General features: G+C 74.0%; 60 protein-coding genes and 4 tRNA genes (1 of these 64 running past the window's edge). 28 read left to right on the top strand and 36 right to left on the bottom strand.

Annotation, left to right across the window (positions count from 1 at the left end; all coding sequences use genetic code 11):
• A partial coding sequence (locus tag ACYU8I_RS07770; protein ID WP_460839221.1) for an SCO7613 C-terminal domain-containing membrane protein occupies positions 1-1,894 on the top strand: 1,894 nt, incomplete at its 5' end.
• A 23-nt stretch (positions 1,895-1,917) separates the two neighbouring features.
• Entirely contained in the window at positions 1,918-2,310 is a 393-nt protein-coding gene (locus ACYU8I_RS07775) for a globin (RefSeq protein WP_460839223.1), read from the top strand.
• 10 nt (positions 2,311-2,320) lie between these two features.
• Here the strand turns inward: ACYU8I_RS07775 and ACYU8I_RS07780 are convergent, their stop codons facing one another.
• Entirely contained in the window at positions 2,321-3,166 is an 846-nt protein-coding gene (locus tag ACYU8I_RS07780) for an acyl-CoA thioesterase (protein ID WP_460839225.1), read from the bottom strand.
• A 75-nt stretch (positions 3,167-3,241) separates the two neighbouring features.
• On the opposite strand from ACYU8I_RS07780, the gene ACYU8I_RS07785 reads away from it, so the two are divergent.
• Entirely contained in the window at positions 3,242-4,459 is a 1,218-nt protein-coding gene (locus ACYU8I_RS07785; RefSeq protein ID WP_460839227.1) for an acetyl-CoA C-acetyltransferase, read from the top strand.
• A 63-nt stretch (positions 4,460-4,522) separates the two neighbouring features.
• On the top strand, positions 4,523-5,008 hold the full coding sequence (locus tag ACYU8I_RS07790) for a MarR family winged helix-turn-helix transcriptional regulator (protein WP_460839230.1): 486 nt from the start codon (positions 4,523-4,525) through the stop codon (positions 5,006-5,008).
• Positions 5,009-5,039: 31 nt separating this feature from the next.
• Here the strand turns inward: ACYU8I_RS07790 and ettA are convergent, their stop codons facing one another.
• Together ettA and pdxR are read right to left on the bottom strand one after the other, a co-directional pair.
• Positions 5,040-6,719 carry an energy-dependent translational throttle protein EttA gene (ettA, locus tag ACYU8I_RS07795; RefSeq protein WP_460839231.1) on the bottom strand — a complete coding sequence of 560 codons (1,680 nt, stop codon included), beginning with the start codon at positions 6,717-6,719 and terminating at the stop codon, positions 5,040-5,042.
• Between the two features lie 12 nt (positions 6,720-6,731).
• The gene (pdxR, locus tag ACYU8I_RS07800) at positions 6,732-8,075 is read right to left on the bottom strand and encodes a MocR-like pyridoxine biosynthesis transcription factor PdxR (protein WP_460839233.1); all 1,344 of its coding nucleotides are present in this window, start codon (positions 8,073-8,075) and stop codon (positions 6,732-6,734) included.
• A gap of 83 nt (positions 8,076-8,158) precedes the next feature.
• On the opposite strand from pdxR, the gene ACYU8I_RS07805 reads away from it, so the two are divergent.
• A complete protein-coding gene (locus ACYU8I_RS07805) occupies positions 8,159-8,875 on the top strand; it encodes a pyridoxamine 5'-phosphate oxidase family protein (RefSeq protein WP_460839235.1) in 717 nt (238 codons plus the stop codon).
• On the opposite strand, the gene ACYU8I_RS07810 is transcribed toward ACYU8I_RS07805, so the two are convergent.
• From ACYU8I_RS07810 to ACYU8I_RS07825, 4 genes are all read right to left on the bottom strand, one after another.
• Positions 8,836-9,261 carry a single-stranded DNA-binding protein gene (locus tag ACYU8I_RS07810; RefSeq protein ID WP_460839237.1) on the bottom strand — a complete coding sequence of 142 codons (426 nt, stop codon included), beginning with the start codon at positions 9,259-9,261 and terminating at the stop codon, positions 8,836-8,838. The two genes, ACYU8I_RS07805 and ACYU8I_RS07810, sit on opposite strands and share 40 nt — an antisense overlap.
• A gap of 122 nt (positions 9,262-9,383) precedes the next feature.
• Complete coding sequence (locus ACYU8I_RS07815) at positions 9,384-11,045, bottom strand: GTPase (protein WP_460839239.1); 1,662 nt, start codon at positions 11,043-11,045, stop codon at positions 9,384-9,386.
• The gene (locus tag ACYU8I_RS07820; RefSeq protein ID WP_460839241.1) at positions 11,042-12,781 is read right to left on the bottom strand and encodes a dynamin family protein; all 1,740 of its coding nucleotides are present in this window, start codon (positions 12,779-12,781) and stop codon (positions 11,042-11,044) included. Before ACYU8I_RS07820 ends, ACYU8I_RS07815 begins: the two co-directional genes overlap by 4 nt.
• Positions 12,781-13,926: a PrsW family intramembrane metalloprotease gene (locus ACYU8I_RS07825; protein ID WP_460839243.1), complete on the bottom strand. Its 1,146-nt coding sequence runs from the start codon at positions 13,924-13,926 to the stop codon at positions 12,781-12,783. Before ACYU8I_RS07825 ends, ACYU8I_RS07820 begins: the two co-directional genes overlap by 1 nt.
• Before the next feature lie 38 nt (positions 13,927-13,964).
• On the opposite strand from ACYU8I_RS07825, the gene ACYU8I_RS07830 reads away from it, so the two are divergent.
• The 5 genes from ACYU8I_RS07830 to ACYU8I_RS07850 all read left to right on the top strand — a co-directional run bounded on the left by ACYU8I_RS07830 (position 13,965) and on the right by ACYU8I_RS07850 (position 18,821).
• On the top strand, positions 13,965-15,407 hold the full coding sequence (locus tag ACYU8I_RS07830) for an aminopeptidase P family protein (RefSeq protein ID WP_460839246.1): 1,443 nt from the start codon (positions 13,965-13,967) through the stop codon (positions 15,405-15,407).
• A gap of 30 nt (positions 15,408-15,437) precedes the next feature.
• Positions 15,438-15,511 (top strand) — tRNA-Arg (locus tag ACYU8I_RS07835).
• Between the two features lie 60 nt (positions 15,512-15,571).
• Entirely contained in the window at positions 15,572-16,762 is a 1,191-nt protein-coding gene (locus ACYU8I_RS07840) for a cobalamin B12-binding domain-containing protein (protein WP_460839248.1), read from the top strand.
• A 36-nt stretch (positions 16,763-16,798) separates the two neighbouring features.
• Positions 16,799-18,031, top strand: a complete 1,233-nt coding sequence (lhgO, locus tag ACYU8I_RS07845; RefSeq protein WP_460839250.1) for an L-2-hydroxyglutarate oxidase — start codon at positions 16,799-16,801, stop codon at positions 18,029-18,031.
• Positions 18,032-18,047: 16 nt separating this feature from the next.
• A complete protein-coding gene (locus tag ACYU8I_RS07850) occupies positions 18,048-18,821 on the top strand; it encodes an SDR family oxidoreductase (RefSeq protein ID WP_460839252.1) in 774 nt (257 codons plus the stop codon).
• Here the strand turns inward: ACYU8I_RS07850 and ACYU8I_RS07855 are convergent.
• Entirely contained in the window at positions 18,815-19,882 is a 1,068-nt protein-coding gene (locus ACYU8I_RS07855) for an adenosine deaminase (RefSeq protein ID WP_460839254.1), read from the bottom strand. The two genes, ACYU8I_RS07850 and ACYU8I_RS07855, sit on opposite strands and share 7 nt — an antisense overlap.
• Positions 19,883-19,932: 50 nt before the next feature.
• On the opposite strand from ACYU8I_RS07855, the gene orn reads away from it, so the two are divergent.
• The 3 genes from orn (at position 19,933) to ACYU8I_RS07870 (ending at position 21,215) form a co-directional block, all read left to right on the top strand.
• Positions 19,933-20,613 carry an oligoribonuclease gene (gene orn, locus ACYU8I_RS07860; RefSeq protein ID WP_460839256.1) on the top strand — a complete coding sequence of 227 codons (681 nt, stop codon included), beginning with the start codon at positions 19,933-19,935 and terminating at the stop codon, positions 20,611-20,613.
• A 31-nt stretch (positions 20,614-20,644) separates the two neighbouring features.
• Positions 20,645-20,720: transfer RNA gene (locus ACYU8I_RS07865), tRNA-His, on the top strand.
• A gap of 273 nt (positions 20,721-20,993) precedes the next feature.
• On the top strand, positions 20,994-21,215 hold the full coding sequence (locus ACYU8I_RS07870) for a hypothetical protein (protein WP_460839259.1): 222 nt from the start codon (positions 20,994-20,996) through the stop codon (positions 21,213-21,215).
• 52 nt (positions 21,216-21,267) lie between these two features.
• Here the strand turns inward: ACYU8I_RS07870 and ACYU8I_RS07875 are convergent.
• Together ACYU8I_RS07875 and ACYU8I_RS07880 are read right to left on the bottom strand one after the other, a co-directional pair.
• A tRNA-Lys gene (locus ACYU8I_RS07875) sits at positions 21,268-21,343 on the bottom strand.
• Positions 21,344-21,428: 85 nt separating this feature from the next.
• Positions 21,429-22,625: an MFS transporter gene (locus ACYU8I_RS07880; RefSeq protein WP_460839261.1), complete on the bottom strand. Its 1,197-nt coding sequence runs from the start codon at positions 22,623-22,625 to the stop codon at positions 21,429-21,431.
• A 44-nt stretch (positions 22,626-22,669) separates the two neighbouring features.
• Here ACYU8I_RS07880 and ACYU8I_RS07885 point away from each other — a divergent pair, with 44 nt between their 5' ends.
• Both ACYU8I_RS07885 and ACYU8I_RS07890 read left to right on the top strand, forming a co-directional pair.
• The gene (locus ACYU8I_RS07885) at positions 22,670-22,912 is read left to right on the top strand and encodes a superinfection immunity protein (RefSeq protein ID WP_460839264.1); all 243 of its coding nucleotides are present in this window, start codon (positions 22,670-22,672) and stop codon (positions 22,910-22,912) included.
• Between the two features lie 50 nt (positions 22,913-22,962).
• Positions 22,963-23,487: a hypothetical protein gene (locus ACYU8I_RS07890; RefSeq protein WP_460839266.1), complete on the top strand. Its 525-nt coding sequence runs from the start codon at positions 22,963-22,965 to the stop codon at positions 23,485-23,487.
• Here the strand turns inward: ACYU8I_RS07890 and ACYU8I_RS07895 are convergent.
• The 6 genes from ACYU8I_RS07895 to ACYU8I_RS07920 form a co-directional block, all read right to left on the bottom strand.
• On the bottom strand, positions 23,484-23,828 hold the full coding sequence (locus tag ACYU8I_RS07895) for a GroES family chaperonin (protein ID WP_460839268.1): 345 nt from the start codon (positions 23,826-23,828) through the stop codon (positions 23,484-23,486). The genes ACYU8I_RS07890 and ACYU8I_RS07895 overlap by 4 nt on opposite strands.
• Positions 23,829-23,841: 13 nt before the next feature.
• On the bottom strand, positions 23,842-24,090 hold the full coding sequence (locus tag ACYU8I_RS07900; protein ID WP_460839270.1) for a DUF3618 domain-containing protein: 249 nt from the start codon (positions 24,088-24,090) through the stop codon (positions 23,842-23,844).
• A gap of 73 nt (positions 24,091-24,163) precedes the next feature.
• Positions 24,164-24,922 (bottom strand): energy-coupling factor ABC transporter ATP-binding protein, encoded by a 759-nt coding sequence (locus tag ACYU8I_RS07905; RefSeq protein WP_460839272.1) that lies wholly within the window; start codon positions 24,920-24,922, stop codon positions 24,164-24,166.
• An 8-nt stretch (positions 24,923-24,930) separates the two neighbouring features.
• Entirely contained in the window at positions 24,931-25,611 is a 681-nt protein-coding gene (gene cbiQ / locus ACYU8I_RS07910; protein ID WP_460839274.1) for a cobalt ECF transporter T component CbiQ, read from the bottom strand.
• A 1-nt stretch (position 25,612) separates the two neighbouring features.
• A complete protein-coding gene (locus ACYU8I_RS07915; protein ID WP_460839275.1) occupies positions 25,613-25,942 on the bottom strand; it encodes a PDGLE domain-containing protein in 330 nt (109 codons plus the stop codon).
• Positions 25,939-26,628, bottom strand: coding sequence for an energy-coupling factor ABC transporter permease (locus ACYU8I_RS07920; protein ID WP_460839277.1), 690 nt, complete (start codon positions 26,626-26,628; stop codon positions 25,939-25,941). The genes ACYU8I_RS07915 and ACYU8I_RS07920 overlap by 4 nt, the downstream gene beginning before the upstream one ends.
• 62 nt (positions 26,629-26,690) lie before the next feature.
• Between ACYU8I_RS07920 and bcp the strand changes: the two genes are divergently transcribed.
• The 3 genes from bcp (at position 26,691) to ACYU8I_RS07935 (ending at position 28,346) form a co-directional block, all read left to right on the top strand.
• Positions 26,691-27,176, top strand: a complete 486-nt coding sequence (gene bcp, locus ACYU8I_RS07925; RefSeq protein ID WP_460839279.1) for a thioredoxin-dependent thiol peroxidase — start codon at positions 26,691-26,693, stop codon at positions 27,174-27,176.
• 16 nt (positions 27,177-27,192) lie between these two features.
• Positions 27,193-27,273: transfer RNA gene (locus tag ACYU8I_RS07930), tRNA-Leu, on the top strand.
• A 146-nt stretch (positions 27,274-27,419) separates the two neighbouring features.
• Positions 27,420-28,346: a hypothetical protein gene (locus ACYU8I_RS07935; RefSeq protein WP_460839281.1), complete on the top strand. Its 927-nt coding sequence runs from the start codon at positions 27,420-27,422 to the stop codon at positions 28,344-28,346.
• A gap of 62 nt (positions 28,347-28,408) precedes the next feature.
• Here ACYU8I_RS07935 and rdgB read toward each other — a convergent pair whose 3' ends face one another.
• Genes rdgB through ACYU8I_RS07955 form a run of 4 tightly spaced genes read right to left on the bottom strand, consistent with a single transcriptional unit; the run spans position 28,409 to position 31,488 of the window.
• Positions 28,409-29,026: an RdgB/HAM1 family non-canonical purine NTP pyrophosphatase gene (gene rdgB / locus ACYU8I_RS07940; RefSeq protein WP_460839283.1), complete on the bottom strand. Its 618-nt coding sequence runs from the start codon at positions 29,024-29,026 to the stop codon at positions 28,409-28,411.
• On the bottom strand, positions 29,019-29,741 hold the full coding sequence (rph, locus tag ACYU8I_RS07945; RefSeq protein WP_460839284.1) for a ribonuclease PH: 723 nt from the start codon (positions 29,739-29,741) through the stop codon (positions 29,019-29,021). Before rph ends, rdgB begins: the two co-directional genes overlap by 8 nt.
• A 20-nt stretch (positions 29,742-29,761) precedes the next feature.
• Complete coding sequence (locus ACYU8I_RS07950) at positions 29,762-30,568, bottom strand: ABC transporter permease (protein ID WP_460839286.1); 807 nt, start codon at positions 30,566-30,568, stop codon at positions 29,762-29,764.
• Positions 30,565-31,488, bottom strand: coding sequence for an ABC transporter ATP-binding protein (locus tag ACYU8I_RS07955; RefSeq protein ID WP_460839288.1), 924 nt, complete (start codon positions 31,486-31,488; stop codon positions 30,565-30,567). The genes ACYU8I_RS07950 and ACYU8I_RS07955 overlap by 4 nt, the downstream gene beginning before the upstream one ends.
• Positions 31,489-31,639: 151 nt before the next feature.
• On the opposite strand from ACYU8I_RS07955, the gene ACYU8I_RS07960 reads away from it, so the two are divergent.
• Both ACYU8I_RS07960 and ACYU8I_RS07965 read left to right on the top strand, forming a co-directional pair.
• Positions 31,640-32,824 (top strand): sensor histidine kinase, encoded by a 1,185-nt coding sequence (locus ACYU8I_RS07960; RefSeq protein WP_460839291.1) that lies wholly within the window; start codon positions 31,640-31,642, stop codon positions 32,822-32,824.
• Entirely contained in the window at positions 32,812-33,504 is a 693-nt protein-coding gene (locus tag ACYU8I_RS07965) for a response regulator (protein WP_460839293.1), read from the top strand. Before ACYU8I_RS07960 ends, ACYU8I_RS07965 begins: the two co-directional genes overlap by 13 nt.
• On the opposite strand, the gene ACYU8I_RS07970 is transcribed toward ACYU8I_RS07965, so the two are convergent.
• The 9 genes from ACYU8I_RS07970 to clpS all read right to left on the bottom strand — a co-directional run bounded on the left by ACYU8I_RS07970 (position 33,501) and on the right by clpS (position 38,512).
• Positions 33,501-34,259, bottom strand: coding sequence for an MBL fold metallo-hydrolase (locus tag ACYU8I_RS07970; RefSeq protein ID WP_460839295.1), 759 nt, complete (start codon positions 34,257-34,259; stop codon positions 33,501-33,503). The genes ACYU8I_RS07965 and ACYU8I_RS07970 overlap by 4 nt on opposite strands.
• A 24-nt stretch (positions 34,260-34,283) precedes the next feature.
• The gene (murI, locus tag ACYU8I_RS07975) at positions 34,284-35,093 is read right to left on the bottom strand and encodes a glutamate racemase (protein ID WP_460839297.1); all 810 of its coding nucleotides are present in this window, start codon (positions 35,091-35,093) and stop codon (positions 34,284-34,286) included.
• Positions 35,094-35,102: 9 nt separating this feature from the next.
• Entirely contained in the window at positions 35,103-35,531 is a 429-nt protein-coding gene (locus ACYU8I_RS07980; protein ID WP_460839299.1) for a hypothetical protein, read from the bottom strand.
• On the bottom strand, positions 35,528-35,893 hold the full coding sequence (locus tag ACYU8I_RS07985) for a hypothetical protein (protein WP_460839300.1): 366 nt from the start codon (positions 35,891-35,893) through the stop codon (positions 35,528-35,530). The genes ACYU8I_RS07980 and ACYU8I_RS07985 overlap by 4 nt, the downstream gene beginning before the upstream one ends.
• A 7-nt stretch (positions 35,894-35,900) precedes the next feature.
• On the bottom strand, positions 35,901-36,848 hold the full coding sequence (locus tag ACYU8I_RS07990; RefSeq protein ID WP_460839303.1) for a PLP-dependent cysteine synthase family protein: 948 nt from the start codon (positions 36,846-36,848) through the stop codon (positions 35,901-35,903).
• A 15-nt stretch (positions 36,849-36,863) separates the two neighbouring features.
• Entirely contained in the window at positions 36,864-37,148 is a 285-nt protein-coding gene (locus ACYU8I_RS07995) for a MoaD/ThiS family protein (RefSeq protein ID WP_460839305.1), read from the bottom strand.
• Positions 37,149-37,574 (bottom strand): M67 family metallopeptidase, encoded by a 426-nt coding sequence (locus tag ACYU8I_RS08000; protein WP_460839308.1) that lies wholly within the window; start codon positions 37,572-37,574, stop codon positions 37,149-37,151. It lies immediately after the preceding gene.
• A gap of 66 nt (positions 37,575-37,640) precedes the next feature.
• Positions 37,641-38,219 carry a DUF2017 domain-containing protein gene (locus tag ACYU8I_RS08005; RefSeq protein ID WP_460839310.1) on the bottom strand — a complete coding sequence of 193 codons (579 nt, stop codon included), beginning with the start codon at positions 38,217-38,219 and terminating at the stop codon, positions 37,641-37,643.
• Entirely contained in the window at positions 38,216-38,512 is a 297-nt protein-coding gene (gene clpS, locus ACYU8I_RS08010) for an ATP-dependent Clp protease adapter ClpS (RefSeq protein ID WP_460839313.1), read from the bottom strand. Before clpS ends, ACYU8I_RS08005 begins: the two co-directional genes overlap by 4 nt.
• A gap of 75 nt (positions 38,513-38,587) precedes the next feature.
• Here clpS and ACYU8I_RS08015 point away from each other — a divergent pair, with 75 nt between their 5' ends.
• Together ACYU8I_RS08015 and ACYU8I_RS08020 are read left to right on the top strand one after the other, a co-directional pair.
• Positions 38,588-39,913, top strand: coding sequence for a nicotinate phosphoribosyltransferase (locus ACYU8I_RS08015; protein ID WP_460839314.1), 1,326 nt, complete (start codon positions 38,588-38,590; stop codon positions 39,911-39,913).
• A complete protein-coding gene (locus ACYU8I_RS08020; protein ID WP_460839316.1) occupies positions 39,910-40,476 on the top strand; it encodes an isochorismatase family protein in 567 nt (188 codons plus the stop codon). Before ACYU8I_RS08015 ends, ACYU8I_RS08020 begins: the two co-directional genes overlap by 4 nt.
• Positions 40,477-40,489: 13 nt before the next feature.
• Here the strand turns inward: ACYU8I_RS08020 and ACYU8I_RS08025 are convergent, their stop codons facing one another.
• On the bottom strand, positions 40,490-41,257 hold the full coding sequence (locus ACYU8I_RS08025; RefSeq protein ID WP_460839317.1) for an enoyl-CoA hydratase-related protein: 768 nt from the start codon (positions 41,255-41,257) through the stop codon (positions 40,490-40,492).
• Positions 41,258-41,336: 79 nt separating this feature from the next.
• On the opposite strand from ACYU8I_RS08025, the gene ACYU8I_RS08030 reads away from it, so the two are divergent.
• Together ACYU8I_RS08030 and ACYU8I_RS08035 are read left to right on the top strand one after the other, a co-directional pair.
• Positions 41,337-41,978, top strand: a complete 642-nt coding sequence (locus ACYU8I_RS08030) for a metallophosphoesterase family protein (protein WP_460839319.1) — start codon at positions 41,337-41,339, stop codon at positions 41,976-41,978.
• A 20-nt stretch (positions 41,979-41,998) separates the two neighbouring features.
• The gene (locus tag ACYU8I_RS08035; protein WP_460839321.1) at positions 41,999-42,883 is read left to right on the top strand and encodes a hypothetical protein; all 885 of its coding nucleotides are present in this window, start codon (positions 41,999-42,001) and stop codon (positions 42,881-42,883) included.
• A gap of 30 nt (positions 42,884-42,913) precedes the next feature.
• On the opposite strand, the gene ACYU8I_RS08040 is transcribed toward ACYU8I_RS08035, so the two are convergent.
• From ACYU8I_RS08040 to ACYU8I_RS08060, 5 genes are all read right to left on the bottom strand, one after another.
• Positions 42,914-44,101, bottom strand: a complete 1,188-nt coding sequence (locus ACYU8I_RS08040) for an ABC transporter ATP-binding protein (RefSeq protein ID WP_460839323.1) — start codon at positions 44,099-44,101, stop codon at positions 42,914-42,916.
• Between the two features lie 30 nt (positions 44,102-44,131).
• Complete coding sequence (locus ACYU8I_RS08045) at positions 44,132-44,962, bottom strand: carbohydrate ABC transporter permease (RefSeq protein ID WP_460839325.1); 831 nt, start codon at positions 44,960-44,962, stop codon at positions 44,132-44,134.
• A complete protein-coding gene (locus tag ACYU8I_RS08050; RefSeq protein ID WP_460839326.1) occupies positions 44,962-45,894 on the bottom strand; it encodes a carbohydrate ABC transporter permease in 933 nt (310 codons plus the stop codon). The genes ACYU8I_RS08045 and ACYU8I_RS08050 overlap by 1 nt, the downstream gene beginning before the upstream one ends.
• A complete protein-coding gene (locus ACYU8I_RS08055; protein ID WP_460839328.1) occupies positions 45,891-47,201 on the bottom strand; it encodes an ABC transporter substrate-binding protein in 1,311 nt (436 codons plus the stop codon). The genes ACYU8I_RS08050 and ACYU8I_RS08055 overlap by 4 nt, the downstream gene beginning before the upstream one ends.
• Before the next feature lie 118 nt (positions 47,202-47,319).
• Positions 47,320-49,029 carry a glycoside hydrolase family 13 protein gene (locus ACYU8I_RS08060; protein WP_460839331.1) on the bottom strand — a complete coding sequence of 570 codons (1,710 nt, stop codon included), beginning with the start codon at positions 49,027-49,029 and terminating at the stop codon, positions 47,320-47,322.
• 55 nt (positions 49,030-49,084) lie between these two features.
• Between ACYU8I_RS08060 and ACYU8I_RS08065 the strand changes: the two genes are divergently transcribed.
• The 4 genes from ACYU8I_RS08065 to ACYU8I_RS08080 all read left to right on the top strand — a co-directional run bounded on the left by ACYU8I_RS08065 (position 49,085) and on the right by ACYU8I_RS08080 (position 52,519).
• Positions 49,085-49,780 carry a hypothetical protein gene (locus tag ACYU8I_RS08065; RefSeq protein WP_460839333.1) on the top strand — a complete coding sequence of 232 codons (696 nt, stop codon included), beginning with the start codon at positions 49,085-49,087 and terminating at the stop codon, positions 49,778-49,780.
• Between the two features lie 91 nt (positions 49,781-49,871).
• Positions 49,872-50,315, top strand: coding sequence for a MarR family winged helix-turn-helix transcriptional regulator (locus ACYU8I_RS08070; protein WP_460839335.1), 444 nt, complete (start codon positions 49,872-49,874; stop codon positions 50,313-50,315).
• On the top strand, positions 50,302-51,525 hold the full coding sequence (locus ACYU8I_RS08075; protein ID WP_460839337.1) for an MFS transporter: 1,224 nt from the start codon (positions 50,302-50,304) through the stop codon (positions 51,523-51,525). The genes ACYU8I_RS08070 and ACYU8I_RS08075 overlap by 14 nt, the downstream gene beginning before the upstream one ends.
• Positions 51,526-51,865: 340 nt before the next feature.
• The gene (locus ACYU8I_RS08080; RefSeq protein ID WP_460839339.1) at positions 51,866-52,519 is read left to right on the top strand and encodes an SPFH domain-containing protein; all 654 of its coding nucleotides are present in this window, start codon (positions 51,866-51,868) and stop codon (positions 52,517-52,519) included.
• 18 nt (positions 52,520-52,537) lie between these two features.
• Here ACYU8I_RS08080 and ACYU8I_RS08085 read toward each other — a convergent pair whose 3' ends face one another.
• Positions 52,538-54,248, bottom strand: partial view of a DEAD/DEAH box helicase gene (locus ACYU8I_RS08085; protein ID WP_460839342.1) — the 3' portion only. The gene runs 71 nt beyond the window's last position; only the last 1,711 of its 1,782 coding nucleotides appear in the window; the start codon falls outside the window, past its right edge; it ends in the stop codon at positions 52,538-52,540.

The raw sequence follows: 54,248 nt of genomic DNA on the forward strand, positions 1-54,248 counted from the left end.
TGTCTTCCTAAGACCGCTTGGCCTCCGACTTTCGGCCCGCGCCGCGACCGGACGGCTGGTGTCGCCGCAGGTGGCCGCCGTCCTCGGCGCCGCGCTGCTCGCGCTGGCCCAGGTCTCACGGCCCGACCCGGCACCCGCCGCGGCCGCGCTGGTGCCCGTGCTGCTGGTCGCGGCTGCGGGGGCCCGTGTCCTGCGGCTGCCCCTGGTCGCGCTGGGTGTCGCCGGCGTGGGCGCCCAGTCCTGGGTCGCGCTGGTGGTCGCGGGGATCGGCCGTGCCGCCGACGCCGGCGCGGTCGGCTCGTGGTGGTGGCCGCTGGTGGCGGCCGCCCTGGAGGCCGCGGTGGTCACGGTCCTGCTCGACGTCCGGCGCGTCGGGCCGGCGCGCCTGCGCTCGCTGGGACCGGCCGCCGTGCTGCTGCCGCTGCTCGTCCTGGCCACCTGCCCCGCCCTCGTGGGCACGGGCAGCACCGCGACGCGGCTGTCCGTGAGCGGAAGCCTCGCCGTCCTGCTCGTCGTCGTCGCGGCGGGGCCTGAGCTGTGGGCGCGGGCCGCTGCCGGGTTCGCGGTTCTCGTCGGGGCCGTGGTGGCGGTGCCGCTGCTCGTCGCCCCGGTCGCCGTGGCGACCCCGCGGGCCCCGCAGCCGCTCACCTGGATCGTCGACGGACTCGTGCTCGCCGCCGCGGTCCCGCTGCTCCTCGGGCTGCTGCGCGGTCGTGGCGTCGGCACCCTCGTGGGCTCGCGCGACCTGCGACGCGCGGTGGCGGCGCCGCTCGCCGTCACGATCGCGGTCGCGACGACGGGTCTCGGTGTCTGGGCGGCCCTCGTCGTCACCGACCCGGCACCGGCCGTCGCGGTCGCCGCCGGCCTCGTCGTGACCGCCGCGACGGGTGCCCTCACCTGGCGCTGGCGCGAGGTGCTGCCGACCGCGTCGGTCGGGAGCGCCCTCACCGCCTGGACCGCCGGCCTGGCGCTGTGGAACGCCGGCCTCGACCTCGACAGCCCGCTCCCGGCCGCGGCACAGAGCGCCCTGGCGGTCCCGCTGCTGGTGGCCGGCCTGGCCCGCGACCGCGACCGCCGAGGGGGCTTCGCTACCGCGCTGCTGACGGCCGGTGCGCTGCTGGGTGCGGCCGCCGTGCAGGGCTGGAGCGAGGTCACCCGGCTCGACCCCGGCCCGCAGGCCGCGCTGCTCGCGGCGTACGCCGTGGGGCTGGTGCTGGCGGCCAGCACGGTGCTCCACCTCGACACCACCCGGGTCGTCGTGCAGCTGCTGGTCGTGCCCGTCACCCTCCTGGCACTCTTCGCCGCGCCCGACGCCGGACCCGGCAGCGTCACCCTCGCCGTGGTCGCGGGCGCTCTCGCGGTGGGCGCCCTGCTGCAGCGGGCCCGTGACCACGCCGTGCCGCTCCCCGGGGCGGTCGCGGCGGGGGTCGCCCTGGTGGCGGCCGGGTGGCGTGCGCTCGCCGGGCTCCCCTCCCCCGAGCTGGTCTCGCTGCCCGCGGGCGCGGTGCTCGCCCTGGGTGGCGCCTGGCTGCTGCTGCAGGACCGCAGGCTGCCCAGCGCCGCCGCGCTCGCCCCGGGCCTGGTGACGGTGCTCGCGCCGAGCCTGCTGCTCGCCCTCGGCGACCCGGTGTCACTGCGCGGCGCGGTCGTCGCCCTGCTCGTCGTCGCGCTGCTCGGGCTCGGGATCGTCCTGCGCCTCGGCGCCCCCTTCGTGGCCGGGGCCGTCGGCTCGGCACTGCTGCTGCTCGCCCACCTCGAGCCCGTGGCCGCCGCCGTGCCGCGGTGGATGGTGATCGGCCTGGTCGGCGGCCTGCTGCTCGCGGCCGGGATCACGTGGGAGTCGGGCCTGCGTCGGCTGGCCGGGGCCCGCCGCTACCTGGCTGCCCTGCGCTGAGGTGCGGCCGTCATGATGGGACGGTGAGCACGTTCTACGACGAGATCGGCGGCAGCCCCACGATCCGCGGCATCGTGCACCGCTTCTACCAGGGCGTCGCCGACGACGAGGTGCTCCGGCCGATGTACCCCGAGGAGGACCTCGGTCCGGCCGAGGAGCGCTTCGCGTTGTTCCTCGAGCAGTACTGGGGCGGCCCGACCACCTACTCCGACCGGCGCGGCCACCCGCGGCTGCGGATGCGCCACGCCCCCTTCGCCGTCACCACCACGGCGGCGCAGCACTGGCTCACCCACTTCCGCGCGGCGCTCGACGGGGCCGACCTGACGCCCGAGCAGGACCGGCAGTTCTGGGACTACGTCACGCACGCCGCGCGGTTCATGGTCAACACCATGGAGGAGCCCCCGGTCGTCGGCTGAGTGGGGAAGCTCAGACGAGCTCCTGCTCGAGGCGGGCGCGCTGAGCGGGCCTCATCTGGGCGGGCTGCTGCGCCGAGGCGTCGAAGCAGACGAGCACCACGGTGGTCGCGGCCAGCAGGGTGCCGTCGGCGCCGACCAGGACGTTGCGCACCGAGAACGAGCTGCCACCGAGGTGGCCGATCCACGACCGCACCTCGGTGCCCGGCCCCGGCCGCACGGGGGCGTGCAGGTCGAGGTCGGTGTGGGCGACGACGACGTGGCCCCAGTCCTCGCCGGAGGTGTGCAGGTCCATGAAGTAGCGCACCCGCGCCTCCTGGAAGAACTCCATCACCGCGTCGTCGCGGGCCGCGCCGTCCGGGCCGAGGTCCCGGGTGCGCACGTCGGGGGTGACGACGTGGCGGTGGGGACGGTCGGTCGCGACCACGTCGCGCCACGCGGGCGCCTCGACGTACGCCGCCCCGTCGAGCGCCCCGCCGAGCGCCCCGGCGTCGCCGAGGTCGAGCTCGGTCTCGACCTGCAGGTGCAGCGTCTCGTCCCCGTCACCGCGGTGGCCGTGGCTGACCACGCGGTGCGCGAGGGTCGCCCGGGTGCCGTCGAGACCCACCACACCGCTGCGCACCTGCGCCGGTGCGCGTCCGAAGACCATGGGCGCGACGAAGCCGACCCGGTGCCGGAGCACCCGGGCGGCGGCGGGGTCGGCGCCGTACGAGCGCAGCAGGGCCTCGCGCCCCGCGGTGACGTAGTCGAGGTAGCGGACGTTGTTGACGTGGCCCAGCAGGTCCATGTCGGCGAAGCGGCGGGTGACGTCGAGGACGTGGCCGGGGTCGTGGTGGGCGGCAACGACGGGAGGTGTCACGCGCCGATGCTCCCAGGTCTATCGTGGTCGCTGGCTACCGGCCGGTAGCCAGCACCCGACGTCGAGGAGAGCACCATGCCCGAAGCCGTGATCGTCGCCGCCGCCCGCACCCCGATCGGCCGCGCCGGCAAGGGCTCGCTCAAGGACTTCCGCCCCGACGACCTGACCGCTCTCGCGGTGCAGGCGGCCCTCGACAAGGTGCCGGGCCTCGACCCGACCACCATCGACGACCTCCTGCTCGGCTGCGGCCTGCCCGGCGGCGAGTCCGGCTTCAACATGGCCCGCGTGGTGGCCACGCTGCTCGGGCTCGACACGGTCCCCGGCGCGACCGTCACCCGCTACTGCTCCTCGTCGGTGCAGACGACGCGCATGGCCTTCCACGCCATCAAGGCCGGCGAGGGCGACGTCTTCGTCTCCGCCGGGGTCGAGACGGTCTCGCGGTTCGGCAAGGGCACCTCCGACCACATCCCCGACACGGTCAACCACCGCTTCGACGACGCCCAGACCCGCACGGCCGAGATCGCCGAGCACAACACGGCGTGGACCGACCCGCGCGAGCAGGGGCTGCTGCCCGACGTCTACGTCGCGATGGGCCAGACCGCGGAGAACGTCGCCACGCTGCGCGGCCTCAGTCGCCAGGAGCTCGACGAGTTCGGCGTGCGCAGCCAGAACCTCGCCGAGAAGGCGATCGCCGACGGGTTCTGGGAGCGCGAGATCACGCCGGTCACCACGCCCGACGGCACGGTCGTCACCGCCGACGACGGGCCCCGGGCGGGCGTGACCTACGACAGCCTCGAGAAGCTCAAGCCCGTCTTCCGCACCGACGGCGTGGTGACGGCCGGCAACTGCTGCGCCCTCAACGACGGCGCCGCCGCCGTGGTCGTCATGTCGGACACCAGGGCCGCCGAGCTCGGCCTCACCCCGCTGGCGCGCGTCGTCTCCACCGGCGTCAGCGGCCTGTCCCCCGAGATCATGGGCCTCGGCCCGGTGGAGGCGACGCAGCGCGCGCTCGCCCACGCGGGCATGAGCATCGGCGACATCGACCTCGTCGAGATCAACGAGGCCTTCGCCGCGCAGGTGGTGCCGTCGTACCAGGACCTCGGCATCGACCTCGACCGCCTCAACGTCAACGGCGGTGCGATCGCGGTGGGTCACCCCTTCGGCATGACCGGAGCGCGGCTGCAGAACACCATGCTCAACAGCCTCGAGTGGCACGACAAGCAGACCGGCCTCATCACGATGTGCGTCGGCGGGGGCCAGGGCATGGCGCTGATCCTGGAGCGGATGTCCTGATCCCGGAGTGCCGGGCATGTCCTGGCACCGGATCGGCACTTCCGCGGGCATAGGATCCACCCCATGCCCGAACGTGACGGCCCCTGGCTCGACCAGGAGCAGCAGCAGGTGTGGCGCGCCTACATCATGGGCACCGAGCTGCTGCTCTCCCAGCTCGACCGCGAGCTGCGCGACGAGCACGGCCTGTCGCTGAGCGAGTACGAGATCCTCGTGCGGCTGTCCGAGGCCGACGACCACCGGATGCGGATGGCGGTGCTCGCGGAGTCGCTCTCGCACTCGCGCAGCCGCGTCACCCACACCGTCGCCCGCATGGAGCGGGCCGGGCTGGTCGAGCGGCACGCCGCGGCGGCCGACGGCCGCGGCGTCGAGGCCGTGATGACCCCCGAGGGTCAGCGCCGGCTCGTGGCGGCCGCCCCCGGCCACGTGCGCGGGGTGCGCGAGCACCTCGTCGCGCTCGCCTCCGAGTCCGACTTCGCGGCCCTCGGCCGCATCTTCAACGAGGTCAGCGACCGCCTGGTCGCCGACACCCCGGGCGCCGACATCCGCTGACGTCGGCGGCCCGGGGCCCCACGAGCGGGCTCTACTGGCGCGTCAGGCGGCGGTGCGTGACGCGGTGCGGCCGGGCGGCCTCGGCGCCGAGGCGCTCGATCTTGTTGGCCTCGTAGGCGGCGAAGTTGCCCTCGAACCAGAACCACCGCCCGGGGTCCTGGTCGGTGCCCTCCCAGGCGAGGATGTGCGTCGCGGTGCGGTCGAGGAACCACCGGTCGTGGGAGGTCACCACGGCGCAACCCGGGAAGTCGAGCAGCGCGTCCTCGAGCGACGACAGCGTCTCGACGTCGAGGTCGTTGGTGGGCTCGTCGAGCAGCAGCAGGTTGCCGCCCATCTTCAGCGTCAGCGCCAGGTTGAGCCGGTTGCGCTCGCCGCCGGACAGGATGCCGGCCTTCTTCTGCTGGTCGGGGCCCTTGAAGCCGAACGACGCGACGTAGGCGCGGGAGTTCATCTCGAAGTTGGCGACCTTGATGAAGTCGAGCCCGTCGGAGACGACCTGCCAGACGTTCTTCTCCGGGTCGATGCCGCCGCGGCTCTGGTCGACGTAGGAGATCTTGACCGTCTGGCCGACGTCGAGCGTGCCCTTGTCGGGCTCCTCGCCCCCGGTGATCATGCGGAACAGCGTGGTCTTGCCGACGCCGTTGGGACCGATGACGCCGACGATGCCGGCACGCGGCAGCGAGAAGCTCAGGTCGTCGATGAGCACGCGGTTGTCGAAGCCCTTGCCCAGGTGGTCGGCCTCGAGCACGACGTCACCGAGCCGGGGGCCGGCCGGGATGTTGATCTCGGAGGTGTCGATCTTGCGGGCGCGCTCGGCCTCGGCAGCGAGCTCCTCGTAGCGCGCGAGCCGCGAGCGCGACTTGGTCTGCCGCGCCTTGGCGTTGGAGCGCACCCACTCCAGCTCCTTCTCGAGCATCTTGGCGCGCTTGGCGTCCTTCTGCCCCTCGATCTTGAGCCGGTCCTTCTTCGTCTCGAGGTAGGTGGAGTAGTTGCCCTCGTAGCCGTGGATCTTGCCGCGGTCGACCTCGGCGATCCACTCGGCGACGTTGTCGAGGAAGTACCGGTCGTGGGTGACCGCGAGCACGGCGCCCGGGTAGGACTTCAGGTGGCCCTCGAGCCACTGCACCGACTCGGCGTCGAGGTGGTTGGTGGGCTCGTCGAGGAGCAGCAGGTCGGGCTGCTGCAGCAGCAGCTTGCACAGCGCCACGCGACGGCGCTCACCACCGGAGAGGTGGTCGACCAGCTCGTCGGGCGGCGGGCAGCGCAGCGCGTCCATGGCCTGGTCGAGGCGGCTGTCGACGTCCCACGCGTCGGCGTTGTCGAGCTCGGTCTGCAGCTCGCCCGTCTCGGCCATCAGGGCGTCCTGGTCGGCGTCGGGGTCGCCCATCTCCATGTACGCGTCCTCGAGGCGCTTCATCTTCGCCTTGATGTCGCCGACCGCCTCCTCGACGTTCTCGAGGACGGTCTTGCCCTCGGTCAGCGGCGGCTCCTGCTGCAGCATCCCGACCGAGGCGTCGGGCGCGAGCATCGCCTCGCCGTTGTTGGGCTGGTCGAGGCCGGCCATGATCTTGAGCAGCGAGGACTTGCCGGTGCCGTTGGGGCCGACGACGCCGATCTTGGCGCCGCGCAGGAACGACAGGGTGACGTCGTCGAGGACGACCTTGTCGCCGTGGGCCTTGCGGACGTTGCGGAGTGTGAGGACGTAATCCATGGTGCGCCCAGCCTACGGCGCCCGGGGCACCGCGCGGCACCCGGCGACGAGGGCGGCCAGCGCCCGCTCGAGCTCCGCCTCGCTGGTCGACCCGACACCGACCACCAGCCCGGTGAGGTCGGCGTCGCGGCAGTAGTCCTCCAGCAGCGGCACCTCGAAGCCAGCCGCGCGGGCCGCCCGCCGGGCCGAGCGGGCCCGCTCCGGCGGCATCAGCCAGGTGGCGTACATGCCGGCGGGCGGCGCGGCGAGGTCGCCGTACGGCGCGAGCGCCTCGACCAGGCGCGGCAGCCGGGCGGAGTACACCCGTCGCGCGGAGCGCACCACCTTGTCGACGTGGCCCTCGCGCAGGAGCGTGACGAACGCCCGCTGCACGGGCCACGCCACGGCGTCGTGCGTGGCCTCGCGCAGCGCCACCACCCGCTCGCGCACGGCGGCCGGGGCGACGAGCCACCCCAGTCGCAGGCTCGGGGCGACCGACTTGGAGGCGGTGCCGACGTAGGCCACCTGCTCGCGGTCGAGGGCGGCCAGCGCGGGCACGGGCGCGACGTCCCACCGGAACTCGGAGTCGTAGTCGTCCTCGACCACGAGCGCCCCGGCCGCCCGGGCCGCCTCGAGCAGGGCCACGCGGTCGGCGGCCGGCATCACCAGGCCCAGCGGGTGCTGGTGCGCCGGGGTGACGTACGCCGCTGCGCAGCCGGCCAGGCCGTCGGGTGCCCGGCCGGGCACGGTGCCGACCACCTCGCGACCCAGGCTCCGTGCGACGGCGGCCACCGTGCGGTAGCCGGGGTCGTCGAGCGCCACCGCACCGGGCGGGAGCGCGAGGAGCAGCTGCCTGACCGCGTCGGTCGTGCCGGCGGTGGTCAGCACCTCGTCGGGCCGCACCACGAGCCCTCGGGTGCGGGCGAGGTGGGCGGCCAGGGCCTCGCGGAGCTCGGGCAGCCCACGCGGGTCGTCGTAGCCGGCGGGCGGGCGTGCCGCGGCCACCTCGCGCCAGGCGCGTCGCCACGTCGTCCGGTGCCGTGGGTCGATCCAGGGAGTGCCGGTGTCGAGGCGCACCCGCTGCTCGACCGGCTCGGGCACCGGCCCGGGAGCGGCGGCGGGGGCGGTGAGTCCCCCGGCCGCCACGTAGGTGCCCGACCCGGAACGGGTGCCGACCCAGCCCTCGGCGAGGAGCTGCTCGTAGGCCTGCTCGACCACGGCGCGGGAGACCCCGAGGTCGGCGGCGAGCGAGCGGGACCCGGGGAGGCGCTGGCCGCGACCCAGCGTGCCGTCGAGGACGAGGCCGCGGACCTGGGTCGCGAGCTGGGCCGGCAGCGGCGTCGCGGCGGCGCGGTCGAGGCCTGGCAGCGGCAGCACGGCACCTCCTCGACAAGTGGCCTGCCAGGATAGTGCTGAACCGGCTCGTGACGACAGGCCGGTCGACGACGATGCTGGGTGCCATGACCGACGTGCCCGGCCTCTCCCGCACCCCCCGCACCACCCTGACCCGGCTCCGCGAGCGGAGGCGCCACGACCGCGCCCACCTGCTGGCGCTGCTCGCCGACGGCCTCGTCGCCCACGTGGGCCTCGCCCTCGACGACCACCCCGTGGTGCTGCCGAGCGCCTACGGGGTGGACCCCGAGGGCCCCGACGACGGTGGCTCGCTCTACCTGCACGGGTCGGTCGGCGCCGGCTGGTTGCGACGGCTGCCGGGAGCGACGGTGTGCGTCACCGTGACCGAGCTCGACGGGCTGGTGCTGGCGCGCTCGGCCTTCCACCACTCGATGAACTACCGCTCGGCGGTCGTGGTCGGGCCGGCACGGGTCGTCACCGACGACGCCGAGCGGGGCCGGGCGCTCGACCTGGTCGTCGACCAGGTCGTCCCCGGTCGCGCCGCGACCCTGCGCGCCACCACCCGCAAGGAGCTCACGGCCACGGCCGTGGTCGCGGTGCCGCTGGCGGAGGCCTCGGTCAAGGTGCGGGTGGGCGAGGCCCACGACGACGTCGAGGACGTCGAGTCCGGCGCGTGGGCCGGCGTGCTCCCCCTGCCCCGGGTCACCCCGGGGCCGGTGACCAACACCGACTCCCACGACCGGGTGCCCGACGACGTGCTCGGACGCGCCCGCGGCTGGTCGGCTCAGGCGGCCGGCGCCTCCTCGGCGGCGTCCGGCTCCTGAGCGGCAGGCGCCTGCGGCGCCACGCCCTCCGGGCGCGGGGGCCGAGCGAACCGGGCGCGGCCGCGGTTGAGGTCGTGGCCGACCACGGTCGTCACCACGGTCCACCCGGTCGCGGTCGAGCCGTCCTGGCGGGTCCAGGTGTCGCTGCGCATCCGACCCTGCACGAAGACCGCGTCGCCCTTGCGCACCGAGGCGTGCACGTTGGTGGCCAGCGTCCGCCAGCAGCTGATCGAGTACCACTGCGTCTCGCCGTCGACCCACTCGCCGTCTCGCTGGAAGCGCGGCGTGTGGGCGACCCGGAACCTCGCGACGGGCGAGCCGCCGCCGTCGCGCAGCTCGACGTCGCCGCCGACGTAGCCGTGCAGCGTCACGTGGGTGTCGTTCATGGGAGCCTCCTGCTCGTCGGGGGCTCCCACCCCACCGCAGACCCGGACCGGCCGCGGCCGGTCGCTGCCGCCCTGTGGACGACACGCCGCCGGAGCGACCTGTGGACACCCTGCGGGCGTGCCTAGCGGCGTGCTGCCCTCAGACCTGCGGTCACCGCACGGTGCGCCGCGAGCTCGGCGGCCACGGGCGCGACCACGAGCTGCTCGGCGACGTCGGCCACGCCCTCGCGCAGTCGCAGCTCCGCCCGCCGCGCGCGGCTGCGAGCGGCGGCCCGCAGCAACGGCCTCGTGAGCACGGCGACCGCCCAGCCGACGAGGACCCCGCCCACCAGGAGCAGCGTCGGGACCGGGAACCCCTGCACCCGCGGTGTGGCCACCTCCCCCAGCTGCAGGAACCCGAGCAGGGCGACGCCGCCGAGCCACAGCACCCCGACGACCGCGGCCGTCAGCAGCAGCCACTGCAGGGCCTGCGCCGGTCGGCACCACCAGGGCAGGCCGCTGACGCCGAGGTCGGTGCGGGCGACCACGTCGTCGAGCCGGTCCTCGACGTCGTCGAGCCGCGAGCCGGCTGCTGCCCGCACCGCCCGGGCCCACGGCTCCGGCAGGTCGTCACCGGCACGGTCGGAGAGCTGGCGCACCGCGCCCTCCAGCCGGGCACGCTGCACCGGGCCCTGGGGCGGCAGCGAGGTGCGGGCCGCGACCACGACGTCCTCGCCGGTGCTGCCGGTGTCGAGGCGGAAGCGCCTGAGCGGGTCGGGTCGGAGCCGGCCGAGCCAGGCCGTCATCGGCCATCCCGTGGCCTGCTTGCCCCGCACCGCGGTCGCCCGCGCCACGGCGGCGCTGACGACCGGCACGCCGGCGGCGTCGGCCATGGCGTCGACCAGCGGACCTCGGTCACGGGGCCGCGGCTCACGTCCCTCGGCCTGGCCGTGCACCTCGGCCAGCCGGGCCGAGACCGCCGCCACGTCGGCCGCGAGCCTCGCCCGGGAGCCGGCCTTGCCGGCGACCCGGTCGACGACCTCAGCCCGCAGTGCGGCCAGGCCCTCCCCCGTCCTGGCCGAGGTCGCCAGCACGGGGACGTCGTCGAGCCCGTCGACCGCGAGGATGCGGCGCACGTCGGCCACCACGCGGTCGCGGTCGGCCTCGGGCACCTCGTCGATGCGGTTGAGCACCACCAGGTAGACGTCCTGGTGGTCGGCCATGGGGCGTAGGAAGCGCTGGTGCAGCGCGGCGTCGGCGTACTTCTGCGGGTCGAGCACCCAGACCACCAGGTCGACCATCGCGACGAGCCGCTCGACCTCGAGGTGGTGCGCGACCTCGGTGGAGTCGTGGTCGGGCAGGTCGACGAGGACGAGGCCCTCGAGCTCGTCGTCGAGCCGCGAGTCGAGGCTGGAGTCGTGCCGCGCCCGGTGCCGCGGCGGCACCTCCAGCCAGTCGAGCAGCTCGGTGGCGGGGTCCTCGCCCCAGGTGCAGGTCGTGGGGTGCGACGTGGTCGGCCGACGCACCCCGACCGTGGCGAGGTCGACACCGGCGAGGGCGTTGAACGTCGACGACTTCCCCGACCCGGTGGCACCCGCGAGCGCCACGACCGTGTGCGAGCCCGACAGTCGCAACCGTGCCTCGGCGCGGCGCACCACCGCGGCCGCCTCGTCGAGCAGCGGGTCGGGCAGCCGCCCGCGACCGTGCTCGACGACCTCGGCGAGACCCGCCACCTGCTCCTCGAGCCGGTCGGAGCGGCGCAGCAGCCGCTTGGCGCCCTCGACCAGTCCGCGTCGCCCGCTCACGGCCCCTCCTCCGTCGAGGCGCCCGTCGAGATGCCGGAGAACCGCTGGTCGTCGAGCCGCCGGGCCAGCGTGCGCAGCCGGGCGGCCGCGTCGGCCGAGGCGGGCTGGGCGTCGAGCAGGACGTCGAAGCGCCGGCGCTCGGCGGCCATCAGCTCCTCCACGCGGGTGCGCAGGTCGGCCCGCGCGGCCGCGGCCAGGCGGCGTACGGCCTGGTCGCCGAACACCGCCTCGAGCAGCTTCTGCCCCACGACGGCCGACCCCCCGGCGATGCCGATCTCGGCGCCCACGAGCCCACCGGTCGAGGCGAAGGTGACGACCATGAGGCTGACCGCCAGGCCGTTGACGCCGAAGGCGAGGAAGCGGGCGGTGCTCCGCTTGCCCGCGCCCTCCGCACGCACCAGCTCGAGCACGGCCTGCTGCCAGTCGCGCACCAGCCGCTCGGCGCGCTCGCGGCACCCGCGGGAGGCTCGTCCGAGGTCGCCCGGGCCGGCGGCGTCGAGCAGCGCCCGGCCCGACACGTCGGCGCGCCAGGCCGCCTCCGCGCGCTCGGCGGCGGACTCGGCGTGCTCGACGAGCAGCGAGTGCAACCCCGACTCGACCGCCACGGTGACCCGGTCGGCCTGCTGCGGCTTGCCGCGCAGCGCCCCGGTGATGCGGTCGCGCAGCCGGCCCACCCGCGACTCGAGCGAGCGGAGCAGCTCACCGGTGCCGACGAAGTCCTGCCAGCGCGCGAGCACCTCGCCCCGCAGCAGCGTGCCGTCGGCGGTGCCGTCGTCGACCGCCTCCACCGCCCGGGCGTACGCCGCCTCCGTCTCGCCGTGCAGCCGGCCGAGCGCCTCGACCTGCTGCTCCTCGGCCTGCGCGAGGACGAACGCCTCGCGCGCGACCGAGCGCACTGCCCCGGCGAGGGTCTGCCGCACGACCCGCTGGCGGGCCTCGGCGTCGGCGCCCAGCTCGACGAGCCAGTCGCGCACGTCGGCGACGGCGTCGGCCGGCAGCAGTCCGTCGGCCCCCAGCGGGGTCTCGACGACCGTGAACAGCGGCGACTCGCGCAGGCCGCGGTCGACCAGCATCCGGGCGAGGTCGTGGGCGACCTCCGGGGCGGCCTGCTCGGGGGTCCGGTCGAGGACGATGGCGACGGCGGCGCTGCGCTCGACGGCCTGGCGCAGGAACTCCCACGGCACCTGGTCGGCGTAGCGGGCGGCCGAGGTCACGAAGAGCCACAGGTCGGCGGCGCCGAGCAGCTGCGCGGCCAGGGTGCGGTTGCGCTCCTCGACGGAGTCGATGTCGGGAGCGTCGAGCAGGGCCAGGCCGACCGGGAGGCTCGAGGAGGCGACCAGGCGCAGCGCGCCCGGGTCGTCGCTCGCGCGCTCGGTGCGCTCGAGGTCGGGCAGCACCCGCGCCCGGTCGAACCACCCGAGGTCGTCGGGGTGGTGCACCAGCACGGGCGAGCGCGTGGTCGGCCGCAGCACGCCCGGCTCGCTGACGCGGTCGCGCACCAGGGCGTTGACCAGGGTCGACTTGCCCGCCCCGGTCGACCCGCCCACGACGGCCAGCAGCGGCGCGTCGATCTGCTCGAGCCGCGGCACCACGTAGTCGTCGAGCTGGTGGGCGACCTCGGAACGGCGACGACGATGGGCGGCCGCGTCGGGCAGGTCGAGCGGCAGGCCGATCTCGTCCAGGGCGACGCGCAGCGACCCGAGGGTCTCGAGCATCGCGGTGGTCTCGCGCGCCATCAGCGCACCTGCGGGGTGGTCGGGCCCCACGCGTGGCCGGCGGGCGCCGGCGGCCAGAGGACGTGGGGGCGGAGCGCCCGCAGCGCCTCGACGTGCTCCTGGCCCATGCGCTCGACGCCGTCGGGAGCGGTGCCGCGCAGGTAGCGGTGGTGCAGGAACCCGAGCTCGACGGCCTCGGCCTGGTAGTCGGCCATCGCGCGGCGCGCGCCGGGGCCCCCGGCCTGCCCGGCGTGGCGGCGGGCAGCTCGCCGCGCGGTCAGCGAGGTCAGCCACGGCACCTCGGCCGGGTGCAGGAAGCCCCGTCGCGCGCAGTCGTCGAGCGCCCGCCCGAGAAGACGGCGCTCGCGGGAGCGGACCCACACGGCCAGCACCGCGAGGAGCAGGAAGGCCGGCACCATCACGAACACGTAGGTCGTCACCGCGTTGCGGCCGTCGTCGTAGACAAGCGAGCCGTTCCAGGCGGCGTGGGCGACCACCGCGACCGCGTAGCCGAGCAGCGGCGCGGCGACGCGCACGACGGCGGCGCGGCTCCCAACCGCGAGCCCGACGCCGAGGCCGATGAAGGAGGTGAAGAACGGGTGCGCGAACGGGCTGAAGACGCACCGGAACAGGAAGAGGCCCAGCGCACCGCCGAGGCCGCCGGGCTGGCCGTCGCCGCCCAGGTAGGCCGAGGACAGGTAGAGGATGTTCTCGGTGAAGGCGAAGCCCACGCCGACCAGGCCGGCGTACACCAGGCCGTCGAGGACGCCGTCGAGCTCGCGCCGCCGGAACCACAGCAGCAGGAGCACGAACAGGCCCTTGGTCGCCTCCTCGGTCACCGGGGCGACCAGGGCGGTCTGCGCGGCCTCGCTCGCACCCTCGAGGTCGACGACCAGCTGCAGCAGGATCGCGAGCGACGTCGCGACGAACGCCCCCCACCCGAGCGCCAGCACCAGCAGCGAGCGCGGCTCGGGCTCGTAGCGGTCGAGCCAGAGGTAGATCGCCACGACCGGGCCCACCGGCAGCGCCGCCAGCACGGTGCCGACCACCACCGCCGTGGGGGCGCCCTGGAGCAGCAGCACGAGGGCGATCGCGAGGGCGCCGAGGACGAGGACCACCGTCACCGGGACCGTGAAGGCGAGGGAGCTCCTGCGGCGAGGCGGCATGGCAGGAGGGTATCGACCGGCGCGCCTACGATGACCGGGTGACCGACCAGGAGCAGCCCGACCAGGCGACGGACCAGGCGACGGAGCAGGCCAACGTCGAGAGCCACGACCCGCCCGTCCCCGACGCCTACGCCGCCTTCATGCGCACCGGCTGGGGGGAGACCGAGCTCGACCTGCCACCGCACCCGGTCACGCCGTGGGCCGCGGCCCGGCGCGAGCGGCTCGCGCGCGAGTTCCCGGGCGAGCGCCTCGTCGTGCCGGCCGGCGGCTTCAAGGTGCGCTCCAACGACACCGACTACCGCTTCCGCGCCGAGACCGCGCACGTGCACCTCTCGGGCAACCAGACCAGCGACGCGGTGCTCGTGGTCGAGGACGGCGAGTCGGTCCTCTACGTGCGCCCTCGCAGCTCGCGCGACACCGACGAGTTCTTCCGCGACCGGCAGTACGGCGAGCTCTGGGTCGGCCGGCGCCCGTCGCTGCGCGAGATCTCCGACTCCCTCGGCATCGCCACGCGTCACCTCGACGACCTCCCCGCCGCCCTCGGGGGCGCCGACACCAAGACCCGCGTGCTGCGCGGCGTCGACCCCCGGGTCGACGCCCTCGTCAGCGGCGGCGACAGCCGCGACGACGACCTCGCCCGCGTGCTCGCCGACCTGCGCCTGGTCAAGGACGAGTGGGAGCTCGCCGAGCTGCAGGGCGCCTGCGACACCACCACCCTGGGCTTCGAGGACTCCGTGCGGGAGTGGGACCGCGTGCTGGAGCACGGCGAGCGGTGGCTCGAGGGCACCTTCTTCCGACGCGCCCGCACGCACGGCAACGACCTCGGCTACGACTCGATCGTCGGCGGCGGAAAGCACGCGACGACGCTGCACTGGACCCAGAACGACGGCCCGGTCGTGCCCGGCGACCTGTTGCTCCTCGACATGGGGGCCGAGGCGACGTCGCTGCACACGGCCGACGTCACCCGCACGCTGCCGGTCGACGGCCGCTGGACCGGGGTGCAGCGCGAGCTGTACTCGCTCGTGCTGGCCGCCCAGGAGGCCGGCCTCGCCGCCGTGCGCCCGGGCCACGCCTTCCGAGCGCCCCACCAGGCGGCGATGGAGGTGCTCGCCCACGGTCTCGAGGACCTCGGGCTGCTCCCGTGCTCGGCGGAGGAGTCCCTCGCACCGGACAGCCGCGTCTACGCCCGGTGGACCCTGCACGGCACCAGCCACATGCTCGGGCTCGACGTCCACGACTGCGCTGCCTCCGACCCCGACACCTACCCCGGGGGCGACCTCGCCGAGGGCATGGTGCTCACGGTCGAGCCGGGCCTGTACTTCCAGGAGAACGACCTGCTGGTGCCCGAGGAGCTGCGTGGCACCGGCATCCGGATCGAGGACGACGTCGTCGTCACCGCCGACGGCCACCGCAACCTGTCGGCCGCGCTGCCGCGCGACCCCGACGCGATCGAGGAGTGGATGGGACGCCTGCGCGGCTGACCCACCGGCGTCCCTACACTCGACCGCTCAGCCCCTGTAGCTCAGCCGGATAGAGCAAGAGCCTTCTAATCTCTAGGTCGCAGGTTCGAGTCCTGCCGGGGGCGCTGGGCACCGACCTGGTCAAGTAGGCCTGCCGCGGGCCGTGCTGTGGGTACTTTCCACCTGTGCCCGCGCGCCACACCCCCCTCCCGGAGCTGGCCGGCCTGCCCGTGCCGGAGCTGGTCGGCGCGGTGACGCGTCGGCTCGGGGTGGTCAACCCGCTGCTGCGCGAGGTGGTGACGCTGCACCTCGAGACGCTCGTGGCCGCCGCGGAGTGGAACGTGCCCGAGGTGCTGACGGAGCAGTTCCGCTGGGAACGCACCCGGTTGGCGGGGGCCGGGGTGACGCTGCGCTACCGCGAGCTGCACGACGCCGTGCTGGGCGAGCTCGATGCCCACCTCGACCGCGTCTCCCACGCCCGGCTCCGGGTGCTCTACTCCCGCGCCGAGAGCGCCGACCGCGAGACCCCGGTGCCGACCACGCCCGACGCCCTCGGCCCCGGAGCCCGGGCCTACCTCGACGCGGCGCTCGCCGGCGACACGGCCGCGGCTGTCGGCGTGGTCCGTACGGCGCTCGCCCGCGGCGCCAGCGCTCCGGTGGTGATCCGTGAGGTCCTGCAGCCCGCCCAGGTCGAGACCGGCCGGCTCTGGCAGGACGGCCTGCTCAGCGTCGCCGAGGAGCACCGTGTCACCGGCATCACCGCCCGGTGCCTGGGCCTCTTCGACGGCCTGGCCCCGCCCCGCGTCGAGACCGGTGAGCGACGGCCGCGGATGCTGGCGAGCACCGTCGGCGAGGAGGGCCACGACCTCGGGCTCAGGATGCTGGCCGAGGTCATGACCGCGGGAGGGTGGGACGTCGAGTACCTCGGTGCCGGTGTCCCCGCCGACGACCTGGTCACCCACGTCGGCCGCACCCGGCCCGACGTCCTCGCGCTGTCGGCCACGCTCGCCGCCCACGTGCCGCTGGTGGCAGCCGTGGTCGACGGCGTCCGGGCCGGGAGCAGCGCGGGTCCGAAGGTGCTCGTGGGTGGCCGCGCGTTCACCTCGCGCCCCGACCTCGCCGGCGCGCTCGGCGCCGACGGCTGGGCCTGCGACGCCGACGCCGCGCTCGAGCAGTGCCGGGTCTGGGTCGGCCTCGACCCGGCCCCGGTCGACGTGCCGGTCAGCCTCGACGGCCTCGGCGAGCTCGCCCGGCGCTACCGCATCGACGCCCACCACGTCTCCGGGGCGCTCGACCTGCTGGCGACGCACTCCGGGATCAGCCGCGAGGAGCTGCAGCAGCGGCTCGACGGCCACGCCTCCCGACCCGGCACGTGACCCGGCACGCCCCTGCCTGCGTGGCACCCTGAGCGCGTGGTGACGACGTACGCCGTGGTCGGCGGGGGCATCCTGGGTGCCGCCGTCGCGCGTCGACTGCAGCAGGTCGACGAGGACGCCGACGTCGTGCTCTGGGAGAAGGAGCCGCGGCTCGCGGCCCACCAGACGGGGCGGAACTCCGGCGTCGTGCACGCCGGGCTCTACTACGAGCCCGGCTCGCTCAAGGCGACGCTGTGCCGACGCGGCGTCGGGCTGCTGCGCGACTTCTGCGCCGAGCACGACGTGGCGTACGACGCGTGCGGCAAGGTCGTGGTGGCGCTCGACGAGCTCGAGCGTGGGCGGCTCGCCGGCATCGAGCAGCGCGCTCTCGCCAACGGCGTGCCGGGCATCCGCACCGTCGGACCCGGCGAGCTGAGCGAGCTCGAGCCCCACGTCACGGGTGTCGCCGCCCTGCACTCCCCCGAGACCGCGATCGTCGACTACGTCGGTGTCACGGAGGCCCTGGCACGGCTCGTCGAGGAGCACGGTGGTCGGGTGCACCTCGGGCGGGAGATGACCGACCTCGTCACCGAGCCCACCGCCGTGGTGCTGCACGGCCGGGACGCCGCCGGACCGGTCGAGCAGCGCGTCGACCGCGTGCTGCTGTGCACCGGGGTCTGGTCCGACCGCACGGCGCGGCTGGCGGGCGACGACGCGGCACCGCAGGTCGTCCCCTTCCGGGGCGAGTACCACCTGCTGCGCCCCGAGCGACGCTCGCTCGTGCGCGGCCTCGTCTACCCCGTGCCCGACCCGCGCTACCCCTTCCTCGGCGTGCACCTGACGCCGCGCGTGGACGGCGAGGTGATGGTCGGCCCCAACGTCGTGCTGGCGCTGGCCCGCGAGGGTTACGCCTGGCGCACCGCCTCGTGGCGCGACCTGCGCGAGGTGGCGGCGTACGACGGCTTCCGACGGTTCGCGCGGCAGCACTGGCGCACCGGCGTCGCCGAGATGGCGGGCTCGCTGTCGACGCGGCGGTTCGTGGCCGCGGCCCGCCGCTACGTGCCGGACCTCCGCACCGACGACGTGCTGCCCGGCACCGCCGGCATCCGGGCGCAGGCGCTCGACCGGGACGGCTCGCTGGTCGACGACTTCCGCGTCAGCACCTACGGTCGGGTGACCGCGCTGCGCAACGCGCCCTCCCCCGCCGCGACGTCGAGCCTGGCCATCGCCGAGCACGTCGTCGACCTGGTGCAGGGCCGCGACCCCGAACGCCGCCTCCCTGCCCCCTAGCCCCCAGGAGACCCTCATGGACCTCGGCCTCGACGGCACCGTCGCCCTCGTGCTCGGCGCCACCTCCGGACTCGGGCGCGCCAGCGCCGAGGCCCTCGCGGCCGAGGGTGCCCGGGTCGTCCTCGTCGGGCGACGCGACGAGCTGGTGCGCGAGCTCGAGGCGTCGCTGCCCACCGCCGTCGGCGTCGTCGCCGACGTCACCGCGCCCGACACCCCGCAGCGTCTCGTCGAGGCCGCCGAGGAGGCGTTCGGCCCGGTCGACGTGGTCGTGCTCAACGGCGGCGGGCCGACGCCCGGCACCGCCGACGACTTCACCGCCGAGAAGGCGCAGGCCGCGGTCGACCTCCTGCTCCACCCCCACGTCGCCCTGGTCGAGCGGGTGCTTCCCGGCATGCGCGAGCGGGGGTGGGGGCGAGTGCTCGCCGTCGGGTCGTCCGGCGTGCAGCAGCCGATCCCCGCGCTGACGTCCTCCAACGTCGGGCGCGCGGCCCTGGCGGCGTACCTCAAGACGCTGGCGGGGGCCGTCGCGGCCGACGGCGTGACGGTCAACATGGTGCTGCCCGGCCGCATCGACACCGCCCGGCTGCAGTCGCTCGACGAGGCTGCCGCCGAGCGGTCCGGCAGCAGCCTCGAGGACGCGCGCGCCGGCTCGCAGGCCGCGATCCCCGCGGGCCGCTACGGCACCCCTGCCGAGTTCGGCGCGGTCGTGGCCTTCCTCGCCTCGCGCCACGCGGCGTACGTCACCGGCGAGCAGGTGCGCGTCGACGGCGGGCTCGTCGGGAGCTACTGACCACCAGCGGCAGCGACGTACGCCGCGATCTCCCCGCGCACCCGGGTCCTGACGTCGTCGGGCGCGAAGGAGCAGTCGACCGCCGCGGTGGCCAGCTCGCCGAGACCCGCCTCGTCGAGGTCGAGCAGGTCGGCCGCGACGACGTACTCCCGGTCGAGGGTGGTGCCGAACATCGGCGGGTCGTCGCTGTTGACCGTGACGACCACGCCGGCGTCGCGCAGCGCCCGCAGCGGGTGCTCCGCGAGCGAGGCGACGGCACCCGTGGCGAGGTTGGAGGTGGGGCACACCTCGAGCGGGACCCGCCGCTCGGCGAGGTGGCGCACCAGCTCGGGGTCCTGCGCGGACGAGACGCCGTGACCGATCCGCTCGGCGCCGAGGTGCTCCAGGGCGTCCCACACGGTCTGCGGCCCGGTGGTCTCGCCCGCGTGCGGCACCGAGCGCAGCCCGGCGGCCCGCGCGGCCTCGAAGTGCGGGGCGAACTGCGGCCGCGGCACCCCGACCTCCGGCCCTCCCAGGCCGAAGCCGACGAGGCTGTCGGGACCGTGGTCGAGCGCGGCCCGCAGCGTCGCGTCGGCGCCGGGGAGCCCGAGCTCGCCCGGGATGTCGTAGACCCAGCGCAGCACGATCCCGTGGTCGCGCTCGGCGGCGACCCGCGCGTCCTCGACGGCCTCCGTCCACGCCGGGACCGGCACGTCGGCCGGCACCGTGGCGGGGGTCAGCGTCAGCTCGGCGTAGCGCACCTGCTGCTCGGCGAGGCCGCGCGCCACCTCGTAGGTGAGCAGGCGCCAGTCGTCGGGCGTGCGGACGAGCGCCACCACCGAGAGGTAGACCTCGATGAAGCGCGCGAAGTCGCGGAACGTGAAGTAGTCGCGCAGCCGCTCGAGGTCGCTCGGCACCGTGCCCGGGTGACGGTCGGCCAGCGTCGCGACGATCTCCGGCGAGGCCGAGCCCACCTGGTGCACGTGGAGCTCGGCCTTCGGCAGGCCGGCGACGAAGGCGGCGAGCGGGTGGTCGGCCCACGCGTCGGCGGGCCCCTGGTAGACGGGCGAGCTGTGCGGCATGGCCGCATGCTCGCAGGGCCGTGTCGTCGCGGATGGCTAGGGTCTCGACCATGAGTGACCGACTGGTGTGGATCGACTGCGAGATGACCGGGCTCTCCCTGGAGGCCGACGCGCTGGTCGAGGTCGCGGCCCTGGTCACCGACTACGACCTCAACGTCCTCGGCGAGGGCGTCGACGTCGTGGTGCGACCGCCGCAGGAGGCGCTCGAGCAGATGGTGGAGTTCGTGCGCACCATGCACACCACCTCCGGCCTGCTCGAGGAGCTCGCCGCCGGCGTCACCCTGGCCGAGGCCGAGGAGCAGGTCGTCGACTACGTCCGCTCCGAGTGCCCCGACGGCAGCCGTCCGCCGCTCGCCGGCAACTCCGTGGCGACCGACCGCGGCTTCCTCGCCCGCGACATGCCCGAGCTCGACTCGCTGCTGCACTACCGCATCGTCGACGTCTCCTCCATCAAGGAGCTCGCCCGTCGGTGGTTCCCCCGCGCCTACTACAACGCTCCCGAGAAGGGCGGCGGCCACCGCGCGCTCGCCGACATCCGCGAGAGCATCGAGGAGCTGCGCTACTACCGCGACGCCGTCTTCGTGCCCGCCCCCGGGCCCGACTCCTCGACCGCGCAGCAGATCGCCCGACGCCACCAGGGTGCGCTCAGCACCGCCCCCGGAACCGCCCCCGGAACCGGCCTCGAAACCGCCCCCGGGCCCGATTCGGCGCAGCCACCGACCTCCCGCTAGACTCACCGCGGCCTCCACGCCGGAGGTCATGGTGGGCGTAGCTCAGCTGGTAGAGCACCGCGTTGTGGTCGCGGGGGTCGCGGGTTCAAGCCCCGTCGCTCACCCCAGTCACGAACCCCGCAGGCAGCAGCCTGCGGGGTTCTGTGCATCCGGGGCTCAGAGGCCGAGGCTCTGCCGACGTGGTCGCTCGGCGGGTCGGGGACGAGCCCCGTCGCTCACCCCAGTCACGAACCCCGCAGGCAGCAGCCTGCGGGGTTCTGTGCTGTCGAGGCTCCTCTTTGTATGTTGACGGCGTAAGCACAGAAACCCGCTTTGACCTGCGGATTCGTGGTCCAAGACGTCGAGGCCGGGGTACTGGGGCGGGGTCGAGGGGAGGCGCTGTGCGCCGTGTCACCGCACGAGACTTCAGCGACCTGGTCGGGCTGGTACGCCGCCACCAGGTCGCGGCCGTGAAGGACGCCCACGACTGCGCCAGCGGGGCCGACTGCCCCAGCTGCTTCGGCGTGCGGATGCGCTTCGCGTCGGTGGCGGCGTACGTCGTCCAGACGCAGCACGAGCTCGACCACGGCGCCGACACCGGCGACGTCCCGGACCGCCCCTGACGCACGAAGAGCGCCGCCCGGGACGGGCGACGCTCTGACGTGGTGGTGCGGGTGGTGCGGCATCAGGGACTCGAACCCCGAACCCGCTGATTAAGAGTCAGCTGCTCTGCCAATTGAGCTAATGCCGCCCGCGCCCTCAAAGGGCGAACCAGACGATAGCAGCGACCGCCCGGCAGGTTGAAATCGGCACGGTGTGGTCCGGAGCACCCCGGCTCAGCGGTCTCGCCGCGCACTGCGGTGGGCCAGCCCGAGCGCGACCAGGCCGGCCACCACGGGCACGCCCCAGGCGACCCGGAGGCCGCCCACGTCGGAGATCGCGCCGATCGTCGGCGAGGTCACCAGGAACCCGATCCGCATCGACCAGCCGAGCAGGGCGATGCCGGTGCCCTCGGGCAGTCCGGGCACGCGGCCGGCGGCGGCGAACGCCGCGGGCACCAGCGTGGCGCTGCCGAAGCCCATCGCGGCGAACCCCACCAGCACGGCGACGTACGCCGGCGACACCGCAGCCACCAGGGCACCGACGGCGATCAGCACTCCCCCGGCCCGTGCGACCGGGGCCCGGCCCCAGCGGTCGGTCATGGGGTCGCCGACCAGCCGCCCGACGAACTGCGCGACCAGCACCACCGTGAGGCCGAGCCCGGCCACGGCGACCGGTGCGTCGGTCTCGCGCCGCAGGAAGAGCACGGCCCAGTTGTTGGCGACGTCCTCGACGAGGGTGCCGCAGATCGCGAGGACGACCAGGGGCAGCAGCAGCCGCCAGACGCGGGCTCGCCCGGGCGTCGCGGAGCCTCCCGCCGCGCTCGGCGCCGCGTCGGCCGCGTCGAGCTCGACCCGCACGGTGTCCGGCACCCGCGAGAGCACCGCGGCGAGGACAGCCGCTCCGCTCCACACCACGCCGTTGACCGTCATCTGCAGCACCACGTCGACCCCGAGCGCAGCCGCGGCCGCGCCGATGGCACCGCCGGTCGCCGCGCCGAGGCTCCACAGCGCGTGCAGCGAGTTGATCACCGACCGACCGCGCCAGCGCTCGACGAGGACGCCCTGCACGTTCTGCGCGGCGTCGACGAGGGCGTCGACGGCTCCGGCGAGGGCGAGGCCGACCACGAGCACGGCCACGGTCGGGCTGAACCCCGCGACCAGGAAGGCCAGGGCGAGCAGCACCGAGCCCAGCGTGGCGACGCGCAGCGTCCCGAGCCGACGGATGACCGGCGCGGCGACGCCCGCGGCCACCAGCGCCCCAACGGGCATGGCGACGACCGTGAGCCCGAAGGCGCTGTTGCTCAGGCCCAGCGCGTCCTTGATCTCGGGAAAGCGTGGGAGCAGCGCGGCCAGCAGGACCCCGTTGGTGAAGAACATGAGCGAGACCCCGGCTCGCGCGCGCCGTGGGCTCGGGCCGGGGGCTGCGGTCACCGACGCACGGTAGGGCACGTGGTGGCGTCACCTACGGTGAGGTCATGAGCCTCCGGCACCCGATGACCGTGACCGACGCGCGCCCCCGACCGGTCCAGGTCGTCGTGTCGTGGGTCCTCACGCTCGTCACCGCGGGCTACCTGCTCCCCTGGGCCATCGCCGCCACGCGCGGCAAGTCCAACACCGGCTTCGTGTTCTGGCTCGACCTGCTGCTCGGGTGGACCGTGGTGGGCTGGGTCGCGGCGCTGGTCCTCTCGCTCATGCCGCACCGGCGCTACGTCGTCTGACAGCTGCTTGCCGGGGTACGGGCGACAGATCCGCTCGGAGGGAGCCCGTCATGTCGTCGAGCCTGCTGCTCGTGCTCGGTCTGGTCGTCCTGCTGGTCGTCGTCGCACTGGTGGCGCTGCTGCTCGTGCGCGCGTCACGTCGCAAGGACGAGCGCAGGCACGAGGCCGGTGAGCTCCGCGGCGAGGCCGCCGTGGGCGTCGCCGGCGTCGAGGCGCAGCAGCGCCGCGCCGACGAGCTCGAGCGCGAGGCCGCCAAGGCCCGCGAGCGCGCCGACCTGCTCGAGGAGCGTGCGCGCGAGCAGCGGGTGGTGGCGCAGCGGGCGGAGGCCGAGCAGGAGGACGCCGTACGCCGCGCCGACGCGCTCGACCCCGACGTCGACCACCGTGCCGACGACTACCGCCCCGACCTCGAGACGCCCCGGCAGGTCTCGCACGACGCCGACGCCGCCGACCGGCGCGTGACCGGCAGTGGCACCGGCAGCGGCACCGGCAGCGGCGGGCCCGTGACCGGGGACGACGTCCGACGTCCGACCGACCCGCACGACCCGGACTTCGACGGTCCGGCCAGGGCCTAGAGGTAGAGCCCCGTGCGGTCGTCGCCGAGCCGGTCGGCCGCGACCGCGTGCACGTCGCGCTCGCGCACGACGACGTAGAGCTCGCCGGTCACCTCGACCTCGGCCCGCTCGTCGGTGTCGAAGAGCACCCGGTCACCGACCTCGATCTGGCGCACGTGCGGGCCGACGGCCACTACACGGCACCAGGTCAGGCGCTTGCCGCCGAGGGCGGCGGTGGCCGGGATGAGGATGCCGCCGGTCGAGCGGCGCTCGCCGGGCTCGCCGTCGACGGCGACGAGGAGCCGGTCGTGCAGCATCCGGATGGGGGTCTTGTCCTCCGAGCCCCCGGCGATGCCGGCCACGGTGCCCGCGCGCTCAGTCGCGGACAGCGCGGCGCACGACGACGAGCAGCGCCACCACGGCGGCCGTGCCGCCGACGACCTTGATGATGTTGTCCTGGCGCGGCTGGCCCTGCTCGTCGACGAAGTAGGCCTTGACCTGGGCGACCTGGCGCTGGGCGATCGTCTTCGGGCTGGCCCGGTGGACCAGCTGGTCGATCGTGGCGGCGAGACGCTCGCGGGTCTCCTCGATGTCGCGCTCGAGGGAGGACGCCTGGTCGGACACTGCGGGACTCCTCGCGTCGGGGTCGGCCGGCGTGGCCGGTCGGGCAACCGCCGCAGGCTATCAACTCCCGCGCTCAGCCCGCCCGGGGGCCGAGCGGCGGTGGCACGACGGTGCGGGGGTCGAAGCCGAAGGGCAGCTCGAGCCGGTGCCGCGCCATCAGCTCGGCGTCGACCAGCAGGTCGGCGGTCGCCCCGTCGGCGACGACCCTCCCGTCGTGCAGGACCACGGCTCGCGGGCAGAGCTCGAGCGCGTAGGGCAGGTCGTGGGTCACCATCAGCACCGTCACGGGCAGCGAGCGCAGGATGTCGGCGAGCTCGCGCCGCGACGCCGGGTCGAGGTTGGACGACGGCTCGTCGAGCACGAGCACCTCGGGCTGCATCGAGAGCACCGTCGCCACCGCCACCCGCCGGCGCTGGCCGAAGGACAGGTGGTGCGGCGGCCGGTCGGCGTGCTCGGCCATGCCGACCGCCTCGAGGGCGTCCGTGACCCGTCGGTCCAGCTCGGCTCCTCGCACGCCGAGGTTGGCGGGACCGAAGGCGACGTCCTCGCGCACCGTCGACATGAAGAGCTGGTCGTCGGGGTCCTGGAACACGATGCCCACCCGGCGTCGCACCTCGGTCAGGTGCCGCTTCTCCACCGGCAGGCCCGAGACGTGCACGCTGCCGGCGGTGGGCTCGAGGATGCCGTTGAGGTGCAGCACCAGCGTGGTCTTGCCGGCCCCGTTGGGACCCAGCAGCGCCACCCGCTCCCCGGGGTGCACGTGCAGGTCGACGCCCGCGAGGGCCCGGTGGCCGTCGGGGTAGACGTGGGCCAGGCCACGCACGTCGAGCACGGGCGAGCTCATCGCTTCCCCAGGTCGGGCATGGTGCCGTCGTACCCCCGCGACAGCATCGCGAGGTGCACCCGCTCGCCGCGCTCGTAGGTGCGGACGAACAGCGCCCCCAAGGTGCGCGCCAGCACCGGCCACTGGCGGGGTGAGCGGGGGTCGCAGCCGCGCGAGCGCGTCGCGACGCCCATGCGCCCCAGCTCGGCCACGACGACGTCGAGGTAGCGCAGCATGAAGCCCGCGATCGCCACCAGCTGCTCGGGCAGCCGCAGCCGACGCAGGCCGGCCAGCAGGTGCTGCGGGTCGGTGGTGGCCGCCACGGTGAGCGAGGCGACGACGCCGATGGTGCCCTTGACCAGCAGCGCCCACGCCGACCACAGGCCCGGCTCGGAGACGCTGAGCCCCAGGACGTCCGTGCGGGGTCCCTCGGCCACGAAGGGCACCAGCAGCGCGAAGACGACGAAGGGCACCTCGACGAGGAGTCGCGGCGCGAGCCACCGCAGCGGCACCCGGGCGAGCACGACGACGGCGAGCAGCAGCACGGCGTACGCCGCGAAGGCCGGCAGCCAGGTGCGCGGCGTCGCCACGACGACGAGGACGAACCCCAGCAGGGCGGCGATCTTCAGGTGCGCCGGGACCCGGTGCACGACGGTGTCGCCGCGCAGGTGCAGGCGGTGGGCGTGGCCCGCGCCCACCTCAGACGCGCTCGTGCTCGGGGTGCTCGGCGTCGCCGCGGGCGCTGCGGCGCCGTACCAGCCACACCACGCCGCTGGCGAGGCCCAGCGTCGCCAGCGCCCCGACGACCCCGGCCACGCCGCCGCTGAGACGCGGGTCGTCGACGCCCTCGGTCTGGTAGTCGGCGAGCGGGCTGCCGGCGGTGGGCGACTCCTCGGCCGCGTCGGAGAACCCGGTCTGCTCCGCGACGTACTCGAGGCCGTCGGGGTGGGACGAGGCGTAGTAGCTCAGCCCGCCGGCGACGACCAGGCTGGTTAGCAGGAACGCGGCGAAGAAGGTCTTGCGACTCATGCGCCCACCTCGGTGCGCACGGCCTCGCGGCGGGCGGCCAGCGCCGGCCGGGCGCCGTGCACCAGGTCGGGCCGGGTCGCGACGACCGCGCTCACGACGAGGAAGGTCACGACCGCCTCGCCGACGCCGATGACCGTGTGCCAGCCGACCATCGCGGCCAGCACCCGGTCGAGGGCGACGGGTGCGGTGCCGCCGAGCGCGAAGAGGCCGGTGAAGACGAGCGCGGCGGCCGGGACGCTGACCAGCGCGCCGAACGCCGCGGCGGGCGCGACCGAGGTCAGCCGCGTCGGGAGCACCGCGCGTGCCAGCCGGAAGCACAGCCAGCCGACGGCGACGCCGACGACGGCCATCAGGCAGATGTTGGTGCCGAGCGCCGTGATCCCGCCGTCGGCCATGAAGAGCGCCTGCACGATCAGCACGGTGCTGACGCACAGCACCGCCGTCCACGGACCGACCAGCACCGCGGCCAGCGCCCCGCCCAGCAGGTGGCCGCTGGTGCCGGCGCCGACGGGGAAGTTGACCATCTGGGCGGCGAAGACGAAGGTCGCGACGAGGCCCGCCATCGGCGCGGTACGGTCGTCGAGCTCGCGGCGCGAGCCGCGCAGCGCCAGCGCCACCGCACCGGCGGCGACGACCCCGGTGGCTACCGACGTCGGGGCGTCGAGGAACGCGTCGGGTACGTGCATGTCGCGAGCAAACACCACCTGCAACCCATTCGCAAGAAGCCCCAGCACCCCAGGAGGACCCCGTGAGCGAGGCCCCCCGCCTCTCCCCCGGCGACACCGCGCCCGACTTCTCCCTGCCCACCGACGACGGCGGCCAGGTCAGCCTCGCCGACCTGCGCGGACGCAAGGTGATCGTCTACTTCTACCCGGCGGCGATGACCCCCGGCTGCACCAAGCAGGCCTGCGACTTCACCGACTCCCTCGACTCGCTGAAGGCCGCCGGCTTCGAAGTCGTCGGCATCTCGCCCGACAAGCCCGCCAAGCTCGCGACGTTCCGCGAGCGCGACGGCCTGACCATCACCCTGGCCTCCGACGAGGACAAGCAGGTGATGACGTCGTACGGCGCCTTCGGCGAGAAGAAGCTCTACGGCAAGGTCGTCCAGGGCGTCATCCGCTCCACCGTCGTGGTCGATGAGGACGGCGCCGTCGAGCTGGCCCAGTACAACGTCAAGGCCACCGGCCACGTCGCCAAGCTGCGCCGCGACCTCGGCCTCGAGACCGCCTCGTAGACTGCTCCCCGCTCCGGCCGGAGTGGTGGAACGGCAGACACGCTCGGTTTAGGTCCGAGTGCCTCAGGGCGTGGGGGTTCGAATCCCCCCTCCGGCACCGTCGGCCCGGCGCTGCCCGCTGCGCGCCCGGACGTCATACGTCCTGGTCGCCCGAGCAGCCAAGACGTATGACGTCCGGCGGGATCTCCACAGGTCGCCGTACGCCCTCTCGACCGCTGGGGCGTACGGCGCGATGCTCGCGCGGTGCCGCGACCCGACCATCGCTTCCAGCAAGCGTGCGACCTCGCCACCGGTCGTGGTGGCGTGCTAGCCCGTGCCGACCTCTACGCGCTGGGAATCACCCGCGGCGAGGTGCGTGCCCAGCTGCGCGCCGCACGCTGGCAGGCCATCGGGTCGCAGTCGGTCGCGCTCCACAACGGCCCGGTCACCCGCAAGGGGTGGCTCTGGGCCGCGGTGGTGCAGGGCGGGCCGCGCGCCCACCTCGACGGCGCCGCCGCCCTCGAGGCCGCCGGCCTGCAGCGCTACACCGCGGAGCGCATCCGGGTCTCCGTCCCTCGCGGCGCGCGCATCCGGCGTACCCGGCTCTTCGACGTCCGACAGACCCGCCGGTGGGACCCAGGAGCACTCGCCCCGACCGGGATCCCCCGCACCCGGCCCGCGGTGGCGGCCGTGCGCGCCGCGCTGTGGGCGGCCTCCGACCGCCAGGCGGCCCTGCTGCTGACGATGACGGTCCAGCAGGGGCTGGCTCGCGCGGAGGACGTCGCGACGGCAGCCCTCGCCGTGCGCCGCGACCGCCGACGCACGCTCGTGCACGGCGTGCTGCTCGACCTGCTCGGCGGCGTCCGGAGCCTGCCGGAGCTCGACTTCGCCCGGCTGGCTCGCCGTCACGGTCTGCCGACACCGAGTCGCCAGCTCGTACGACGCGGCCCCCACGGGCGGGTCTACCTCGACGTGGTGTGGGACGACTGGGGCGTGGTGGTCGAGATCGACGGGATCCAGCACGGCTGGGCCGAGAGCGCGGTCCCCGACGCCCTGCGTCACAACGAGGTCGCGCTCGGGGGCGAGACCGTGCTGCGACTCCCCGTGCTCGGCCTGCGCGTCGCGCCCGACGAGTTCTTCGAGCAGGTCCGCCGGGCCCTGACCGGAGCCGGGTGCCCGCTCGCGGCCTGAGGCGTGCGGGACGTCATACGGGCTGGTCGTCCCAGCAGCCAGGACGTATGACGTCCGGGCCCTCAGCCCAGCAGCAGGGCAGCGACCTGGGGGGCGATCTCGCGCATGGCGCGGCCGCGGTGGGAGACGGCGTCCTTCTGGGCGGGGGTCATCTCGGCCGACGTGAGCGCGCCGTCCTGGTCGTCGGGGACGAACAGGCTGTCGTAGCCGAATCCACCGTCGCCGCGGGTCTCGCGGATGACCCGGCCGGCCATGACGCCCTCGACGACGAGCTCGCGGCCGTCGGGGTGGGCGACCACGACGGCGCAGCGGAAGTGCGCGCGGCGGCGCTCGTCGGGGGTGTCGAGGAGCTGGTCGAGCAGCAACTGGTTGTTGCGGTCGTCGGACCTCGGCCGACCCGACCAGCGGGCCGAGAGCACGCCGGGCATGCCGCGGAGCTCGTCGACGCACAGGCCGCTGTCGTCGGCGACGCACGGCAGGCCGGTGGCGGCGACGCCGGCGAGGGCCTTGAGCCGGGCGTTGCCGACGAAGTCCGGGGCGTCCTCGACCGGCTCGTCGTACGCCGCCACGTCGGCCAGGCCGAGCACCTCGACGTCGTCGACGTGCTCGGCGAGCAGCCGCTGCATCTCCGCGACCTTGCCGGCGTTGCGGGACGCGACGACCAGCCGCGCGTCACCCACCGGCCAGGGCCTCCGCCTGGATCCGGGTGAGGTCGGCGCAGCCCTTGGCGGCGAGGTCGAGCAGGGCGTCGAGCTCGCGACGGTCGAAGGCTGCGCCCTCGGCGGTGCCCTGGACCTCGACGAAGCTGCCGGCGCCGGTCATGACGACGTTCATGTCGGTCTCGGCCCGGACGTCCTCCTCGTAGGGCAGGTCGAGACGGGGCACGCCGTCGATGATCCCGACCGAGACCGCGGCGACCGAGCCGGTGAGCGGGTCGCCGGCCAGGGCGCCCTCGCGGCGCAGGTGGGCCACGGCGTCGGCCAGGGCGACGTACGCCCCGGTGATGGCGGCGGTGCGGGTGCCGCCGTCGGCCTGCAGCACGTCGCAGTCGAGCACGATGGTGTTCTCGCCGAGACCGGCGTAGTCGACGACCGCACGCAGCGAGCGCCCGACCAGCCGGGAGATCTCGTGGGTGCGGCCGCCGACACGGCCCTTGACCGACTCGCGGTCGCTGCGGGTGTTGGTCGCCGACGGGAGCATCGCGTACTCGGCGGTGACCCAGCCGAGGCCCGAGCCCTTGCGCCAGCGCGGCACGCCCTCGGAGGCCGAGGCGGCGCACAGCACGCGGGTGCGGCCGAACTCGACGAGCACCGAGCCCGCGGGGTGGTCCTGCCAGTGGCGGGTCAGCCTGATCTCGCGGAGCTCGTCGTCGGCCCGGCCGTCTGCACGCGTCATGCGCCCAACCTAGGCCGTGGCTACTTCACCTCGGCGCGCAGCACCCGCCACAGGCCGACCGCGAAGGGCACGAGCAGCCAGATGGTGCCGGAGACCGCGAGGTGCGCCCAGTCCTGACCCTCCATGCTCCAGTCGAACAGCGGCGTCTGGGCGTTGGCGAAGTCGATCCAGGGCTGCAGGTCGCGGATCCAGCCGACCAGCGCGGCACCGATGGCGAAGACCGCCGGCAGCACGAAGGTGTAGACGAAGAAGACCACGATCGCGGTGGGGGTGTTGAGGAAGAGCATCGCCAGCGCGAAGCCCGAGAGCATCGCGATCCCCTGGAGCACCAGGAAGCCGGAGATCGAGGTGCTGCCGAGGTCCCACGAGACGTCGGTGCCGGACAGGCCGGCGTACGCCAGGTTGCACAGCACCGCGGCCAGGGCGGCGGCCAGGGCGACCACGACGGCCAGCACCAGCCCGGCGACGATCTTCGCGGCGATGACGAGGCTGCGCCGTGGCTCCAGCACGAAGGTCACCATGGCGGTGCGCTGGTTCCACTCGCTGGTGACGAGCATGATCCCCAGCACGGGCAGCAGGATGCTGGTGGAGTACGTCGTGCTGGCGAGGAAGGTGCCGAAGTCGAGCGGCAGGTCCTCGCTCACCCCGACGGCCACCACGACGCCCATGACGACCAGGGCGAAGAGCCCCGTGACGATGAGTAGCCACAGGCCGGCGCGGGTGTCGATGCTCTTGCGGAGCTCGACCTTGAGCAGCGTGCCGAAGCCGATCCGCTTGGCGCGTGACAGGTCGAGGGTGCCCTCGGGGGCGGCGGTCGTGGTGCTCATCGGGGGGCTCCCTGGGTCTGGGTGGTCGGGGTGCTCTCGCGCGCGTCGGCGGCGGTGAGCTGGAGGAACATCTCCTCGAGCCCGGCGCCGTCGGCGCGACGCAGCTCGGCCAGGACGATGTCGTGCTGGGCGGCGATGCGACCGATGTCGATCGGGTCGCACTCGGCACGTACGCCGCCGTCCCCCGACGGCGTGGCGGTGACACCGGCGGCCTCGAGGGCCGAGGCGAGCGCGCGTGGGTCCTCGGCCCGGGCGAAGGCACCCGCGGTCTGGAGCAGCTCGTCCTTGGTGCCGGCCGCGACGATCCTGCCGCGGCCGATGAGGATCATGTCGTCGGCGATGACCTCGACCTCGTGCAGCAGGTGCGACGACAGCAGCACGGTGCCGCCCTGCGCCGCGAAGCCACGCAGCAGGCCGCGCATCCAGTGGATGCCGGCCGGGTCGAGGCCGTTGGCCGGCTCGTCGAGGATGAGCACGCTCGGGTCGCCGAGCAGCGCGTTGGCGATGCCGAGCCGCTGCCGCATGCCGAGGGAGTAGTTGCGCACCCGACGCTTCGCCTCGGTGCCGTCGAGCCCGACCAGGCCGAGCATCTCCTCGACCCGGCCCCGTCCGACGCCGATGGTCTCGGCGGTGATGCGCAGGACCTCGCGTCCGGTGCGGCCGGCGTGCTGCGCGGACGCGTCGAGCAGGGTGCCGACGTGCCGGGCGGGGTTCGGGACGTCGTGGTACGGGTGGCCCCCGATGCGCACGCTGCCCTCGTCGGCGCTGGTGAGGCCGACCATGATGCGCATGCAGGTGGTCTTGCCGGCGCCGTTGGGCCCGAGGAAGCCGGTGACCCGCCCGGGGCGCGCGGTGAACGAGACGTCGTCGACGGCGGTGAAGGCGCCGTAGCGGCGCGTGAGGTGCTCGACCTGGATCATGAGGCCCAGCCTGACGCACCGGTGGCCGCCGACGCGTCGGTCCACAGGCCCGACCTGGTGCGGGCGGCGTACGACCAAAGTCGGAGCGCGCCCGGCCCCGCCGCGACCGGCGACCGATGCCGGACGTCACGACTGTTCCTAGGCTGGTCCCGTGAGGCTCCTGTCCCCCGACCCCCAGCCCTGGCAGCCGCCGCTCGGCTGGTGGGGGCACGCGTGGCGCACCGTGCTGGTGCTGCTCGTCTCGGTGCTCGCCTGGGGCGTGGCCGCGAGCCAGCAGCTCGACCGTGGCGCCGGCTGGGTCGTCCTCGACGTGGTGGTCGGCGTCGCGGCCCTCGTGGTCGTGCAGTGGCGCCGCCGCGCACCGTTCGCGGTGGCGGTGCTGGTCAACCTGGTCACGGTCGTCTCGGGCACCGCGGCCGGTCCGGCGGTGCTCGCGACGGTCTCGGCCGCGACGCACCGCAAGCGCGGCCAGCTCGTCGTGCTCGCCGTGCTCAGCTTCGCCTCGGGCACGATCTGGTCGGTCACCTACCCCGACCCCCGCGACCTCCAGCCGGTCTGGCTCGACGCCCTGCTCAACGCCATCGTCTCCGTGGCGGTCGTCGTCTGGGGCATGTACGTCGGCTCGCGCCGCGAGCTGCTGTGGACGCTCCGGGAGCGCGCCGAGCGGGCGGAGTCGGAGCAGGCGCTGCGGGTGCAGCAGGCTCGCGCGACCGAGCGCCAGCGGATCGCGCGCGAGATGCACGACGTGCTCGGCCACCGGATCTCGCTGGTGAGCATGCACGCGGGCGCCCTGAGCTTCCGGCGCGACCTCGACCGCGACCAGGTCGCCGAGAGCGCGCAGGTCATCCTCGACAACGCCAACCTGGCCATGAGCGACCTCCGCTCGGTGCTCGGCGTGCTGCGCGGCGACGACGGCGGGAGCGACACGGTCGCGGCCGACCGCCCGCAGCCGACGCTGCGCGACCTGCCCGAGCTGGTCGAGGCCGCCCGCGGGTCGGGCACCAGGGTCAGCCTCGACCTCGACGTCGACGACCCCTCGGCGGTGCCCGACGCGCTCGGCCGCACGGCCTACCGCGTCGTGCAGGAGGGGCTGACCAACGTGCGCAAGCACGCGCCCGGCGCGTCGGCCGCCGTCACGGTGGGCGGCGACCCCACGGCCGGGCTGCGCATCCGCGTCGCCAACCCGCTGCCGGCCGGTGCGCTGCGCAGCGCCACGCGACCCGGGTACGGCATGGTCGGCCTCGCCGAGCGCGCCGAGCTCCGCGGCGGCACCCTCACCCACGCGGTCGACGGCGACCGCTTCGTCCTGGAGGTATGGCTGCCGTGGGCGACGTAACGGCGCAGCACGACGGCCCGGTCCGCCTGCTCCTGGTCGACGACGACCCGCTGGTGCGCTCCGGGCTCGCGCTGATCCTCGGCGGCAGCGCCGACCTCGAGGTGGTGGGCGAGGCCGCCGACGGCGCCGCCGCCCTCGACGCCGTCGACACCCACGACCCCGACGTGGTGCTGATGGACGTGCGCATGCCCGTGCTCGGCGGCCTCGAGGCGACCGAGCGGCTGCTCGCCCGGGCCGACCCCCCGGCCGTGCTGGTGCTGACCACCTTCGACGCCGACGACCACGTCGAGCGCGCGCTCGCGGCCGGCGCCGCCGGCTTCCTGCTCAAGGACACCCCGCCCGAGCGCATCGTCGACGCCGTGCGCCGCGTCGCCCGCGGCGAGCCCGCCCTCTCCCCCAGCGTGACCCAGCGGCTGATCGGGCGGCTGCGCGAGTCGGCGGGTCACGGGGCGAGCGCCCGCGCCGCGGCGGCGCGGCACCGGCTGGAGGCACTGACCGAGCGCGAGCTCGAGGTGGCCGGCGCGATCGCCCGCGGGCTCAGCAACGCCGACGTCGCCGCCGAGCTCCACCTCAGCGTGCCGACGGTCAAGACCCACGTGGGGCGGCTGTTCACCAAGCTCGGCGTCGACAACCGCGTCCAGATCGCCATCCTCGTGATCGACGCGGACCTGGCCGACTAGAGCTCGTAGACCTGCCCGACCTCGGCGAGGTCGATGGGGCCGTCGTACTCCGGCCGCGCCTCGGCCAGCACGGCCTGGGGGTCGTGCCACGGCGGCACGTGGGTCAGCACCAGCCGCCTGGCGCCGGCCTGAGCGGCGGTGCGGGCGGCCTCGGCACCGGTGAGGTGCAGGTCGGGCGGGTTGGGCGCGCCCTCCATGAACGACGCCTCGCACAAGAACAGGTCGGCCTCGCGGGCGGTGTCGTCGAGGCCGTGGCAGACGCCGGTGTCGCCGGAGTACGCCAGCACCTTGCCGCCGGCGGCCACCTGGAGGCCGTAGGCGGTCACCGGGTGCACCACCCGGCGTGCGGTCACGACGAAGGGGCCGAGGTGGACCGCGGTGGTGCCGTAGGGGCGGAAGTCGAACTCCTCGGTCATGCCGGGGTCGTCGTCGAGGTCGTAGGCCCGTGCCATGCGCCCGGCGGTGTCGGCCGGCCCCCACACCGGGATGCGCGGGAGCGCGCCGCCGGGGTGGTACTTGCGCATCACGTAGTAGCCGCACAGGTCGAGGCAGTGGTCGGCGTGCAGGTGCGAGAGGAAGACCGCGTCGATCGCGGTGGCGTCGGAGAGCCGCTGCAGCGTGCCGAGGGCGCCGCTGCCGAGGTCGAGCAGGATCCGCCAGGTGCGGCCGTCGAGGTCGGCCTCGACGAGGTAGCAGCTCGCCGACGAGGCCGGGCCGGGGTAGGACCCCGAGCAGCCGACGACCGTGACCCTCATCGCCGCGTCCACATGGTCAGAGCCTCACACGCTCGCCCAGGCGCCGGCGTACTGGGTCGCGCGCTGCAGCTCGGGGCCCAGGAAGCGCTGCCCGATGGTCGCGAACTCCTCGGGCTGCCCGGTCGTGAGGAAGCGGTGCGCAGGGACGGCGGAGTCGGGGCGCTGCAGCCCGCGCGAGACCAGCGTGCGGTAGAGGTCCTTGGCGCACTCCTCGGCGCTGCTCACGAGCGTCACCGACTCCCCCATCACGAACGAGATGACGCCCGTCAGCAGGGGGTAGTGCGTGCACCCGAGGATGAGCGTGTCGACCTCGGCCTCGACCAGCGGGTCGAGGTAGTCGTGGGCGGCCGCGAGCAGCTCGGGGCCGCTGGTGACGCCCTGCTCGACGAGCTCGACGAACCGTGGGCAGACCCGGGTGTGCAGCCGCACCCCGGGCACGGCGGCGAGCGCGTCGTCGTAGGCCAGCGAGTCGGCGGTGGCCCGGGTGCAGATCACGCCGACCTCGCCGGAGCGCGTCGCGGCGACCGCGCGGCGGGCGGCCGGGAGGATCACCTCGACCACGGGCACGTCGTAGCGCTCGCGGGCGTCGCGCAGCACCGCGGCGCTGGCGGAGTTGCAGGCGATGACCAACGCCTTGACGCCGTGGTCGACCAGGTGGTCGAGGCACTCCAGGGCGTACTCGCGGACCTCGCCGATCTGCTTGGGCCCGTAGGGCTGCCGCGCGGTGTCGCCGAGGTAGACGACCGACTCGTGCGGCAGCTGGTCCATGACGGCGCGCGCGACGGTGAGGCCCCCGAAGCCGGAGTCGAAGATGCCGATGGGCGCGTCGGTCACGGGGAGAATCTAGTGCGCGTGGGGTTCGCGTGGGGCCCCGACGGGCCGACGAGAGGTGTGCCACAGCCACCACAGCCCGACGAGCGGCAGCACCAGCGGCACGAACCCGTAGCCGGCGCCGAAGTCGGACCACACCGTGCGGTCGGGGTAGTCCTGCGGGAGCACCTCGCTGGTGAGCCCGACGAGCAGCACCCCGGCGAGCTCGACTCCGACGCTGGTCCACGCCAGTCGCCGCCGGCCCGTCGCGAGCGCGAAGGTGGCGAGCAGGTAGACGACCGCGGCGAGCGCCGAGAGCGTGTAGGGCAGCGGCGCCTCGGACGCCTGGGTCGCCAGCTGCAGCGACGACCGACCTGTCGCGGCGACCGCGAAGGTGCCGTAGACGAAGACGAGCACCCGGCCCCACCCCGTGCGCAGCTCGTCGCTGGTCGCGCCCGTCACGCCGCCGTCCCGTTGACCCAGATGTCGTGCAGCCGCAGCAGCAGGAACGGCACCGTCAGCACGGCGACCAGCAGCACGGCGGTGCCCGAGCGCGACTTCTCGCCCTGCGACCAGACGATGCCGGCGGGGACGAAGAACGGCACCAGGAAGAGGTATCCGAGGTACTCCCCGACGGGGACGTCGCCGCGGTCGCCGAGGAGGCGTACGACGCCCCACACCGTCACGCCCAGCACGCCGACCGCCACGACACCGAGGCCGTCGACGAGCCAGCCGCCCGGCTGCACGTTGCGCACCATCTCGACGACGAGCCACACGGCGAAGCCGAGGCAGACCACGCCGAGCGCGAGCATGTACCAGCTCACGGGGACCTCAGGCCCACAGCTGGCCCTCGAGCGCGTCCTCCGCCTCGTCGACGGTGCCCTCGTAGGCCCCGGTGGAGAGGTACTTCCACCCGCCGTCGCACACCACGAAGGCGATGTCGGCGCGCTCGCCGGCCTTGAGGGCCTTGGCCGCCTGACCGAGCGCGGCGTGCAGGATCGCGCCCGTCGAGATGCCGGCGAAGATGCCCTCCTGCTCCAGCAGCTCGCGCGTGCGGCGTACGGCGTCGCGCGGCCCGACCGAGAAGCGCGAGTCGATGAGGTCGGCGTCGTAGAGCTCGGGCACGAAGCCCTCGTCGAGGTTGCGCAGGCCGTAGACCAGCTCGCCGTAGCGCGGCTCGGCCGCGACGATCCTGACCTCGGGCTTGTGGCGCCGGAAGTACCGGCTGGTGCCCATCAGGGTGCCGGTCGTGCCGAGGCCCGCCACGAAGTGCGTGATCTCGGGCAGGTCGGCGAGCAGCTCGGGGCCGGTCGACTCCTCGTGCGCGAGCGCGTTGGCGTCGTTGCCGTACTGGTAGAGCATCACCCAGTCGGGGTGCTCCTCGGCGACCCGCTTGGCCACCCGGACCGCCTCGTTGGAGCCGCCCGCCGCGGGCGAGGAGACGATCTCGGCCCCCCACATGCGCAGCAGCTGGCGCCGCTCCTCGGAGGTGTTCTCGGGCATCACGCACACGATGCGGTAGCCCTTGAGCTTGGCGGCCATCGCCAGCGAGATGCCGGTGTTGCCCGACGTCGGCTCGAGGATGGTGCAGCCCGGCCGCAGCGTGCCGTCCTTCTCGGCCTGCTCGATCATGCGCAGCGCCGGCCGGTCCTTGACCGAGCCGGTGGGGTTGCGGTCCTCGAGCTTGGCCCACAGCCGCACGTCGGGGGACGGCGAGAGCCGCGGCAGCCCCACCAACGGGGTGCCGCCGACCGAGTCGAGCAGGTTGTCGAAGCGCATGGTGAGCGGGTCGGCTCAGCCGCCCGCGACCGCCGGCAGCACGACGACCTGGTCGCCGTCGCTGAGCTCGGTGCCGAGCCCGCCGGTGAAGCGGACGTCCTCGTCGTTGACGTAGAGGTTGACGAAGCGGCGCAGGTCGTCGGTGCCGTCCTTGTGCTCCACCAGCCGGTCCTTCAGGCCGGGGTGGCTGGCCTCGAGGTCCTCGATGAGGTCGGCCAGGGTGCCGCCGGAGCCCTGCACCTCCTTGGCGCCACCGGTGTAGGTGCGCAGGATGGTGGGGATGCGGACGTCGATCGCCATTTAGTACTCCTCCACGATGGTGACCTCTTCCTCGGTCACCTCGCCGTCGATGATCCGGTACGACCTGAACTCCACAGGTCCGTCACTATTCCCGTGCTCGCGCGTGCTGACGAGCACGTAGTGGGCCCCCGGCTCGCTGGCCAAGCCGATGTCGGTGCGGCTCGGGTAGGCCTCGGTCGCCGTGTGGGAGTGGTAGACCACCACCGGCTCCTCGTCCTGGGCCCACATCTGCTTGTACAGCGACAGCAGCTCACCGGAGTCGAACTCGTAGAACGTCGGCGAGCCCGCCGCGTTGACCATCTCCACGAGCCGCTCCGCGCGGTCGCCGCCCTCGGGGCCGGCCACGATGCCGCACGCCTCGTCGGGGTGGTCCCGCTTGGCGTGGGCGACGATGCCGTCACGGATCGCCTTCGTCAGCACGAGCACGTCGTCCAGCCTAGGGGTACGCCGCCCGCTCCCCCGCCGCTGCCCGACCCGTGGTCAGCCCGTGGGTCAGCTGGCGCTGCGGACCAGGGTCTCCTGCAGGAAGCCGAGCCACTCGTAGATGTCGTGCACCTGGGCGCGGGGGTCGTCGTCGGGCAGCTCGGCCCAGACCGGCTCGTCGTCGTCCTCGATGCCGAGGCGGGTCGCGATGGCCAGCCGCATGTCGGTGAAGCTGCGCAGCCACGCCCACGTGGCCTCCCCGTCGAGCTCGACGTCGATGAAGACGCCGTCCTCGGGCTCGGGGGCCAACCCGGCGTCCTCGAGGGTGTCGATGACGGCGGCGGCGCCGGCCGCCTTGCCCTCGCGAAGCCCCGACTCGGTGAAGCGACGGAAGTCGCCGGCCGCCTCCTCGTCCTCGGGGTAGGCGGTCGGGAACAGCCGGGCGAGCACGGGGTCCTCGGGCTCGGTGGTGGGGCCGGAGAAGTCGAGCAGCGCCTCGAGCGGGTCGGCGTCGCTCGGCATCGCCTCCTCGCTGCGCAGCAGCTCGATCAGCTGGGCGGCCAGCGATCGCAGCAGGTCGGCCTCGAAGACGGTGAAGGTCGCGACCGCCGAGCCGCTGCGACGGTGGCGCCGGAAGCCGGCGCTCACGACCGGTCGGCCTTCTGCAGGGTCGCCCACAGGCCGTAGCCGTGCATCGCCTGCACGTCGCGCTCCATCTCCTCGCGGCTGCCGGTGCTCACCACCGACCGGCCGTCCTCGTGCACCTCCATCATCAGCTTCTCCGACTTCTTGCGGGGGTAGCCGAAGTAGGTCTGGAACACGAAGGTCACGTAGGACATGAGGTTGACCGGGTCGTTCCACACGATCGTCACCCACGGCGTCGCGGGCTCGACGAGGTCGTCGACCTCGGGCTCCTCCAGCTCGACGGGTGAGGTGGACACGGGCCCTATTGTGCACAGCCCCGTCAGCGGCCCCTCCGGGCGGCAGCAGTGGTCGCTCCCGCGTAGCCTGCTCCGGTGACCACACCCGGAGCACCGCCCGTCGCCACGGGGTCGACGGCGCTGCTGACCGACCACTACGAGCTCACCATGCTCCAGGCGTCGCTCGCCTCGGGCGCCGCGCACCGTCACTCCTTCTTCGAGCTCTTCCCCCGGCGGCTGCCCCCGGGTCGCCGCTACGGCGTGGTCGCCGGCGTCGGGCGGGCGCTGGAGGCGCTGGAGGCCTTCCGGATCGGCGACGACGAGCTGTCGATGCTCTCCGACCAGCGCCTCGTCGACGACCGCACCCTCGACTGGCTCGCGTCGTACCGCTTCTCCGGCAACATCTGGGGCTACCCGGAGGGCGAGGTCTACTTCCCGTTCTCGCCGCTGCTCGTCGTCGAGTCGAGCTTCGCCGAGGCGGTGCTCCTCGAGACGCTGCTGCTCTCGGTCTACAACCACGACTCGGCGATCGCCTCGGCCGCCTCGCGCATGACGTGGGCCGCGGGCGACCGCCCGTGCATCGAGATGGGCTCGCGCCGCACCCACGAGTGGGCCGCGGTGGCGAGCGCGAGGGCGGCGTACGTCGCCGGCTTCGCCGCCACCTCCAACCTCATGGCCCGGCACCGCTACGGCGTGCCCTCGACCGGCACCAGCGCCCACAGCTTCACGCTGCTCCACGACACCGAGGAGGACGCCTTCCGGGCCCAGGTCTCCTCGCTCGGCACCGGCACCACGCTGCTGGTCGACACCTACGACGTGGCCTCCGCCGTGCGCCGCGGCGTCGAGCTGGCCGGGCCCGGACTCGGCGCCGTGCGGCTCGACTCGGGCGACCTCGGCATGCTCGCCCACGAGGTGCGGGCGCAGCTCGACGACCTCGGGGCCGTCGACACCCGCATCATCGTCACCTCCGACCTCGACGAGTTCGCCATCGCCGGCCTCGCCTCGGCCCCGGTCGACGGCTACGGCGTCGGCACCGAGCTGGTCACCGGTTCGGGTGCCCCCACGTGCGGCTTCGTCTACAAGCTGGTCGCCCGCGAGGACAGCCACGGTCGGCTCGAGTCGGTGGCCAAGAGCAGCGCGGGCAAGATCTCGATCGGCGGCCGCAAGTACGCCCTGCGCCGTCGCGGCGACGACGGCCGCGCGAGCGCCGAGGTGATCGGCGTGGGACGGCCCGACCACGACGAGGCCAGCGCGCGCCCGCTGCTCGAGCCCCTCGTGCGCGGCGGCGAGGTGCTGCGCCACGAGCCGCTGGACGCCGCTCGCGCGCGTCACGAGCGAGCGCGACAAGAGCTGCCCACGATCGCGCGGCAGCTGTCGAAGGGTGACCCCGTGATCGAGACCGTGCTGATGGCCCCCCGATGAGCGGGCGCCGGGCGCTCGTCGTCGTCGACGTGCAGAACGACTTCTGCGAGGGCGGCTCGCTGCCGGTCACCGGCGGCACGGCCGTGGCCGCACGCATCGCCGAGCTGCTGGCCGGCGACCACGGCTACGACGTCGTGGTCGCGACCCGGGACCACCACGTCGACCCGGGCGACCACTGGTCGGCCACGCCCGACTACGTCGACTCCTGGCCGGTGCACTGCGAGGTCGGCACTCCCGGCGAGGAGCTGCGCGAGGAGCTGGCCGGCACCCGCTTCGACGGCGTCTTCCGCAAGGGCCGCCACGAAGCCGCCTACTCCGGCTTCGAGGGCACCGACGACACCGGCACGCTGCTGGCCGACGACCTGCGCGCCCGGGGCGTCGACCGGGTCGACGTCTGCGGCCTGGCCACCGACCACTGCGTGCGCGCCACCGCCCTCGACGCCGTCGCGGCGGGCTTCACCACGCGCGTGCTGCTCGGGCTGAGCGCCGGCGTGGCGCCGCAGACCACCGACGCCGCCCTGGCCGCCCTCACGGCCGCCGGCGCAGAGGTCGTGCCGGCCTAGCGGCTCAGCCCGCCTACCGGCCCTCGAACCGCGGCGCCCGCCGCTCGCCGAAGGCGGCCATGCCCTCGGCCGCGTCGGCCGTGCGCAGCAGCACCGACTGGCCCGACCGCTCGCGGGCGAAGGCGGCCTCGAGACCGTCGAGCGCGGCGGCGTTGACCGCCTTCTTGGTCGCCGCCAGCGCGAGCGGTGCACCGGCCGCCAGCTCGTCGACCACCCGCTCCAGCCCGGCGGCGTACTCATCGTCGGGCAGCAGGTGGCTGACCAGCCCCAGGTCGTGGGCCGCCCCGGCCGACAGCCGCTCGCTCGTCAGCGCCAGGCGCATCGCCCGCGCCCGGCCGACGCTCGCCGCCAGCAGGGCGGAGGCGCCGCCGTCGGGCATCAGGCCGATGCGGGTGAAGGCGACGGTGAGCGACGCCGAGGCCGTGGCGACCACGAGGTCGCAGGCCAGCGCCAGGGACAGCCCCACCCCGGCGGCGACGCCGTTGAGGCCGCACACCACCGGGCGGTCGAGCTGCACCAGCGCCCGGACGATGTCGTTGGCGGCGTCGACCGAGCCGGCGTCGTAGCGCTCGTGGGCGTCGACGCCGCCGACGTCGGCGCCCGCGCAGAAGGCGCGCCCGGTGCCGGTGAGCAGCACCACCCGGACGGCGTCGTCGGCCGCTGCACCGTGCACCCGGTCGAGCAGCTCGCCCATCATCGCGGGGTCGAGCGCGTTGCGCCGCTCGGGTGCGTCGAGCACCAGTCGGAGGACCCCGCCGTCACGTTCGACCCGCACCGTCATGCCCACGGCCTACCAGGCCCCGGGTGACGCGCGCCACGTCGGGTGTCCTCGGGTGAGCCGTGTCACCTAGGCTCGCGTGATGGTCACCACCCTCGTCATCGCCGACGAGGTCGCGTCCAACCTCACCGAGCGCACCCTGCGCGACATCGCCCCCGACGTGGTCCTCTCCGCCGGCGACCTGCCCTTCGACTACGTCGAGTGGGTCACCAGCACCGTGTCCTGCCCGGTCGTCTACGTCCCGGGCAACCACGACCCCGAGATCACGGTCGACCGCGACGACCCCTACGGCGGCACCCGCCCGCTGGGCGTCGTCCACGCCGACCAGCAGGTCGTGCGGGCCGCCGGCCTGACGATCGCCGGTCTCGGCGGCTGCGTCCGCTACCGCCCCGGCCCGCACCAGTACACCCAGCGCCAGTACGCCGGCCGCGCGGCCAAGCTGCTGCGTCGGGCCCGCAAGGCCGGCCCGGTCGACGTGCTGCTGACGCACGCCCCGCCCAAGGACCTCGGCGACGGCGACGACCGCCCCCACGTCGGGATCGAGGCGCTGCACCAGGTGATCGGGCGGCTCGAGCCCACCTGGCACCTGCACGGCCACATCCACCCCTACGGCATGCAGATGCCCGACCGACGCCTCGGCACGACCACCATCCGCAACGTCATCCCGTGGCGGGTGCTCGACATCACCCCGCGCGTCTCGATGAGGGCTGCGCGCACGGCCTGACCCGGGTCCACAATGGAGCCATGGTCCGTGACTCCGGCTCCGCGCGCGCCGACGCCGAGAGCGACTTCCTGCGCGCGCGTCGTCACCAGACCCTCTCCCAGCTCGCCGGCTGGTTGCGGGCCGACCCGCAGGCTGCCCGCGAGAGCCTGTCGTTCAGCGAGACCGTGCAGGCGCTCGGGCGCCGCGGAGAGCGTCGTCTCGGGGTCCAGGTCATCCCGCTCGACCAGATCGTGGGCTCGGTCGACAAGGTCCGCGACTTCGACCGCCGCTTCCGGCCCACCTCCGACAAGAGCCGCAAGCGCTGGGAGAACGTCTCCCGGCTCGCCCGCGAGGGCCACCCGTTGCCGCCCATCGACGTCTACAAGCTCGGCAACCTCTACTTCGTCTCCGACGGGCACCACCGGGTGTCGGTGGCGCGGGCGCTCGGGGCGAGCGACATCGAGGCGAGCGTCACCGAGATCGACACCGTCATCGACACCGACGGCATCGGTGGTCGGCGCGACCTCGACGCCAAGAACTGGGGCCTGCGCTTCCTGCGCCGGGTGCCGCTCACCGGGGCGCAGCGTGCTGCGATCACCTGCACCGACCCCACCGACTACCACCGCCTCGCGGAGATGATCGAGGCCTGGGCGACCCGCCTGATGCACCGCGAGGGCGCCTACGTCGACCAGGAGACGATGGCGCGTCGTTGGTTCGACGAGGAGTTCACCCCGGTGCTGTCGATGATCGACCAGGCCGGCGTGCGCGGGCCCGAGGAGACCGGCGCCGACGCCTACATCCGCGTCGCGGGCGAGCGCTACCGCCTGATCCGCGAGCACGACTGGACCACCGACGTGCTCGAGGTCATCCGCGAGCAGCAGCGCCGCCGGACGCGGTCCTCGCCCGGCGGCGCCGTACGGGCCTGAGCAGCCCCTGGTCCTCCCCCTGGGCCGGGGTCAGCCGACGCCCGCGCCCTCGTGCGCCGACTCGGTGAGGTTAATGCCGGAGTCGGCGTCGAAGACGTGGATCTTCGCGGTGTCGACCCACAGCGTCGCGGGCTGGCCCGAGGAGACGTGGGAGGCGGGGTCGAGGCGGGCGTTGACCTGCACGCCCTGCGCCTGCATGTCCTGGCCCGTGTCGGCGGCGAGGTCGGCGAGGTCCTGCGAGGACGCCGCGTCGCCGCTGACGGTGAAGTAGGCGAAGACGTCGGAGCCCATCGACTCGACGAGGTCGATGGTGACGTCGACGGTCGAGCCCGGCTTGTCGCCCACGAGGGAGGCGTCCTCGAAGTGCTCGGGCCGGATCCCGACGACGACGTCGCGCGAGGAGCTCTGCTCGACCGCCTGGCGGATCCGGTCGGGCATCGTGAGCGCGCCGAGGTCGGTGCGCAGGGTGTCGCCCTCGATCGTGGCCGGCAGGAAGTTCATCGACGGACTGCCGATGAAGCCCGCGACGAAGATGTTGTGCGGGCGCTCGTAGAGGTTCGTCGGCGAGCCGACCTGCTGCACGATGCCGCCGCGCATCACGACGACCCGGTCGCCCAGGGTCATGGCCTCGGTCTGGTCGTGGGTGACGTAGAGGGTGGTGGTGGCGAGCGACTTCTGGATGCGGGAGACCTGGGTGCGCATCTGCACGCGCAGCTTGGCGTCGAGGTTCGACAGCGGCTCGTCCATGAGGAAGGCCTTGGGGCTGCGTACGATGGCCCGCCCCATCGCGACGCGCTGCCGCTGGCCTCCGGAGAGGTTGGCGGGCTTGCGGTCGAGGTGCTGGGTGAGCTCCAGCATCGTCGCCGCCTCGTCGACCTTCTGCTTGATGGTGCCCTTGTCGACGCCCGCGAGGGTGAGCGGGAACGCCATGTTCTCGCCGACCGTCATGTGGGGGTAGAGCGCGTAGGACTGGAACACCATGGCGATGTCGCGGTCCTTCGGCGCCCGGTCGTTGACGACCTTGCCGTCGATGCGCAGCTCGCCCTGGGTGATGTCCTCGAGGCCCGCGACCATGTTGAGGGTCGTGGACTTCCCGCAGCCCGACGGCCCGACCAGGATGATGAACTCCCCGTCGGCGATCGTCAGGTTGAAGTCGTCGACGGCGAGGGCGCCGTCGGGGTAGCGCTTGACCACGTGGTCGAGGACGATTTCTGCCACGAGACTCTCCTTGGGTAGGTGTCGCGGGCCTCAGCCCTTGACGGCTCCGGACGTCAGGCCGGCGACGATGCGCCGTTGGAAGACGAGCACGAAGATGACGATCGGGATCGTGATGACGACCGCCGCCGCGGCGATCGCCTGGGTGGGCTGCTCGAAGGTGGTGGCGCCCTGGAAGTAGGACAGCGCCGCCGGCACGGTGCGCGCCCGGTTGGTCGAGGTCAGCGACAGGGCGAACAGGAAGTCGTTCCAGCAGTTGATGAAGACGAGGATGGCCGTGGTGAAGACCCCGGGCATCGCCAGCGGCGCGATCACCTTGCGGAAGGCCTGGTACGGCGTCGCGCCGTCCATCTTGGCGGCCTTCTCCAGCTCCCAGGGGATCTCGCGGAAGAACGCCGACAGGGTGTAGATCGCCAGCGGGAGCGCGAAGGTGATGTAGGGGATGATCAGGCCGAGCCAGGTGTCGAAGATGCCGATGGCCACGGTGATGCCGAACAGCGGGGTCACCAGCGCGATCTGGGGGAACATCGCCACGAGCAGCGAGGCCCCGACGATCGCCTTCTTCCCGGGGAAGCTCAGCCGCGCGATCGCGTAGGCCGCCGAGGTGCCGATGAGCAGCGCCAGGAAGGTCGAGATGCCGCAGATCATGATCGAGTTGAGCAGCGCGCGGGTGAAGTCGTTGTTGGCGAAGATCTGCTGGTAGTGCTCGAAGGTGGGCGAGCGCACGATGTAGTTGCCGTCGTTGATCGAGCCGTCGGTCTTCAGCGACAGCGACACGATCCAGATGACCGGCACGAAGGCGTACAGCAGCACGATCGCGTTGACGCCCGCCCACATGAGCTTGCGTCGGGGAGTCTCCACCATCAGCGACCTCCGTCGGACCCGGGCGCGGCGGTGCCGAAGCCCTTGATGAACACGTACGCCACGATCGCGATGGTGATGAAGATGAGCACCGCCATCGCCGAGCCGATGCCGAGGTTGAGGCCACCGATGAGGTTGTTGTAGGCGATGACCGAGACCGACGAGGTGTCGTTGGCCCCGCTGGTCAGCACGAAGATGTTGTCGAAGATCCGGAAGGAGTCCATGACGCGGAAGAGCAGCGCGACGAGGATCGCCGGCTTCATCAACGGCACGGTGACCTTCCAGAACCGCTGCCACGCGCTGGCGCCGTCCATCGAGGCCGCCTTGAGGAGGTCCTCCGGCACGAGCGCGAGCCCGGCCATGAGCAGCAGCGCCATGAAGGGCACGGTCTTCCAGACCTCGCTGAGCAGGATGATGAGCAGCGAGGGCCACCGCTCGGTCAGCGGCGCGGAGTCACCGGCCAGCCAGCCGATGCCCTGGGTCCACGCGAAGCGCCAGGAGAACGCCGCCACCACGGTGACGATCGCGTACGGCACCAGTGCCGAGGTGCGCACCAGCCCGCGACCCACGATGGTGCGGTGCATGACGATCGCCAGCATCATCCCGAAGACGAGCTGCAGGATCGCGCCGGCCACCGTGAGGAACGAGGTCACGAAGAACGCGTTCCACCAGTAGGGGCTCGAGAGGATCGTGACGTAGTTGTCGAGGCCCACGAACTCCCGCTCGGGCGTGCGCAGGTCGGCCTTCATGAACGACAGGTAGACCGCGTAGACGATCGGGTAGGCGGTCACGGCGGTCATCACGATGACCGCCGGTGCGCACAGCATCAGCCCGAAGCGGCGCTCGGCGCGCACCCCGTCGTTGTGGCGCTGGCGCGCGATGCGTGCGCCCTCGTCGTCCTGGGCGGTGCCGGGCTCGGTGGTGGCGGTGCTCACGGCAGGATCCCCCGTCCCTCCAGGGCGTCCTGGATCTGGCTCCTGAGCTGCTCGGCCGTCTGCTCCGGGTCGATCTGCGACGGCGGGCTGATGACGTTGCTGATCGTGGTGGAGATGTTCTGGTAGACGGGCGACTTGGGCCGGTTGGAGGCGTCCTGCAGGAGCTCGAGGATGTCCTCGTACTGCGGGAAGACCTCGCGCACCGCCTCGTCCTCGAAGAGTGCCTCGGTCACGGGCACGTCTCCCGCGGCCGTCGCCTGGTTGAGCTGGGCGTCGGGCGAGGCCATGCACTTCGCCGCCTCGAACGCCTCGGCCTTGTGGTTGCTGGTGGTGCTCACCCCGATGTTGCGGCCGCCGAGAGTGACCCGGGCGGGCTCCGACTCGGTGGCCCGCGGGAAGGTGGTGGCGGCCATGTTGTCGAGCACCTCCTTGGCCTCGGGGCTCGTCTCGGCCGCGGAGGTCATGGCCGACTGCACGTAGGGCCAGTTGAGGATGAAGGCGGCCTCGCCGGTCTGGAACTGCGCGAACACCTCGGGCTCCTGGCTGTTGGACAGCGACGCCGAGGCGAGGCCCGAGGTGGCGAAGCGCTGCAGCAGGTCGAGCGCCTCGACGGTCTTGTCGTCGATCGTCACCTCGGTGCTGTCGTCGTTGACGATGGTGCCGCCGAAGGAGGCCAGGATCGTGTTGAAGCCGACCACGAGGCCCTCGTACTGGGACCCCGTGAAGCCGATGACGTAGGGCTCGCCGGCGTCCTTGAGCTCCTGGGCCTGGTCGAACATCTCGTCCCAGGTCTGCGGCGGGTCGTCGACGAGATCGGTGCGGTACCAGAGCAGCTGCACGTTGGTGCTCTTCGGGATGGCGTACAGGGTGTCGTTCCACGTCGCGGTGTCGATCGGCTGCTGCAGCAGGCCCTCGGTCACCTCCGTCGCGTCGGCGCCGGTGATCGGCTCCAGCCAACCGGCCTCGGCGAACTCGGCCGTCCAGGTCACGTCGGGACCCACGATGTCGATGCCGGTGTCGCCGGCCGCGAGGCGGCGCACGAGCTGCTCGCGCTGACCGTCGGCGTCGCTGGGCAGCAGGTTGCCGACGATGCGGTAGCGGCCACCGGACGCGTCGGAGCAGGCCTTCATGACGTCGGTCATGCCGAGCTGCGAGGCGTCGCCGTAGTAGTTGAGGACCATCGCGCCGGAGTCGTCACCCCCGCACCCGGCCAGCACGGTCGCGGCCGTCGCGGCCGAGACGGCGATCGCCGCGCTGCGACGCACCCTTCCGCGTCGCTTCCCGAGCACCGGTGTGCGTCCAGGCATGAGCAGCCCTCCCGAGTCCGTCGGCGTGACCCCCCTCACACCGGATGGAGCCTCAACCTACGGTCGCGACCCCTCCGGCACAAGCACCGGTTGCGCACCTCCGGTGAGAACTCCCAGGTCAGGGGCGCAGCACCCACGCGGTCGAGTCGGGCGGCAGCAGGTCGTCGTCGCAGGGCAGGCTGCTGACGAGCAGCTCGCCGTCGGGCAGCGCGTACGGCGCCCCACCGACGTTCGCGACCACGCGCACCGCACGTCCGTCGTCGGTGCTGACGTCGAAGGCGACCACGTCGGCCTGGCCCGGCTCCACCCATGCGAGCGAGCCGCGCCCGAGCCGGTGCGCGCGCCGCAGCCGCAGCAGGGCGCGGTAGAGCTCGAGCGTCGAGCCATCGACGCCCGCCTGCCGGTCGACGGCGAGCTCGCCGTACGACGCGGGCTGCGGCAGCCACGCCGCCTCGCCGGGACCGAAGCCGTACGACGGCGCGTCGCCCTCCCACGGCATCGGGACCCGGCAGCCGTCGCGACCCTTCCGGGCACCCTCGGTCTTGACGAACGTGGGGTCCTGGCGGACCTCGTCGGGCAGGTCGGTGGCGTCGGGCAGGCCGAGCTCCTCGCCCTGGTAGAGGTAGGCCGACCCCGGCAGCGCCAGCATCAGCGTCGTCGCCGCACGGGCGCGGCGCAGGCCCACCTCGGCGTCGGGCTGCGGGTCGTCGGCGCCGATGCCCGCGTTGTGCAGCGGGCCCGGGACCGGCTCGAAGCCGAGCCGCGAGGCGTGGCGGACCACGTCGTGGTTGGACAGCACCCAGGTCTGGGGCGAGCCGAAGCCGGCCACCGCCTCGAGCGAGCGGGTGATCGAGGCGCGGAGCTCGGCGGCGATCCAGGGAGTCACCAGGAAGTTGAAGTTGAAGGCCTGGTGCAGCTCGTCGGGGCGCACGTAGGCCGCCATCGCGTCGTCGGGCTTGACCCAGGCCTCGGCGCACAGGATGCGGTCGGCATCGGCGCCCTCGACGGCGTAGGCGTCGGTGACGGTGCGCCAGCGGCGGTAGACGTCGTGCACGCCGGGCTGGTCCCACATCGGCAGCACCGAGGTGCGCTCGAGGTCCATCTCGTGCGGGGCGAGCCCGTCGTCGTCGACCGGGAGGTCGGGCAGGCCCTCGACCTTGACGAGCCCGTGCGCGACGTCGATGCGGAAGCCGTCGACCCCGCGGTCGAGCCAGAAGCGGATGACCGAGACCATCTCGTCGCCGACCTCGGGGTTGGTCCAGTCGAAGTCGGGCTGGGTGACGTCGAAGAGGTGGAGGTACCACTGGCCGGGCGATCCGTCGGCCTCGGTGACGCGACTCCACGCGCGGCCGCCGAAGTTGCTGACCCAGTTGTTCGGCGGCTCGGCGCCGTCGGGCCCCTTGCCGTCGCGGAACAGGTAGCGCGCCCGCTCGGGGCTGCCCGGCCCGGCCGCCAGCGCCGCCTGGAACCACGGGTGCTCGCTCGAGGAGTGGTTGGGCACCAGGTCGACCACCACGCGCAGGCCGAGCTCGTGGGCGCGCTCCACCAGCGCGTCGGCGTCGGCGAGCCGGCCGAAGACCGGGTCGACGTCGCGGTAGTCGGCCACGTCGTAGCCCGCGTCGTTCTGCGGCGAGGTGTAGAAGGGCGAGAGCCACAGCGCGTCGACGCCGAGCTCGACGAGGTGCGGCAGCCGCCCGATGATGCCGGGCAGGTCACCCACGCCGTCGCCGTCGGAGTCGGCCCACGAGCGTGGGTAGACCTGGTAGATCACGGCGTCGCGCCACCACTCCTGGCCGGCGGCAGGGGCGGTCGCAGCGGTCTCGCTCATGCGGGGGTCCTTCGTGGTGACGGCGTGGGTGAGGGCAGAACGCTAGCCTCGCCGGGTGCCCTCCTGGACCACCGGCCTGCTCGACGACGACAGCGTGAGCGGCGGACGTGCGCTGCCCCCGGCGATCCGCGACCTGCAGGCCGTGCGCCGATCCTCCGGCGGCGAGGCGGTCGGCTGCCTGGTGGTGAGCGAGCGCGACCTCGCCCCGCTCGCGGCGCCCGGCCTGCCCGTCCACCTCGCCGTGACCGGGGGCGCCGGCGCCCTCGAGGCCGGGCTGCGTTGGGTCGCCGACAACCCCGGCCGGCTCGAGCTGCGCCGCGTCTCGGTGCGCCTGCGCGGCGAGGCCGAGCTCGCCCACAACGCGCGCCGGGTGGTCACCGTGCTCGACTCGGTCGCGCTCGACGACGCCGTCGAGGTGTACGCCGCTCCCCCGGACCCCCTCGGCGACCCGTCCCCCGCGTGGCTGGCCGCGCTCGACGAGCTCGCCGCACGGGAGGTCGGCGTACGGCTGCCGGCCGACGCGCCCTGGGCGCTCGCCGCCGTCGACGCCGCGCTCGACCGCGAGCAGGCGCTGGCCCTCGACGCCGACGACCCGGTCGCCGCGCTCGCGCTCGTGCGCCATGCGCTCGACGGCGAGGCCCCCGCCGACGGCTGGCTCGCCGCGGACCCCGACCTCGCCGCCCGCACGCGCCGCTGGTGCCGCGTCGTCATCACCCCCGACCTCGTCACCTCCCTCTCCCACCTCCCCTGACGCCCCACCCCGCCCCTGACGAGACGCGAGGGACGAGGGGGACCGTCGCGACCGTTGCAACACATAGGGTTCCTATGTAAAGTCGGTTGACGTGAGCAACCACGACCTGCACGAGCTGAGCAACGAGCTCGTCGTGCTCAGCGCCCGGCTCGTCCGCGAGGTACGCCGCAACATCGCCGACGTGCCCGCCGCGAGCACCCGGCTGCTGAGCCTGCTCGACGAGCTCGGCCCCAGCCCCATCGGCGTCCTCGCCGAGGCCGACCGGTGCAGCCAGCCGACCATGAGCGGGCTGGTGAAGGGCCTGGTCGAGAAGGGCTGGGTCAGCCGTGCCCCGCACCCCGGCGACGCGCGCGCCAGCGTGGTCGACCTGACCGCGGAGGGCCGTGCCGCGCTCACCGACCTGCGTCGGCGCAACGCCGACCTGGTCGCCCGGAGGCTCACCGACGCCGGCGCCTCGCGCGACGACCTCGCCGCGGCGGTGACCCTGCTCCACCACGTCCTCGGAAGGAACGAACAGCCTCATGTCCACCAGTAGCGGACTCTCCCTGCGCCAGCCCCGTGCTGTCTGGGCGGTCGCCTTCGCCTGCGTCATCGCCTTCATGGGCATCGGCCTGGTCGACCCGATCCTCAAGCCCATCGCCGACGAGCTCGGCGCCTCGCCCAGCCAGGTGTCGTTGCTCTTCACCAGCTACATGGCCGTGATGGGCGTCGCGATGCTCCTCACCGGCGTCGTCTCGAGCCGCATCGGCGCCAAGCGCACGCTCCTCGCCGGTCTGGCCCTCATCATCGTGTTCGCCGCGCTGGCCGGCGCCAGCGACACCGTCGGTGCCATCGTCGGCTTCCGCGCCGGCTGGGGGCTCGGCAACGCGCTCTTCATCGCGACCGCGCTGTCGACCATCGTCGTCTCCGCCCAGGGCTCCGTCGCCCAGGCCGTCATCCTCTTCGAGGCCGCCCTCGGCCTCGGCATCGCGATGGGCCCGATCGTCGGCGGCCAGCTGGGCTCGGTCAGCTGGCGCGCCCCCTTCTTCGGCGTCGCCGTGCTGATGACGATCGCCCTCGTCGCGACAGCCTTCCTGCTCCCCCGCACACCGCCGGCCGCGCGCCGCACGTCGCTCGCCGACCCGTTCCGCGCGCTGCGCTTCCCCGGCCTGCTGACGATCGCCCTGACCGCGCTGTTCTACAACGTCGGCTTCTTCACGCTGCTCGCCTTCACGCCGTTCCCGCTCGACATGGGCGCTGCCGCCGTCGGCTGGGTGTTCTTCGGCTGGGGCCTGATGCTCGCCTTCACCTCGGTCTGGGTGGCCCCGGTGCTGCAGCGTCGCTTCGGCGCCGTGCCCACCGTGCTCGGGTCGCTGTCGCTGTTCGCGGCCGACCTGGCGATGATGGCCGTGCTGACGGACTCCAAGGTCGCGCTCGTCGTGGGCACCGTGCTCGCGGGCGCCTTCCTGGGGGTCAACAACACCGTCATCACCGAGGCCGTCATGGGCGCCGCCCCCGTCGAGCGCTCCACCGCCTCGGCCGCCTACAGCTTCGTGCGGTTCTCCGGCGGTGCCGTCGCGCCGTACGCCGCCGGCAGGCTCGGCGAGGAGGTCTCGGTCCACGCACCGTTCTGGATGGGCGCCGCCGCCGTGGCGGTCGGGGTCCTGGTGCTCCTCGTCGGCCGACGCTTCGTCGAGCAGGACCACGGTCCCGCCGAGCACAGCGTCGACGAGGGTGAGCTGGTCGCCGTCGGCGACCTCGACTGACCGTCACCAGCCGCGAAAACCTGTGGCGCCGGACGTCGCCGGGCGCCTACCGTCCTCCTCGCGAGGGATCAGCGGCCGGACGGGCCCTGCCCGCCCCGGTCCCGCGCGTCGTACCCCTCGCTCTGCCTCCTGCCACGAGGACATCTGGGAAGGGCCACCCGGCCCGGGGTTCGACTCCCCACGGTGCGGGCGGGGGTGCACCACGTGGACGCGTGGCCAGCGGCCCGGCCGGTCAGCACGACGGCCGGCGCCCCGCCGCCGCCCACCGCACCCCCGTCCGTCCCACGCAGCACCCCGCAGCACCCCGCACCCCCACCCGACGACCCGAGGAGGTCGAGCCATGTCCCTGTTCCGCACCCTGCACGTCGGCCTCGGCGAGCGCGCCCTCGAGTACGTCGACGGCGCCTACCGCCGCGACCTCGGTCCGGGCCGTCACCGGCGCGGTCCGCGGCGCCGCACGGAGTACCGCGTCGTGCCCGTGAGCGAGCAGCTGCTCGCCGTGGCGCCGCAGGAGGTGCCCACCGCCGACGGCGTGCCCGTGCGCGTCTCGGTGGCGCTGCGCTGGCGCGTGGCCGACCGCCGCCTCTTCGTCGAGGTCGCCGAGGACCCGGAGGGCGTGCTCTACCTCGCGGCGCAGGTCGCGCTGCGCGAGCACCTGGCGGGCCTGGCGGTCGACGCGGTCGCGCGCGAGGCGCGCGCCGTGGCCGGCTCGGCGCTGCTCGAGGCCGTGGCCGCGGCCGGCGTCGGTCTCGGCATCGACGTCCGGTCGCGGGCGGTCAAGGCGGCCGACGCGCCCGCCGACGTGCGTCACGCCCTGGCCGACCTCGCCACGGCGCGCACCCGCGGCCAGGCGCGGCTCGAGGCGGCCCGGGCCGAGACCGCAGCGCTGCGGTCGCTGGCCAACGGCGCCAAGCTGCTCGAGGAGCACCCGGCGCTGGCCCGCCAGCGCCTGGTCGAGGCGCTGCCGCCCGGCTCGAGCGTCGAGCTGCGCTAGTCGCGGGCGGGCGTGGGTTCAGCGACGCTGGGCCCACGCCCGCATCGTGTCGATGCGGCGTCGCAGCTCGGTGGCGGACGCAGCGCCCGCGGGAGGTCCTCCGCACTCGCGCCGCAGCGCCGCGTGCGTGACGCCGTGCGGCTGCCCCGTGCGGTGGTGCCAGGCGGCGACCAGACCGTTGAGCTCCTTGCGCATCACGGCGAGCTGCTCGTGGGTGGTGTCCGCGCTCGGGCGCTGCTCGGGCGCGAGGTGGCCCCGGTCGCGCTGCCGCTTGTCGGCGCGGTCGCGCTGGCGGGTGCGCAGCAGGTCGCGCACCTGGTCGGCGTCGAGCAGCCCGGGGATGCCGAGGAAGTCCATCTCCTCGTCGGAGCCGACGTGCACCTCCCCCTCGTGGCCGAACTCGGCGCCGTCGTAGAGCACCCGGTCGAAGGTGGCCTGCGAGCCCAGCGCCTCGAAGGGCAGCTGCTCGAGGTCGCCCGTGGCCGACTCGGCCTGCTGCTCGCGGGCCAGCAGCTCCTCCTCGGCGGCGAAGATGTCGTCCTCGTCGCGCACCGGGCGGCCGAGCACGTGGTCGCGCTCGAGCTCGAGCTCGGTCGCGTGACCGAGCAGCCGCGGCACCGACGGCACGAAGATCGAGGCCGTCTCTCCGCGGGTGCGCGCACGCACGAAGCGGCCCACGGCCTGCGCGAAGAAGAGCGGCGTCGAGGTCGTCGTGGCGTAGACACCCACGGCGAGCCGCGGCACGTCGACGCCCTCGGACACCATCCGCACGGCGACCATCCAGCGGGCGTCGCCGTCGCTGAACTGCTGGATGCGCTTGGACGACGTCGGCTCGTCGGAGAGCACCAGCGTCGGCTTCTCGCCGCACACCTCGGCGAGCCGGGCGGCGTACGCCCGGGCGGAGGTCTGGTCGGTGGCGATCACCAGGCCGCCGGCGTCGGGCACGTGGCGGCGCACCTCGGTCAGGCGGCGGTCGGCCGCCTGCAGCACCGAGGGGATCCAGGCGCCCTGCGGGTCGAGGGCGGTGCGCAGTGCCTGCGCCGTCATGTCCTTGGTCAGCGGCTCTCCCAGCCGGGCCGCGACCTCGTCGCCCGCGCGGGTGCGCCACTCGACCTGGCCGGAGTAGGCGAGGAACAGCACCGGCCGCACCACGTGGTCGGCGAGGGCGTGGGCGTAGCCGTAGGTGAAGTCGGCGACCGACCTCGGCACCCCGTCGTCACCCGGGGCATAGGTGACGAACGGGATCGGGTTGACGTCGGAGCGGAACGGCGTGCCGGTCAGCGCCAGGCGCCGCCGCGCCGGCTCGAAGGCCTCGCGCACCGCCTCGCCCCACGACAGCGCGTCGCCGGCGTGGTGCACCTCGTCGAGGATGACGAGCGTGCGGAAGCGGTCGGTGCGCACCCGGTGGGCCAGTGGGTTGGCCGCCACGCCGGCGTAGGTCAGGGCGACGCCGACGAAGTCCTTGCTGGTGCGCTTGCGGGTGCCGAACTCCGGGTCGATCGGGATGCCCACCCGCTCGGCCGCCTGCGCCCACTGGCGCTTGAGGTGCTCGGTCGGCGCGACGACGGTCACCCGCTCGACGACCCGCCGGTCGAGCAGGTCGGCCGCGAGGGTGAGCGCGAAGGTCGTTTTGCCCGCTCCGGGGGTCGCGACGGCCAGGAAGTCGCGCGGGCTGCGCTCGGCGTACGTCGCCAGCGCGGCGCTCTGCCACGCGCGCAGGCTCGGTGCG

The sequence above is a fragment of the Nocardioides marmoraquaticus genome (genome assembly GCF_054777915.1).

Coding starts and splice junctions, on each gene's coding strand:
- rph (WP_460839284.1), bottom strand. CDS start 29,741: ATGACGCGTGCAGACGGCCGGGCCGACGACGAGCTCCGCGAGATCAGG.
- ACYU8I_RS07850 (WP_460839252.1), top strand. CDS start 18,048: ATGGACCTCGGCCTCGACGGCACCGTCGCCCTCGTGCTCGGCGCCACC.
- ACYU8I_RS07890 (WP_460839266.1), top strand. CDS start 22,963: ATGTCGTCGAGCCTGCTGCTCGTGCTCGGTCTGGTCGTCCTGCTGGTC.
- ACYU8I_RS07805 (WP_460839235.1), top strand. CDS start 8,159: ATGACCGACGTGCCCGGCCTCTCCCGCACCCCCCGCACCACCCTGACC.
- ACYU8I_RS08060 (WP_460839331.1), bottom strand. CDS start 49,029: ATGAGCGAGACCGCTGCGACCGCCCCTGCCGCCGGCCAGGAGTGGTGG.
- ACYU8I_RS08035 (WP_460839321.1), top strand. CDS start 41,999: ATGGTCCGTGACTCCGGCTCCGCGCGCGCCGACGCCGAGAGCGACTTC.
- orn (WP_460839256.1), top strand. CDS start 19,933: ATGAGTGACCGACTGGTGTGGATCGACTGCGAGATGACCGGGCTCTCC.
- ACYU8I_RS07995 (WP_460839305.1), bottom strand. CDS start 37,148: ATGGCGATCGACGTCCGCATCCCCACCATCCTGCGCACCTACACCGGT.
- ACYU8I_RS07970 (WP_460839295.1), bottom strand. CDS start 34,259: ATGAGGGTCACGGTCGTCGGCTGCTCGGGGTCCTACCCCGGCCCGGCC.
- ACYU8I_RS07810 (WP_460839237.1), bottom strand. CDS start 9,261: ATGAACGACACCCACGTGACGCTGCACGGCTACGTCGGCGGCGACGTC.
- ACYU8I_RS07990 (WP_460839303.1), bottom strand. CDS start 36,848: ATGCGCTTCGACAACCTGCTCGACTCGGTCGGCGGCACCCCGTTGGTG.
- ACYU8I_RS07920 (WP_460839277.1), bottom strand. CDS start 26,628: ATGCACGTACCCGACGCGTTCCTCGACGCCCCGACGTCGGTAGCCACC.
- ACYU8I_RS08030 (WP_460839319.1), top strand. CDS start 41,337: ATGGTCACCACCCTCGTCATCGCCGACGAGGTCGCGTCCAACCTCACC.
- ettA (WP_460839231.1), bottom strand. CDS start 6,719: ATGGATTACGTCCTCACACTCCGCAACGTCCGCAAGGCCCACGGCGAC.
- ACYU8I_RS07790 (WP_460839230.1), top strand. CDS start 4,523: ATGCCCGAACGTGACGGCCCCTGGCTCGACCAGGAGCAGCAGCAGGTG.
- ACYU8I_RS07955 (WP_460839288.1), bottom strand. CDS start 31,488: ATGATCCAGGTCGAGCACCTCACGCGCCGCTACGGCGCCTTCACCGCC.
- ACYU8I_RS07785 (WP_460839227.1), top strand. CDS start 3,242: ATGCCCGAAGCCGTGATCGTCGCCGCCGCCCGCACCCCGATCGGCCGC.
- ACYU8I_RS07855 (WP_460839254.1), bottom strand. CDS start 19,882: ATGCCGCACAGCTCGCCCGTCTACCAGGGGCCCGCCGACGCGTGGGCC.
- ACYU8I_RS08055 (WP_460839328.1), bottom strand. CDS start 47,201: ATGCCTGGACGCACACCGGTGCTCGGGAAGCGACGCGGAAGGGTGCGT.
- ACYU8I_RS08045 (WP_460839325.1), bottom strand. CDS start 44,962: ATGGTGGAGACTCCCCGACGCAAGCTCATGTGGGCGGGCGTCAACGCG.
- ACYU8I_RS07820 (WP_460839241.1), bottom strand. CDS start 12,781: ATGGCGCGCGAGACCACCGCGATGCTCGAGACCCTCGGGTCGCTGCGC.
- ACYU8I_RS08025 (WP_460839317.1), bottom strand. CDS start 41,257: ATGACGGTGCGGGTCGAACGTGACGGCGGGGTCCTCCGACTGGTGCTC.
- ACYU8I_RS07825 (WP_460839243.1), bottom strand. CDS start 13,926: ATGCCGCCTCGCCGCAGGAGCTCCCTCGCCTTCACGGTCCCGGTGACG.
- ACYU8I_RS07885 (WP_460839264.1), top strand. CDS start 22,670: ATGAGCCTCCGGCACCCGATGACCGTGACCGACGCGCGCCCCCGACCG.
- ACYU8I_RS07950 (WP_460839286.1), bottom strand. CDS start 30,568: ATGAGCACCACGACCGCCGCCCCCGAGGGCACCCTCGACCTGTCACGC.
- ACYU8I_RS08020 (WP_460839316.1), top strand. CDS start 39,910: ATGAGCGGGCGCCGGGCGCTCGTCGTCGTCGACGTGCAGAACGACTTC.
- ACYU8I_RS07915 (WP_460839275.1), bottom strand. CDS start 25,942: ATGAGTCGCAAGACCTTCTTCGCCGCGTTCCTGCTAACCAGCCTGGTC.
- ACYU8I_RS08075 (WP_460839337.1), top strand. CDS start 50,302: ATGTCCACCAGTAGCGGACTCTCCCTGCGCCAGCCCCGTGCTGTCTGG.
- ACYU8I_RS08080 (WP_460839339.1), top strand. CDS start 51,866: ATGTCCCTGTTCCGCACCCTGCACGTCGGCCTCGGCGAGCGCGCCCTC.